Genomic DNA, 57671 nt, shown 5'->3' with positions numbered 1-57671 from the left:
TTCGTCGCTCATACGCACAAAAAGGCCATCACGGGTGATGCCGGCATTGTTGACGAGAATGTCGATGCCGCCCATTTCTTCCTCAGCCTTCTGGCCAAGTGCCTTGACGGCTTCGCGGTCGGAAAGGTTGGCAGGAAAAATGAAAGTGCGCTCGCCGAGATCGGCAGCCAGTTCTTTGAGCTTTTCTTCGCGTGTGCCATGCAGGCCGACGATTGCGCCCTGTGCATGAAGTGCACGGGCAATCGCTTCACCTAAGCCTCCGGTCGCACCGGTTACAAGAGCCTTGCGGCCAGTCAGATCAAACATCTCAGATCCTTTAGCTATTCAATGCAGCGAGCGCCGCAGCTATTTCTTCAGCCGAACCAACGGTTACGCCGCTCACATCTTTGGAAATGCGGCGCGCAAGACCCGTCAGGACTTTGCCTGAACCTACTTCATAAAGCGTCGTGACGCCATTGCCTGCAAACCATTCGACAGTTTCGCGCCAGCGCACCTGGCCTGTGACCTGTTCAACCAGCAAATCGGCAATCTCATTGGCATCCGTCACAGGTGCCGCGCGCACATTGGCAATGAGCGGTACAACCGGATTGTGCTTTTCAACTTGTGCCAGCGCTTCGCGCATGGCGTCGGCAGCAGGAGCCATCAGTGTCGAATGGAACGGTGCAGAGACAGGCAGCATGATGGCGCGCTTGGCGCCCTTTTGAGAAGCAAGCGAAGCTGCAAGTTCTACAGCAGCCTTGGCGCCTGAAATCACAAGCTGACCGCCGCCATTGTCATTTGCGATCTGGACCGGGCCAGAAGCTTTGGCTTCCGCGCAGATGGATTCAACATCGCTGTGCTCAAGACCGATAATGGCGGCCATTGCGCCTTCACCAACCGGAACAGCCTTTTGCATCGCATTGCCACGAATGCGCAACAGACGCGCGGTATCGGCGAGCGAAAAAGTACCGGCAGCACAAAGGGCTGAATATTCGCCAAGCGAATGGCCGGCAACATAGGCAACCTTGTCTTTCAACGAAAAGCCCTGCGCTTCCATGACGCGCAGCGTCGCAATGGAAACAGCCATCAAGGCCGGCTGCGCATTGGCGGTCAGAGTGAGCACATCTTCCGGGCCTTCGAACATCGTGGCGGAAAGCTTTTCACCCAGAGCCGCGTCCACCTCCTCGAAAACAGCGCGCGCTTCAGCGAACTGCTCGGCCAAAGCTTTGCCCATGCCAACTGCCTGGCTACCCTGCCCCGGAAAGGTGAATGCTACCGCCATGAATGCCTCACTTTAATACAACAATTTTGCGCGATGTGCCCCATCACAGGGCGAAAAGTCAAGTATTTGTGGTTTTTTACGATCCCCAACGCTTGCAAAGCAGGGGAAAAGCACGTATTGAGCGCCCGTTCGTTGCTGGCATTAGCTGGGGGCTGAACGGAGGAGCGTGCAGTTCTTCAACACTTTGTTGAATTGTCCGTGGAAGTCGTAAGCGCTTCTGCCTCCCGTGTCTCCGCTCTCGATTGTCTTTACCCAAGCGTCCTTTCTTCTCCGGTTTTCCGGCAAAAGAGAAGTCGCAGAGGCTTAGCCGTTAGTGTCAGCGAAATGAAACAGAAGAAAGGCAAAGCCAATGGCTCTTTATGAACATGTGCTTCTTGCCCGCCAGGACATTTCCCAGCAGCAGGTCGACGCTCTCGTCGAACAGTACAAGGGTGTCCTCGAAGCTAATGGCGGCAAGGTCGGTAAGGTTGAAAACTGGGGTCTTCGTCCCCTCACCTACCGCATCAAGAAGAATCGCAAGGCGTATTACACGCTCGTAAACATTGATGCACCGGCAGCAGCCGTTGCTGAAATGGAACGCCAGATGCGTATCAACGAAGACGTTCTTCGTTTCATGACCATCCGCGTTGAAGAACACGAAGAAGGCCAGTCGGCTATGCTTTCGCGCCGCGACGAACGTCGTGACCGCGATGGTGATGACCGCGGCCCACGCCGTCCACGTGAAGGCGGTTTCGACCGTGGTGATCGCGGTGATCGTGGCCCACGTCGTCCACGTGACAACGAAGCTGGCGAAGGAGCATAATCATGGTTGATATCAATCAGATCCCAACCCGTCGTCCCTTCCATCGTCGTCGCAAGACCTGCCCTTTTACAGGTCCAAATGCACCGAAGATCGACTACAAGGACATCAAGCTCCTGCAGCGTTATATTTCGGAACGCGGCAAAATCGTTCCTTCGCGTATTACGGCTGTCAGCCAGAAGAAGCAGCGTGAACTCGCCAAGGCGATCAAGCGCGCTCGTTTCCTCGGCTTGCTTCCATACGTTGTTAAGTAAGGTCTGAGTGAAGTAAGACTTTTGGGGAGGCGATTCGTCGCCTCCCGATTCTTCCCGGATACGATGGGCGTAACCGGAGTACGAAAATCCCAAGTTGGGGCTATCGCGTGGAAACGCCGCCTCTAACTGCAAAACCGGTAAAGCCGGAGCAGGACAGCGAATTTATGAAGTTCAATGGAACCATTATTGGAGTCGGCATATTGGCGGGGCTTGCCTCGGCACTGATGTCGTCTGGCGTCATCGCCCAGTCGGGTATGGCGGTGGTTCTCTATTTCCTGACACCGCTACCGATTTTTGTTGCTGCACTGGGCTGGGGTTCGAGCGCGGGAATTATCGCTGCTGCTTGCGCCACCCTTGCTGTTGGTGTCGTTGCAGCACCTTTAGCAGCGCTGCTTATGGCTCTGACAAGCTATGCGCCAGCGGCGATCGGTGCTTATCTTTCAGGCCTTGCCCGCCCTGCCTCCGAACTCGGCGGCCCGAAGGATTTGATGGTCTGGTATCCGCTGTCGGACATCGTTTTCCGTCTCGCGCTGATGGTTGCTGCAAGCTTCATCATCATCGGTTTTATTCTGGGCTTCGGACCAGATTTGGCACGAGAATTCGCCAACACCTTGATCGACAGCCTCGCAGCCGCTGACCCACAATTCACGCCAAGCGACGAGATGCGCCAGAATGTCAGTGCACTTTTGATGGTGGCACTGCCAGCAGTTCAGCCTGCAGCGTGCCTGGCTATTCTCGTCGGCAATCTTTATCTGGCTCTGCGTCTGACCGCCCTTTCGGGCCGGCTGCGCCGTCCGCGTGATGACTGGCCCGCAACCATGCGGATGCCACGCCCAGCGCTTTTGGTTTTTGCGGTCGCACTTGCTGTTGCATTCTTGCCGGGCCCTGCCGGTCTCATTGCGACGGTGGTTGCGGGTGCACTGAGCTTCGGTTTCATGATTGCAGGTCTTGCGACCTTCCATCAGCGCACGCGTGGCAAGCCATGGCGCCCGGTCGCGCTCTGGCTCATCTATGTCGCGATCATACTCTTCGCATTCCTGCTTGTCGTCTTCATGGTTTTCGGCCTTTTCGATACATCGCGCGGCGCACCAATTTCGAAAATTCCGAACACAGACAACCAATAAATCCAAATTTAAATCTCGAAAGGAAACTCAAATGGACGTTATTCTTCTGGAACGCATCGCTCGCCTCGGTCAGATGGGCGACACTGTCAAGGTTAAGGACGGCTTTGCCCGTAACTTCCTTCTGCCACAGGGCAAGGCTCTTCGTGCCAACGAAGCCAACCTCAAGAAGTTCGAAGGCCAGCGCGCACAGCTCGAAGCTCAGAACCTTGAGCGCAAGACAGAAGCTGAAGCCGTTGCAACCAAGCTTGATGGCGAATCCTTCATCGTTGTTCGTTCGGCTGGTGAAACCGGTCAGCTCTACGGTTCGGTTTCGACCCGTGACATCGCTGACATCATCACTGCAAATGGCTTCAACCTGCACCGCAACCAGGTTGAACTGAAGCATCCAATCAAGGCCATTGGCGTGCATGAAATCGTCATCTCGCTGCATCCTGAAGTCGAAGTTACGGTTTCCGTAAACATCGCTCGTTCAACTGAAGAAGCTGAACGTCAGGCAAAGGGTGAAGACCTGACTTCGATCGAAGCCATTTACGGCATCGAAGAAGCTCCTCTTGCTGAAGAATTCTTCGACGAAGACGAAGAAGCAGAAGATCAGGCTTAATTTAGCCGTCGATTGAGTTGTGCGTGCCTGCTTTTATTGCAGGCATTCCCACAATGGTAAACTTTATATGATCATGCCCGGCGGTCTCCGTCGGGCATTTTCTCTTTTCAGATCAGAAAATTTGCCTATTCTTCATATTAGATTGTGATTGGAGAGGGTGCTGACGGAAACGTTCGTGCTTGCTCAGGCTATAAGCCAGAGGCCAATTGACCGAAGGGGAATTGCCTGAAATCTGATGACAGCGCGGCGCATAATTCAGGGAACACGCCGCTCTGCCATGCAACCGTACGAATGTTTGCACTTGCTCCAATCATGCATCGACCCAAAATCGGAATCGATTTTGGAAAACACGATGCGAACCTGAAGATTAGAGCGTCTCTTGCGCGTCCTGTGGACGCAAGGCGCTCTGAGGAGGGAGATGGGGCCTATGCATGCAATGCTGCGAACAGTTTTAGTGCATATGATCAAAGTGGGTGATCTGTCGGTCACCGATTCTGATGGGAATGTTTTTCAATATGGGGACAAGACCGGGGAACCGGTTCACATGCGTTTTAATACGCGTCGTGCCGAACGCGCGGTGGCGTTTGATCCAGAGTTAAAACTAGCCGAATGTTTCATGGATGGCGAAATCGATTTTATTGATGGCGACATCTATAATCTGCTCAAGATCGTCTTCGAAAACACAGGTCCTACGGCTGCGACCGAGCCATGGATGAAAGCCGTCGGCAAAATTCGGGTGCTGTTGCGTCGCTTCCAGCAAATGAATACCATTGCGCGCTCATCCAGCAATATCAAAAGCCATTATGATCTTTCAGGCGCGCTTTACGATCTCTTTCTTGATCCGGACAAGCAATATTCCTGCGCCTATTTCGAAACGCCCAATGCGACACTGGCTGAAGCCCAACTCGCGAAGAAACGCCATATTGCAGCGAAACTTCTCGCCAATGAAGGCGATAAGATATTGGATATTGGTTGTGGCTGGGGTGGTATGGGGCTTTATCTCGCCCGTTATCTCAAAGCCAATGTGACCGGTGTCACGCTTTCAGAAGAACAGCACGCTATTGCCAATAGACGCGCCGCCGAGGAAGATCTCACGGACCGCGCAAAGTTTCAGCTTACCGACTATCGCAACATTGATGATCAGTTTGACCGGCTGGTATCAGTTGGCATGTTTGAACACGTGGGTGTTGGTCACTTTGCGGAATATTTCCAGCATGCCGCGCGGCTGTTGAAACCGGATGGTGTTTTTCTGCTCCACGCTATAGGCCGCGCAGACGGCCCCGGTGCAACCAATCCATTCATCCGCAAATATATTTTCCCCGGTGGCTATATCCCTGCCCTTTCAGAAGTCCTCCCGCATATCGAAAAGGCAGGACTTTATGTGACTGACATTGAAATCCTACGGCTTCATTATGCGGAAACGCTCAAAGAATGGCGCTATGCTTTTATGGCTCGCCGCGAGGAAGCCAAGGCGCTGTATGACGAGCGCTTCTGCCGTATGTGGGAGTTTTATCTTGCTGCTTCTGAAAGTGCGTTCCGTTGGCAGAATATGATGGTGTTCCACATTCAAATTGCGCACAAGCAGGAAGCTGTTCCGCTCACACGCAATTACATTGAGGCAGAGGAAAAGCGCTTAAAAAGGCTCGATAGCGCGCCCAAAGGCGCCAACAGCGAAACGCAAATGCCAAAAAAGCGCGTGAAAGCATAAAAAGACAAGCTGGAAAAATGGTCTGCGTGAATCGCTCACACAGACCACCTCACCTTACTTTTCTTGGGGAACACCGGCTTCCCACTTGTCCCAATTGGTTGTGATGTCATCGACGACCGGCGCACCGACAAGATAGATGTTCCTGACTGTTTCAGCGAAACCACCTGCGGTTTCACCGGGTGCCGGATCAAGGTGCTGGAGTGTTGTTTCGTTCGGATTGCCCTGATCAAAATTGACCGCGCCGCGCAAACTGAGAATGCGGTCTGTTCCGAACTGACGCTTGATAACAAGCGCAATCGCCGCTGCTTCCATTTCAGTGATCAGATAGTCATCCGCACCGTAAAGCTTAGCAATATACTGTGCTTCATCAGACAGGCCCGGACCGTGGAAGAACGTATAACCCGTCATATGGCTACCTTCCTTCAAAGATGGCGCTGACTGTGCGGCTTTATTGGGGTAACGCATGCGATAAGCTTGAGCTTCTTCGGAATCTTCAAGCTTCACGTCTTTGCCAAGACGCATGGCAGCGGCGACCAGATCGGGATTGAGCTTGAAAACGCGATAATCTTCATAGCCTTTGCGTGGCATAAACACCGGTTCACCCGATTTGCCTTCTTCCGGCGCCCAACGGTGCCCAAGATCATAATCAACAAGCCATGTCGCCCAACTCACATCCCCGATCGTCCCACGCGAAGGCGGAGTGCCTGCAACCCCAGACAAAACGTAATAGCTTTTTGAGAAATCAAAGGCCGGATCGAGCAGAATCGCCTGCATGCTGGCAGACGAGTTGACTTTTCCCATGCCAAGGACCGCCCCACACACACCATCGTCATTGCAATAGACCGGCTTGAAAGCGCCTTTTACCTCGATGGGTTTTGCATCTTTCCAATAGCGTTCATACCAGTTCTGAAATTCGCCAGCGCGATCACCGCTATTTTTGCCAATCTCGAACATTGCCGCGATAAAAACCTTAACCTGGATCGGCTCCGCTGCGGCCACAGGAAGCGACAAAAGTGAAAAAAAAGCGATGGCTGACAGCCATGCAGATAAAAGACGATAACGCATGCAAAGAATCCCTCTGAGGTTTGTTTTTTTGTTTCGTAGCAGCCGCCATTATGGATCACAACGCTCGTCAAGCCTCCGTGCAAAAGATTGAACAGCGAACTGTGGAAGCCTGTGAATCATGGTATAGCTTGTCACTTCCAGCAGGAATCACCTTGAGGCTGCGTTGCGTTTGGCTTCACTTCAGGCCTAGCTGGGAAGATCAGAGACAGGATAGACGAACATGGCGGAAGCGGCGGTACGCAAACTTGACGATGCGCGCGATCAAAAAGACGCGCTTTATCGGGAAGCTCCTCACAACATTGAAGCAGAACAGGCACTGTTGGGTGCTATTCTGATCAACAATGATGCGTTTTACCGTGTTTCCGACTTTCTGAAGCCGACCCATTTTTTTGAGCCTTTGCATCGTCGCATCTATGAGATTTCGACCGATCTCATTCGCGTTGGCAAAATGGCCAATCCGGTCACGATGAAGACCTTCCTGCCAAATGAAGGCAAGATCGGTGATTTGACCGTATTCCAGTATGTGGCGCGCCTTGCGACCGAAGCCGTCACCATCATCAATGCCGAAGACTATGGCCGCGCGATCTATGATCTTGCGACGCGCCGCGCTTTGATTGGCATTGGCGAAGACATGGTGAACGTTGCTTATGATGCGCCGGTCGATAATGCGCCGCAAGAGCAGATCGAAGATGCCGAACGCCGGTTGTTCGAACTGGCAGAAACCGGTCGTTATGACGGCGGTTTTCAGGCCTTTAAAGATGCGGTCACCACCGCCGTCGATATGGCCAATGCCGCTTTCATGCGCGATGGTCATCTATCGGGGGTGTCTACAGGCATTCACACACTTGATAACAAGATGGGCGGTTTGCAGCCTTCCGACTTGATCATTCTGGCGGGTCGTCCGGGTATGGGGAAGACCTCGCTTGCAACCAATATCGCGTTCAACATCGCCAATGCCTATGAGGCCGAACAGCAGGCCGATGGCACAATGAAGGCCAAGAACGGCGGCGTTGTCGGTTTCTTCTCGCTCGAAATGTCTGCGGAACAGCTTGCAACGCGTATTATTTCCGAGCAAACGGAAGTTTCCTCCTCGAAAATCCGCCGCGGCGATATTACCGAATCAGATTTTGAAAAGCTGGTCGCCTGTTCGCAGCACATGCAGAAGATTCCGCTTTATATCGATCAGACCGGTGGTATTTCGATTGCGCAGCTTGCAGCCCGCGCGCGACGTCTCAAGCGCCAGCGTGGCCTTGATGTTCTGGTGATCGACTATGTGCAGCTGATGACTGGCTCATCCAAGGCTTCCGCGCAAAACCGCGTGCAGGAAATTACCGAAATCACCACCGGCCTCAAAGCGCTTGGCAAGGAACTCAATGTTCCGATCATTGCGCTCTCACAGCTTTCGCGTCAGGTGGAAAGCCGCGACGACAAACGCCCACAGCTCTCCGATCTTCGTGAATCGGGTTCGATCGAGCAGGATGCGGACGTGGTGCTTTTCGTGTTCCGCGAAGAATATTACGTCAAAAACCTCGAACCCCGCGATGAGTTTGACCCGAAATATGAAGAGTGGAAACAACATTTTGAAAAAGTGCGCGGCACTGCCGACGTTATCGTCGCAAAGCAGCGTCACGGACCAACGGGCACGGTCAAGCTTGCCTTCCAGGCTGAGTTTACGCGATTTGCAGATCTGGCCGAGGGGTCTTATATCCCGGAACAATATGAATAGTATTCTCATCAAAAAAGAGCGTGCCTGATGGCCAAGGCACGCGTTCAGTTCATCTGCCAGAATTGTGGCGCGGTTCATACGCGCTGGGCGGGCAAGTGCGACTCTTGCGGCGAGTGGAATACGCTCGTCGAAGAAGGCACCAATAGCGGCATTGGTTCCGGCCCCGGCTCCATGCTTTCAAAGCGCAAAGGCCGTGCGGTTGCCCTCACCTCGCTATCGGGTGAAATTGAAGATGCCCCGCGCATCATTTCCGGTATCAGCGAGCTTGATCGCGTCACCGGCGGTGGCTTTGTGCGCGGCTCTGCCATCCTGATTGGCGGTGATCCCGGTATTGGTAAATCCACGCTCCTGACTCAGGCAGCAGCAGCCCTTGCCAATCGCGGGCACCGCATCGTCTATGTGTCAGGCGAAGAAGCGGTTGCGCAGATTCGTCTGCGTGCGCAACGATTGGGCGTTGCCAGTTCTTCGGTTGAACTGGCTGCCGAAACCAATGTCGAAGACATTCTTGCAACTGTTTCCGATGGCAAGCGGCCCGACCTCGTGATCATCGATTCGATCCAGACACTCTGGACCGATATGGCAGATTCCGCGCCCGGTACGGTGACACAAGTGCGTTCCTCCGCACAAGCCATGATCCGCTATGCCAAGCAGACAGGTGCTGCCGTTGTTCTCGTCGGCCACGTCACCAAGGAAGGCCAGATTGCCGGTCCGCGCGTGGTTGAACATATGGTCGATGGTGTTCTTTATTTTGAAGGCGAAGGTGGGCATCAGTATCGCATTTTGCGGACCGTCAAAAACCGTTTCGGGCCGACCGACGAAATCGGCGTCTTTGAAATGTCAGACGGTGGTTTGCGTGAAGTGACCAATCCGTCTGAACTGTTTCTTGGCGAGCGCAACGAAAAATCGCCGGGTGCTGCGGTTTTTGCAGGCATGGAAGGCACGCGCCCGGTGCTGGTCGAAATACAAGCGCTCGTTTCTCCCTCCTCGCTCGGCACACCGCGGCGCGCCGTTGTGGGTTGGGACGGAAGCCGTCTTGCAATGATTCTGGCTGTACTCGAATCACATTGCGGCGTGCGCTTTGGTCAGCATGATGTTTATCTCAATGTGGCAGGCGGCTATCGTATCAGCGAACCGGCAGCCGATATTGCGGTGGCTGCAGCGCTTGTTTCATCAATTGCAGGCATTGCGCTCCCTGCAGATTGTGTTCATTTCGGCGAAATCAGCCTTTCAGGTGCTGTTCGTGCGGTTTCACATGCAGTACAGAGACTGAAAGAAGCCGAAAAGCTTGGCTTCAGACAAGCCGTTGTTCCTGGTGGAAGCAGCGAACTCTGGAAAGATCGCAACTTCGGCCTTATGGAAACAACAGCACTTTCGGACCTTGTGGTGCGCATTGCCGCATCGGGACCGGGTAAAAAAACTTGATCTGAGGCTATCACGCTGTAGATCGTTGAAATTAATGAGCTTTAGCATGGGAAGATTTCGTCAACTTTCCGCTGTTAAACTATTGCAAATTTGACTGCCCCGCACGCGGTAAAGCCGGTGCGTATAAATTAAGGACAGGCCAGAATGCCGATTACCTTGCTTGATGGAATTTTACTCGGGATAACGCTGGTTTCCGCCGTTCTGGCGATGGTACGCGGTTTTTCTCGCGAAGTCCTGTCGCTGGTTTCATGGGCCGCAGCCGCCGCAGCCGCATATCTCTTTTATCAGCCGGTGCTGCCTTACCTGCAGCCTTACATTAACAACGAAACAATCGCGAAGATTGCAGCCGCTGGCGCAGTTTTCCTTGTTGTTCTGATTGTTGTCTCGCTGATCACCATGAAGATTGCCGATTTCATCATCGACAGCCGCATCGGTGCGCTCGACCGCACCTTAGGCTTTTTGTTCGGTGCTGCGCGCGGCGTATTGCTCGTTGTTGTTGCAATGCTGTTCTTCAACTGGCTGGTTCCGACAAACCAGCCAGCATGGGTCAATAATGCGAAATCCAAGCCAATGCTCGATTCCTTTGGCCAACAACTGATTGATTTGCTTCCGGCAGATCCTGAATCGGCTATCAAGCAGTTCAAGCCGGGTCAGGAAACGCAGGCTCCCGCAGGCGCCCCTGCCGAACAGCCGGTACCGGACGACACACCGGCTGCAAACTGATCCTGAACACCATTTTTTGAAACCGGCAGCATAAAGCTGTCGGTTTCATCTGTTTTTAGTCAAAGTCTTACATTATATCAGCGGCTGAAACGCACAGCATGTAAGGGACCGCTTTTAAAATAGCGCTCTTTCCTGTAAATGTTGCTTTTAGTAACCGCAATCGAAAGGCCTTGCGGACAATGTTCCAACAATCGCATGACGAAAACTCCTTTATGCTGGACGATGATACGTTGCATGAAGAGTGCGGTGTATTTGGCATTCTTGGCCATGAGGACGCCGCAGCGCTGACGGCTCTTGGTCTGCATGCTTTGCAGCATCGCGGACAGGAAGCTGCCGGTATCGTTTCCTATCACAACCGCCGCTTCCATTCGGAACGGCATATGGGTCTGGTGGGCGACCACTTCACCGATGCTTCGACGCTCAACCGCCTGCCCGGCGACCGCGCCATTGGCCATGTGCGTTATTCCACGACCGGCGAAACGATCCTGCGCAATGTGCAGCCGCTTTTCGCAGAGCTGGAAGTTGGCGGCATCGCGATTGCCCATAACGGCAATTTCACCAATGGCATTACACTGCGCAAGCAGCTGATTGCTTCAGGCGCTATCTTTCAGGCAACATCGGACACCGAAGTCGTGCTGCACATGATTGCACGCTCACGTCAAGCCTCGTCGAGTGATCGCTTTGTCGATGCGATCCGTCAGGTTGAGGGTGGTTATGCGATGCTGGCATTGACCCGCACCAAGCTGATTGCAGCGCGTGATTCTATTGGTATCCGCCCGCTGGTGATGGGTGAACTCGACGGCAAGCCGATCTTCTGCTCGGAAACCTGTGCGCTTGATATTATCGGCGCGAAATATATCCGCGACGTTGAAAATGGCGAAGTCATCATCTGTGAAATTCAGAAAGATGGCTCCATCACCACCGATTGTATCAAGCCGGAAAACCCGCAACCAGAACGCCTCTGCCTGTTTGAATATGTCTATTTCGCGCGCCCGGACTCAGTTGTCGGCGGTCGCAGCGTTTATGTTGCGCGCAAGAACATGGGCATGAATCTGGCCAAGGAAGCGCCAATCGAAGCCGATGTTGTGGTGCCTGTACCAGATGGCGGAACGCCTGCGGCGCTTGGCTTTGCGCAGGCCAGTGGTATTCCGTTTGAATATGGTATTATTCGCAATCATTATGTCGGCCGCACGTTCATCGAACCAACGCAGAGTATCCGTGCCCTTGGTGTGAAGCTCAAGCATTCGGCCAATCGCGCGATGATTGAAGGCAAGCGCGTTGTGCTGGTGGATGATTCCATCGTGCGCGGCACAACCTCCGTCAAGATCGTGCAGATGATCCGCGATGCCGGTGCCAAGGAAGTGCATATTCGCGTCGCAAGCCCGATGATTTTCCACCCGGATTTCTACGGGATTGATACGCCCGACCGCGAAAAGCTGCTGGCGAACCAGTATGACAGTCTGGAGGCGATGTGTCGTTATATCGGTGCGGATTCGCTGGCGTTTCTGTCGATTGACGGACTGTACAAAGCAGTTGGTGGTGAAGCACGTGATCCAAAGGCCCCTGCCTTTACAGATCACTATTTCACGGGTGAATATCCGACCCGTCTCCTTGATCAGGAAGGCGAAGACAACGTTCACACGCTGTCACTGCTCGCCTCAAACGGCTGATCAATTGTCTTCACGCAGGCGGCTAAAAGGGCCGCCTGTTTCATATGTTAGCATTAAACTGGGGGTAAAATGAGTATCGACCTTACTGGCCGACTGGCTTTGGTAACGGGCGCGTCGCGCGGTATTGGCTATTTTCTTTCGCTTGAACTTGCAAAGCGTGGCGCACATGTGATTGCGGTTGCGCGCACGGTTGGCGGGCTTGAAGAACTCGACGATGATATTCGCAAGGTCGGCGGCAGCACAACGCTGGTGCCACTCGACATTACTGATATGGAAGCCATTGATCGTCTTGGCGGCTCCATTCATGAGCGTTGGGGCAAACTCGACATTCTGGTCGCCAATGCAGGTATTCTCGGCACGATTTCCCCCATCGGCCATATAGAATCCAAAGTTTTCGATCAGGTTATGAATGTAAATGTCACAAGCGTATGGCGCCTGATCCGCACAACAGACCCGCTGCTGCGCGCATCGGATGCAGGACGCGCCATTCTGCTTTCGTCAGGCGTTGCCCACACCTGCCGTGCTTTCTGGGCGCCTTATGCCGCTTCAAAAGCCGCTGTCGAGGTGATGGGACGCAGTTGGGCCGAAGAAACCAAGCAGATGAAGCTGAACATCAATTCGGTCAATCCGGGCGCAACCCGTACCGCCATGCGCGCCAAGGCTATGCCGGGAGAAGATCCCGAAACGCTGCCGACCCCGCAATCAGTGGCCGAGAAAATCGTCAAGCTTGCCGATCCGAAGCTTGATGTGAGCGGCAAGCTTTATGATGTGCGTCAGGACCGCTTCCTCGATTATCATATGCCTTCCTGATTTACCGTTTCCGGCCTTGCACAAAACCAAGGCCGGAATTATTCTTTTTTTTCTTTTCCGCTCCAGCCGCATCTTTCGGCCCTGTTTTTAGAGCGAACTTTCTCAACCAATCATGCGACCGCCTGTTTTCCCAACGTTACTGGAGGATCGATGACACACGCCTATCAGCAATTTATCATCATAAGCGGCGGCCCAGGTTCGGGCAAAAGCACGCTCATCGACGCGCTCGAACAAAAGGGTTTTTCCCGTAGTGTCGAAGCTGGCCGCGCGGTTATTCAGCATCAGGTTAGGATTGGAGGAAAAGCGTTGCCTTGGGCTGACCGTGTGCTTTTTGCAGAGCTGATGCTTTCATGGGAAATGCGCTCTTACGATCGCGCGCGCGAGAAAAAAGGGCCAGTATTCTTTGACCGGGGTATACCGGATGTTCTTGGCTATCTCACGCTTTGCGGATTGCCAATTCCGCAACACATGCACCGGGCAGCGCTGATGATTCGATATAACAGAACGGTGTTTTTGGCCCCACCATGGGAAGAAATTTTCGCACAAGATAACGAACGAAAACAGAGTTTTGCCGAAGCCACCCAAACCTTCGAAGCGATTGAAAACACCTATAGGAAACTTGGATATGAAATCGCACTCCTGCCGAAATCATCGGTTCAGGAGCGCGTTCATTTCATTGCACAAAGCTTGCCGTCAGCTTTCCGCGGACGGCTCATTTTCTAGCACTGTACGGCGGTCGGCAGCTTCGCGTTTGTTCCACGCAACGAGGCTGAATGGCAGGAAAGCCAGATAGGCCAATGCCGTCAGTGTCAGCGTGTGCCATGTGAAACTCATAAGAAAGGCCACATAGATAACCACGAGCAAGATCAACGGCATAACGAAATCGCGGCGAATGAGGCTTCCCGCCGATTTGCCATTATAGACCGGCAATCGGCTGACCAGCAGGAAGGCAATCGCCACAGTGAAAATCGCAACGGCAAAAGCCAGCCCCTTGCTTGGCGTAAGCCCGAGAAAGCCGAGATAAACAGGCAGCAACACCAGCATAGCACCCGCAGGCGCAGGCACACCGATGAAGTAATTGCTCTGCCATGGCGGACGGTTCGGGTCCTCCAGCATCACATTGAAGCGGGCCAGACGCAGGCAGCAGGCAATCGCATAAAGAAGTGCTGCGATCCAGCCGAAAGAGCGCGCCTGATCAAGCACATAAACATAGAGAACAAGTGCCGGGGCAACGCCGAAATTCACAATATCTGCGAGCGAATCCATCTGCTCGCCGAACTTAGACGAGCCTTTCATCATGCGTGCAACACGGCCATCCACACCATCGAGGAATGCCGCAATCAGCACCATCATCACGGCAAGTTCAAAGCGGTGTTCAAACGCCAGACGAATACCCGTCAAACCTGCGCAGATGGCAAGAACCGTGATGACATTCGGAACAACAATACGCAGCGGGATCTGCGAAAGTTTGGGGCCGCGCGAAGAATCCACGCGGCCATTTGGCTCAAAGGGTGGGAATGGTGTTTCCATCAGCTCAGGCGATCCGCACCACAGGTTCTGCGCGTTCACTGCCAAATTCCGCAAGAACGGTTTCACCCGCCACAGCCGTCTGGCCAATAGCCACACGAACAGATGCACCGGCTGGCAGATAGACGTCAACACGTGAGCCGAAGCGGATCAGGCCAAAACGTTCGCCCACGCTAAGATTATCGCTTTCACGCGACCAGCAAACGATGCGGCGTGCAACCAGACCTGCGATCTGCACAACGCCGACTTTACCGTTTGCGCTGTCGATAAGAACGGAATTGCGTTCATTATCGGTGCTGGCCTTGTCGAGTTCAGCATTGAGGAACTTGCCCGGACGGTGGAAAATCTTTTCGATCTTACCACGTACCGGTGCACGGTTGATGTGAACGGAAAACACATTCATAAAAACCGAAATACGCATCAGCGGCTCTGCACCGAGTTCCAGTTCTGCGGGTGGCACGGCCGGGCCGACAAAAGAAACCTTGCCATCGGCCGGACTAATCACAAGATCATCGGCAATCGGCGTTACACGTTCAGGATCGCGGTAGAAATAGATACACCAGATGGTGAGAACGAGGCCGATCCAGAACAACGGATTCCACAGCCAGCCCAGAATGAGCGAAACCACGAAAAACGCCGCGATAAACGGGTAGCCTTCACGATGGATCGGCACGAAAGTGTTTCGAATTGTATCAGACAGGCTCATCACTTTTCCTTTAAGTTTGGCCGTTTTTACCTCATCCTGCCCAAAATCCAAATTGATTTCGAAAATTATTCACGGCTGTCAGGCCGCGTGATCCTATCACGCCTTATGGCCAGTAATTCGTATAGCGCGCGAAAATGATAAAGAGCGCAAAGAGGATCACAGCCGAGATCACAAAAACACAGGCGATTTTATAGACGCTTCACACCAGCCACAGCGAAAATCTGATCATTTGCTTTCCTTGTGCAAATACTGGCTTCTCGACTCGTCTGTAAAAACGTGTGCAACGAAATTTGCTGTCCACTCACCCATAATTTCGTATGGCGTCCCACCCACCTCCAGGTCCTCTTCGAACCAGTTTGGGGTGTCAAAGGATCCTTGAACCTATCTGTAAAGTAGAATTGACTTTCGCCACTAATTAGCAACATGGCACCTTGCGTTTCAACGTCCCCGTTAAAATAACCATATACGCCGGCTGCTCCATGTGAGAATTGAATAGGTTTAAAGTCATAATTTCATTCAAAAATTATACCAGAGTGCCCCCACCCCGCGTTCTCGAGCTTTGCTTGCAATCTGTCCTGACAACCGACGAAATGCACCTTCTTTTCCATCGTGATAAGCATAATGTTCCGCAATCTCTCGCAAATGGCCTATTTCCAACAAAGTTACCGGGCGGCCATTCCCATAATAATAATGCTTCACGAAATCCGAATTACTCCAGCGACCATAAGATGCTGCAAGACTCGATGAAAAATTATGCGTTGCATACTCTGTTGCCCCTTCGACATATGGCTCAGCGATACATCGCAATTATACTCTTCACCGGGATGGCCAGTCACAGGCCGTTCATTCCATGAGAATAATTTGCCGTCATTGGCAGCATGTTCGCTTCGCACGCGGCCATCACACTTTGTACGCCAAATATAATGTGTGGTGCTCTGCTCCTCAGCACCAACATTCGCTTTGTGTGACACTGCTTGATGATAACGCGTCAGATACCAAAGAAACTTTTCTTCGGTGTGTGAAGCATCCATAATTTCGTTCCAAACACGAGGAACACTGCCATGTTTGATGCAGTGACTGAAAGCTTCCCGACGGCTTAATTCATTTAACCGCTGTCTGCTCTTATCGATCTTCGATAAATATGTATTCATGAGCCCTCTCAAATTACAATTCCTGAGAGGTTAAAGGCGATAGATCCTAAGGGGATAACTTATTCAAAAATTTGTTTTTATCAGGCTGGAAAGTTGCATTTCATCAGCGTGAACGACAACGGCGCTTTTCAAACCATGCAAGATTTTTCAAATTGGGATTATCGAAATTGCGTCGATCACAACGTGGCACCCGGCGATCTCTGTTCGTCACATATAGAAAATTTGGAGACACCCAGTCTTTGTAATAACCATTGCAGTCATCGTTCAATGGTCCCGAGGGATCAACCTTCCTCCGGGCTTCATGGTCAGAAAGCGGAATAAGTCTGTTCGTTTCCCCATCGATCAATTTGAGACCACCAGAGCTACGAACCTTAATATAGCGGTCATTAAAGCACATGCTTGAAATTCGAGTTGCAAGACGCGTTTTACCGTCAGATGCATAGAGGTTACTCTGACTCTGTCGTATTGAACCGTAAAATTCACGTTTCACAATCATGCCATTGGGCAAGATAAAACTGTCGGTCAAATAGACAGAAAGCAAAAACAAAATGCGCAAGCTGAGGATAGTTACAATCGTAACGCATAAAAACTCATAGACCCTCCATATCCACCAGAGTGTCTTTTTCCAAAAAATCTTTTGCATTGTCAGCCCCCGCCGGGACTGACAATGCCTTAAATTTCGATCTCTGCAAAGCGAAATGAAACTCACTCAGCAGCAGGCGCGCCGCGTGTGACAACGCCCATATCATCGCTTTCACGAACCTGACGCAGGCGTTCTTCTGCTTCATCCGCCTCGCGCTGACGGCTCCACATCGACGCATAGAGACCATCCTGCAAAAGCAGATCGCGATGCGTGCCACGTTCGGCAATCAGGCCATCTTTGAGCACGATGATTTCGTCGGCACTGATCACAGTGGAAAGGCGGTGTGCGATCACCAGCGTCGTGCGGCCCCGGCTGACAATATCAAGTGCCGACTGAATTTCCTGTTCTGTCGCGGTATCAAGCGCCGATGTCGCCTCATCAAGGATCAGGATCGGCGGCGCTTTCAGGATCGTGCGGGCAATGGCTACGCGTTGCTTTTCACCGCCCGAAAGCTTCAGCCCGCGCTCGCCGACCATCGCCTGATAACCTTCCGGCAGATGTTTGATGAACTGGGAAATCTGCGCCATTTCAGCCGCCTTTTCCACTTCGCTGTCGGTTGCATCAGTGCGGCCATAACGGATGTTATAAGCAATCGTATCGTTGAACAGCACCGTATCCTGCGGGACCATGCCGATCACTTTACGAAGGCTTTCCTGTGTCACGTCGCGCACATCCTGCCCATCAATCGTGACAGAACCCGACTGCACGTCATAGAAACGGAACAAAAGACGCGAGATGGTGGATTTGCCAGCGCCCGATGGGCCGACAATCGCCACCGTTTTGCCCGCAGGCACTTCAAAGCTCACGCCTTTCAGGATCGGGCGGTTGGCATCATAGGCAAAATGCACATCGTTGAACCGGATTGCCCCCTTATCGACGTGGAGTGGCGCAGCAGTTGGCTTATCCTGCACTTCCTGCTGAACATCGAGAAGGTCGAACATCTGCTCGATATCAGTGAGGCCCTGACGGATCTCGCGATAGATAAAGCCGATGAAATTGAGCGGAATGGAAAGCTGCATCAGCATGGCATTGATGAAGACAAAGTCACCCAGCGACTGCGTGCCAGCCTGCACCTCGCGTGCCGACATGACCATAACAATCGCCATACCAACACCAAAGATCACAGCCTGACCAAAGTTCAGCCAGCCAAGTGACGTCCAGGTCTTTGTCGCCGCATCTTCATAACGCGCCATGGACGCATCGAAGCGCTTGGCTTCCATGGTCTCATTGCCAAAATATTTAACGGTTTCGAAGTTGAGCAGCGAATCGATGGCCTTTGTGTTGGCATCGGTATCGGAATTATTCATTTCGCGGCGAATATTGATGCGCCAGTCACTCGCCTTAATCGTGAACCACGTATAGGCAACCACAGTCAGGGCCACGACCAGCAGATAGGAAAAGCCGTAGGCGTAGGCGAAAATCACCGCTGTCAGTGCAAATTCGAGAATAGTCGGCAGCGTGTTGAGGATTGTGAAACGAACAATCGTTTCAATACCCTTGGTGCCGCGCTCAATAACGCGCGAAAGTCCGCCCGTGCGCCGCTCCAAGTGGAAGCGCAACGAAAGCTGGTGCATATGCACAAAGGTCTTATAGGCAAGCTGGCGCACAGCATATTGCCCGACACTGGCAAACAGCGCATCGCGTAGCTGATTGAGACCCGCCTGTATGATCTTGGCTGCATTATAGGCCAGAACCAGCATAACCGCGCCAATGAGGACAACTGGAATATAGTCCGGTGCATCAAGCTGACCGTTCAGCGCATTCGTCACCCATTTGAAAAAATAGGGAACGAGGATCAGTACGATCTTGGAAATCACCAGAAAGAACGTTGCCCAAACCACGCGCATACGCAGATCCGGCCGCTCGTTTGGCCACATATAGGGCCAGAGATTTCGCAATGTCTTGAGCGTTTCGCCGGAATCGGCAGAAACCGTTTTAGGGGAACTCATGGTGTATCTTTCAAATCAGACGGTTTTTTCGCAGCAGCCATTTCGAAAAGCTGCAAGGTGCGAACGAATAAGGGTCAGTTGCTGCCAGTTGACGCTGTAGCGGGAGGTCTGGCGGTCAGGCCGGTAGTTAACAAGACCAGCCTGTACGAGAACTTTGAGATGCTGCGACACGGTGGACTGCGCAAGGTCAAGCCGACCGACAATGTCCTTGCAGCAGCAGGCATCCTCAAGAATAAGCTGTCGCAGAATGTGAATGCGCACCGGATGACCGAGCGCTGCATAAATGCGCGCTGCAAGATCGTCATCCACGCCCGGAAAAACATCGGTCATCGTTTCTAGAGAAATCTTCATCGTAGATCGACGATATACGATTATACTCAAAAAAGCAATGTAATGCAGCACCCTTTTCTAAAGGGTGCTGCATTTAAAAACAGATTTTGCCGTTCTTGGTCAGTCGGAAGAATTCTTCAGGCGGCGCTTCACCTCATCATCAGCGAGCGGCTGCTGCGGCATGACAAAAACCTGTCCCGGTAAAATCAGGTCGGGATTACGGATCTGGTCGCGATTGGCGAGATAAATCGTGGTATAACGCGTGCCATAGCCGTAAGTGCGTTTGGAAATGGTCCAGAGGTTATCCCCCTTACGGATGATCACCGAGCCTTCCACCTTTTGTAAAGGCGCACCACTGGCCGCATTTTGCGCAGCATCATTCTGACCGCTGGTTCCCAGTGCAACAGCCGAAACATTCTGGCCAGCCTCACGGCGGAACGGCACGCGGGCCGTCGCGATCACCCGCCCGTTCGCATTGAGCAGATCGGCGCGGATAATGTAATCACCCACGGCAAGCGGCTTCTGGCTTTCAACCAGAAAGCGGCCCTCTGGCGAAATCGAGCTGGAGCCCAGAAGAATCTCATTGGCATTCACGACAACGCGGCTGCCCTCTGGCGAGCCTTTGGCGCTGCCTGCAACAAACACCTTGTTGCCTTCAATTTCGACGGCTTCAATGCCAAGCGGCGCATCGGGGTCAGCTTTCGCCTGCGGCACCGACTGTGAGGGCGCTGCACCTGCATCCGTCGATGACGCGCTTTGCTCGACAGGCGCTTCCGGCTTCGTGATCAAACGGCTTGCCTGCCCCGGTTCTTCGACAAGGGCCAGAACCTGACCATTGCTGTTATCAGGTACAGAAACGATCGCCGTCTGTGCAGAGGTTGCAACGGTGCCACCTGATCCGCCAGCGCGCAGCACAAGCTGATGATCACCGGGTTTGAGCGGCTGATCGAGAACGATCGCAAAATCGCCATTTGGCCCGGCCTTTGCCGTTCCAACAACTCTGGAGCCAGAAAGGATTTCAACATCGGCATTGGCTGCCGCCTGTCCTGCAATCACAACGGAACCGTCAGATTCGACACGCAGGATGTCAAAAACCGGTACTTTTGCCTCGTTGGGCGTTTCCGGCGCTGCAACTTGCGCTGTCGGCTCGGAAGGCTGTTGTGGCTGAACTGCCGCCGGTTTCTCAGGTTCGGCTGTAGCAACAGGGGCCTGCTCTTCCGCTGGTTTTTGCGCGCTGCCGGTTTCGGGCGCCTTTGCGGCAATATCCGAATCCGGTACAGCGCCTTGCTCTTTCAGCGAGTTCCAATAATACGCGCCCCCGCCTAGAATAAGGACGAGAAGAATACCGATAATTCCATATCTATAATTTTGCATTTCGGCATGAAACCCATATGAGTAAGTTAACTAAAGGGTTTACCGCTTTTTTTAACGCCTCACAAGAAGTGGAGCCGAACTGCGCTTTCCACCGCAGATATTATTCTTCTGTACAGCTTATTGGTTTTTCCTGATCAGGATCATCCATAAGGTTATAGAGATCCGCGGTTTCGCCTTTGGTCCACCAGATATAAACCCCGCCCGCATATTTGGCACCCGAACCTGCGAGAACATTGGCAGCAATAACTGAATTATCTTCCATTTCGAGCTGCACAAGAGAGTTTTCACCTGCATTATAATAGGTGGCCGAAATGCTTTGATCGCCGCATTTATAAAGAACGGAGTTTTCCGTTACTTCAACATCATCAGACAAAGGGATGGTAATCTCTCCAGCCATAGCCCCCGATGCCGCGAGCGAAAACCCCGCCAACAAAGCCCATTTCTTCATGCCATCCGACTCCTTGTCAAAATTTCACCTCTCCAGAAGTATAGCTATCGTGTTAAAAGTCCAGCCACAGCTTGACGCTCAAACGCCAAAGGCGCACAAGAAATCATGTCTCAGATTCGATCCATTTGTGTTTATTGCGGCTCTTCAACGGGCCAGAATCCCATCTATCGTGAAGCGGGCCTGACGCTTGGGCGCTCGCTTGCGAACCACGGCATACGCCTTGTTTATGGCGGCGGAACGCGCGGCATTATGGGCGCGGTTGCTGAAGGCGTGATGAAGGCTGGCGGCGAAGTCACCGGCATTATTCCGACCTTCCTGCTCGACAAGGAAGCGAGCCTTGAAAAGGCACAGGAGCTGACCGAGCTGATCGTTGTTGGCGATATGCACGAGCGCAAGCATCTGATGTTTCAGAAGTCAGACGCGTTTGTCACCCTCCCCGGCGGCATCGGCACGGTTGAAGAAATCGTGGAAATGATGACATGGGCGCAGCTTGGCAAGCATCGCAAGCCGATGGTTTTTGCCAATATCAACAATTTCTGGCAGCCGATGCTCACTTTGCTTGAACATATGACGAATGAGGGCTTTCTGCACACAGCCCATCAGGTGAAACCGCTGGTGATTGATCAGGCTGAGGACATCGTGCCTGCAATCCTGGCTGCCAATGGCCGTGCACATGAAGGCGATCCAAAGATCATCGAAAAGATGTAATCGCCGCTCTGCACGAGACGCATAATGAAAAAGGGCGGAGCAATCCGCCCTTTTTATCAGCGTGCAACCTATGCATTCACTGCCTTTAATGCAGCTTCACGCTCATCGCTACTCAGTTCAAGACGCTCAAACTTCTCATCCAGCAGAACCGGCAGGGATGCCTGTGGATGTATGGCAACAATGCCATAGGTCTCATCTTCGGCTTCCACATAACGCATAAACGGTGCTTCTTTTTTCGAGAACCGCGAAACGATGTTCTTTTTCTTATGCACCGGATCAAGCGGATTATAAGTGATATTCGTTGCACCCAAGTGCTTCTTGCTGACAGTAATTTTCGCCCAGGCAAAGCGCAATGCAGCAGCCGATTTCATCGCCGATGCGCTGCCCGTGATACGGATGAAGCGAACCAGAAACAGAATGGCCATCGCGAGCATGATCGCAAACAGGCCAAGATCAAAAGCCAGACGGTTCCAGAATTCGTCAATGGCGAGTGTCAGCGTGACATTTTCCGGATCGGAACGCTGCATCACAACATCCGTTTCGTAATCACCACTCGAAAAGCTCACAAATGAGAATTCAACTTTTTTGACGCGACGTTCGCCTTCATAGTCATAGACAATGCCGGCTTTACAGTTAACAGTCATTTTTTTTGACCGGCACTGACCATCCATAATGTTGGCGTCCTCTAAAATGACCGGATCGTTCATAATCAGGTGATCTTTGTAGAGGCCAGGAAACCATGCAAAAGCAACGCCAATACTCGCAAAGGCGAAGACGATACTAAGAAACGGGTACAGCAAGCGGTGCGCTAGCCCGTGCTTTTTTATTTTAATTTCACGAGCAGGAAAAACGCCGCTCAGATCCGGCAATGAAGTGTGTTCAGTCATTTTATAATCGTCTATCGCAGGGCGCTGTTCACAAAGGGGAGGAAAGAACCGCGCCGGTGATACGTCTTGCAGCCTGTCGGCAAAAATCTGCACAAAACGCGATATGAACATGGCAATGCGACGCACAGAAACGTCCCATGCACGGCCATGAAATGAAAAACCTGAATGGCGAATATCACTCATTCAGGCCCTTATCTTTTAGCAATGTCGAATTTTACCGCAATATTGCGAGATCAGCTGATCCGGAAAAACAACGACCAGTCAGTAACAATTATAGACACCGTGACTCCGAATGTGAGGCCGCGGCAGTGTTTATTTCTTCACCAGTGTCGCCACCGCTTCAACATGGGGCGACCACAGAAACTGGTCAATCGGCGTGACACGCGTGATGCGATAACCGCCTTTCACCAGAATGGCGAGATCGCGCGCAAGTGTTACAGGGTTGCACGAAATCGCGACAACCTTTTCCACCTTCGACTTTGCCAGCTCAAGCGCCTGTTCTTCTGCACCCGCACGCGGCGGATCGAAAACCACCGCATTGTAAGGCAGCAATTCCTTCGGCATCAGCGGGCGGCGGAACAGGTCGCGACGTTCCACCGTTACCGGCTTTAAGCCCTGCACGTGGCGCACGCCGCGATCAAGCGCCGCGAGTGCTGGCGCATCGTTTTCAACGGCGTGCACGGCACTCTTTTCGGCAATGCGCAGCGCAAATGTACCAACACCGCAGAAGAGATCTGCCACGCGTTTCGCTTTGCCAAGATGTGCCTGCACCAGCGACACCATCGCCTCTTCGGCATCAACCGTTGCCTGCAAGAAGCAACCCGGGGGTACCGGAACCGGCACTTTGCCAAAATGAATGACCGGCTTTTTGGGCTCGACGATGATTTCGCCTTCATGCGACAGGCGTGCAAAGTCCTTTTTCATCATAAGGGCGGTGAGCGCACGGCGCTGCTCGTCGCTGAGCGTGCCACAGCCACTTGCTGCAAGATCAAGCCCGGAGGCCGTAACAGTCGCGGCCAGTTTGAACGGCTTTGAGCCCGGAGCAATCAGTGCGCCCACTTCGCGCAGATCGTCGAGCCGCGCAATGATTTCCGGCACGGTAACCGCGCATTCGACAATATTGATGATTTCGTGGCTCTGGTGACGGTTAAAACCGAGCAGCACGCCTTTTTCCGTCTTGCGTGCAGCGAAAGTCGCTCGGCGGCGCGATTGCGGCTTGCAAGTAACCAGCGCATCCACTTGCACATCAAGGCCACGGCCCTTCAAGGCTGAGACCACAAGTTCGCGCTTCCATGCGCGGTAAGGCTCGTCCTGCCAGTGTTGCAAAGCGCAGCCACCGCAATCTTCAAAATGCTGGCAGGATGGGTCTTGCCGCTCATCCGAGGTTTCGAGCAGCGCGATTACCGTGGCGCGGTTTTTGTCACGCGCAACATTGGCCACTTCGCCCGGCAGCGTGAAAGGGACAAAAAGCTGGCCATCTGAAAGATTGGCAACGCCATCGCCGCCCGCACCCATCGAGCGGATTGTTACCTGGGTCGTCATTGGTCTTTCTTTCCTGCCAAGAGATATTCACGATTGCCATCGCCACCTTCAATAGGCGACGGACAGAGGCCAAGAGCGCGCCAGCCGGGCTGCGTTTCAAGCCATGATTTCAATTCTTCCGCAATGCGTTCGCCGTCTTTCGGATCACGCAGAATGCCGCCTTTGCCGATAGCCTCACGCCCGGCTTCAAACTGCGGCTTTACGAGAAGCGCGCAGATAGCATCTTTTTGTGCCTGCGCCAATGCCGGAGGCAATGCGAGTTTCAATGAAATGAAACTGACGTCCGACACCACACAATCGACGTCGCGTCCATCAAGATGGGAAATCTCAAGCGCGCGGGCATTAACCCCCTCGCTGTTTGTCACACGTGGGTCATTGCGCAGGCTTTCATGCAACTGATCATGACCGACATCTATGGCAAGCACATGGGTCGCGCCGCGCTCCAGCAAAACCTGCGTGAAGCCGCCAGTTGACGCCCCTATATCAAGCGCGGTGCGCCCCTTCACATCAAGGCCAAAATAATCAAGGGCTGCTATAAGCTTCAACGCACCGCGCGAAACATAGCTGCTTGCCGGATCATCGACAATGATTTTGACGGTGCGCGCAACCGTCTGCCCCGGCTTGGTGACGGGCTTGCCGTCAACCTTCACTGTGCCGCGCAAAATTGCGTCGCGCGCACGCGAACGCGTTGCAAACAAGGCAAGCTCGACCAGCAACTGATCGAGCCGCACACTTTTATCTTGCGTGAAATCAGGCACGGAAGGATGCTGTCACTTCTTCGCGGCCCAAAGCTGCAAAGACGCTATGGACAATACCGGCACGGTCCAGACCGGCATTGGCATACATGACTTCCGGCTTGGCATGATCCTGATAAGTGTCTGGCAGGGTCAGCACACGCACCTTGAGACCGCGATCCAGAAGACCATCGGTCGCAAGGAATTGCAGCACATGGGCAGCAAAGCCACCAGCCGCACCTTCTTCAATCGTCACCAGCACTTCATGCTCACGCGCAAGGCGACGAATGAGATCCTGATCAAGCGGCTTGGCAAAACGTGCATCGGCAACCGTTGTCGAAAGACCTGCCGCAGCAAGCTCGTCAGCAGCGCTCAGGCATTCCTGCAAACGCGTACCGAAGGAGAGAAGTGCCACTTTGGTACCTTCGCGCACGATACGGCCCTTACCGATTTCAAGCACCGAACCACGTTCCGGCAGTTCCACGCCGACACCATCGCCACGCGGATAGCGGAAGGAAATCGGGCCTTCATCATAGTCCGCAGCCGTGCGCACCATATGGCGTAGTTCGGCTTCGTCGGATGCAGCCATAACCACAAAGCCCGGAAGGGCCGCGAGGAAACCGGTATCGAACGAACCGGCATGCGTTGGGCCATCGGCCCCCACCAGACCGGCACGGTCGATGGGAAAACGCACAGGCAGATTCTGGATCGACACGTCGTGCACGACCTGATCATAGCCCCGCTGAAGGAAAGTCGAGTAGATCGCACAGAACGGCTTATAGCCTTCCGTTGCAAGGCCTGCGGCAAAGGTCACCGCATGTTGCTCGGCAATGCCGACATCGAAAATGCGTTTCGGAAAAGCTTCGCCAAAAAGATCAAGGCCGGTGCCGGTCGGCATCGCAGCCGTCACTGCAACGATCTTGTCGTCGTGACGGGCTTCTTCAATCAGGCTGGTGGCGAAAATCTTGGTATAGCTTGGTGCATTTGCTGGCGGCTTTGCCTGCTTGCCAGTGATCACGTCAAACTTGTTGACGCCGTGATATTTGTCGGCAGCGGCCTCAGCGGGCGCATAGCCCTTACCCTTCTGCGTTACCACATGGATCAGCACCGGACCTTCCTGCGTGTCACGCACATTTTTGAGAACGGGCAGCAGATGGTCTAGGTTGTGACCGTCAATCGGGCCGACATAATAAAAGCCCAACTCTTCAAACAGCGTGCCACCAGTGAAAAAAGCGCGCGTAAATTCTTCCGATTTGCGTGCCTTGTCCTGCAAAAACTTCGGCAGTTTCTTGGCAACCTGTTTGGCAGCATCACGCACGCTGCGATAGGTCTTGCCGGAAACAAGACGCGCCAGATAAGCGCTCATAGCACCCGTTGGTGGTGCAATCGACATATCATTGTCGTTGAGGATCACGATCAGGCGCGCATCAAGCGCACCGGCATTGTTCATCGCTTCATAGGCCATGCCCGCAGACATGGAGCCATCGCCGATCACTGCAATCACATTGCGCTTTTCGCCCGAAAGATCGCTTGCCACAGCCATACCAAGACCCGCCGAAATGGAGGTCGAGGAATGGGCTGCGCCAAAGGGGTCATATTCGCTCTCGGTTCGCTTTGTAAAACCAGAGAGGCCGCCTTCCTGTCTGAGGGTTCGGATGCGGTCGCGACGTCCTGTCAGAATTTTGTGCGGATAGGCCTGATGCCCCACATCCCAGATGATACGATCATGCGGCGTGTCAAAAACGTGATGCAGCGCGATGGTGAGTTCCACCACACCAAGCCCCGCCCCAAGATGCCCGCCGGTGGTCGAAACAGCATCGACCAGCTCGGCGCGCAATTCTTCCGCAAGCCTTGGCAAATCCTGTTCCGGCAATGCGCGAAGGGCTTCCGGGGTCGGCGCCTTATCGAGCAATGGGGTGATGGGTCGGGACATGAAAACAACCTGTTCTGGTTCGATTTTTATTTGTCGGTATAGCAGCAGTCAGCACAGATCAAGCTTACCGGGGCCCGGCGAGACATGTTGTCCTATACGATAGCTTTTTGTTTTTATCGCATTATGCAACGCAAAACCGCTTCACACTTTTGCTGGAAATGCTCCATCATTCCGGCAAAGGTATGAACTCTTCTTCATCGCCTGGCACAATATCAAAGCGACCGCTACGCCATTCTTCCTTGGCCTGCTCAATGCGTTCTCTCGAAGACGAGACAAAATTCCACCAGACATAGCGTTTTGAACCAAGCGTTGCACCACCGAACAACATAAAATGCGCGCCTTCAGGGCCAGCCTGTACAACAATATCATCGCCCGGACGAAACGCCAGCAGCCGATCAGGCGGGAACACCTCGCCCCCAATGCCAACATTGCCGCGCAGCGTATAGATCGCGCGTTCTTCGGTTGTTGGCGGAATGTGAAAGCGGCCGCCGGGCAACACGTCAATATCTGCATACAATGTTTCAGCATGCTGGATAACGGGGGATGAAACGCCGTGCATTGAACCAATGATGAGGCGCCCGTTAAACTCGGGGTCTTCCATCAGCGGCAATTCAGGCGAATTGGTATGATAAAAATGCGGATCGCTCTCTTCAAATTGCTCCGGCAATGCCAGCCATGTCTGCACACCGGAGATCGACAGCGGTCCATCCCGCTCTTCTTCCGGCGAGCGCTCAGAATGCACGATGCCGCGACCAGCGGTCATCAAATTCACATCACCCGGACGGATCACCATTTCCGTGCCAAGGCTATCACGATGGCGGATATGGCCGTCGAAGAGATACGTGACTGTTGAAAGACCAATATGCGGATGCGGGCGCACATCCAGCGCGTCACCGTCCTTTAAAACAGCCGGTCCCATACGATCAAAGAAAATAAATGGCCCAACCAGACGCCTGCGCACAGTCGGCAAAGCACGGCGAACTTCCAGCCCGCCAATATCGCTTGTGCGTGGGATGACCAGCGTTTCGATTGCATCCACGGTTGTCTTGTCTCCAAGCACCGGATCAGGACAGGGGAAGAAACTCATCAGGCTGCCACCAATAAAAGCGCACCGGCAAGCCGTTTGCCGGTGCGTGACCTTAAAAAAGATAGGGCTATATCAGCGATTGTGCAACAGGCGCGACAATTCGTTCGTGTCTGGCACTTGCCCATTTGTAGTGAGCTTATCGACCAATCCCGGCAGCACCTGAGAGAGCTGATTAAGCAACTCCTGCTGATCAATACCGGCATGGGCTGCAATTTCGCTCAAAGTCTTCTGGCCAAGCGCATCGCCAAGCTGTCCCGGCTCAATCTGATGATTGCTGCCCTGCCCGACCCAGGAATCCACCTTGTCACCAAGACCTGCCTGTTTGAGCTGATCAAGCAGACCACCTAAGCCGCCACCCAATGGGCCGGGCGCTGCGGGTGCCGAGGCTGCTCCGCCACTGGCAAGCGTCCCGCCAAGCAGACCACCGAGCCCACCCAGAATACCGCCGAGCAAGCCGCCGCCATGATCTGCCTGCTGCGCCGACTGATCCGGGATAGGTGCAGGCTGCTCCGGCTCATCACTGTGCCCTTTGAGCATTTTGCCGACAAGCAATGCACCCAATGCAATCAGAACCGGCTTGGCAAGGCTGCCGCCGGGGATCGGCGAGTTGTTGGAATTGTCATCATAGCTTCCCATCACGCGATACTCCCTGTTGGACGCCGTGACTTTATCACGTGCGATTAAGTTAAGGTGAAATAAGTTTTTGCTTTTGACAAGGATTATACCTTGTCAAATCGAAACTATTGTGAAAATTTTCTAAATTCTTGATGCATATTATTATTTTCGCAATCGGAGATATTAGATTTCTGTTATAAGCTGGATTATTCTTGGACTGATTGCCGGCTTCATCGGCAGTAAAATCGTCAACAAAAGCGGTCAGGGTATGTTCTTCGACATTGCATTAGGCATTGTCGGGGCCATCGTTGGCGGTGTCATTTCTTCATTTCTGTTTGGCCGCGGCGTCACAGGTGCCTTCGATCCAATGAGCCTGATCATTGCCATTATCGGCTCTGTCATCGTTTTGTTGGCCTACCATAAGATTACCGGCAAGCGTTCCATCGGCTAAAAAACACGCTATAGTGCAAAGGCTCCGGTTTGTGCCGGAGCCTTTTTATGACGTTATCCACGAAAGCACCTGCACCTTATGGGGTTCATTGATCATTACATTGCCGCCTATGGTGCTTTCGCCATATTCGTGATTGTCTATTTTGAATCTTTTGGCGCACCGCTTCCCGGCGAAAGTGCCCTGATAGCCTGCTCGCTTCTGGCGTTGCATGGCACGCTGGATATCGAACATGTTTTGCTGGCCGTCTTCATTGGTGCAGTTTTAGGAGATTGCACCGGCTATCTGATCGGCCGCTATGGTGGGCGTGCGTTGATATTGCGCTATGGATATCTGGTGAAGCTAACGCCTGAGAGGCTTGATCAATTCGAGAAACTTTTCGACACTAAGGGCATCTATGTGGTTGCGACCGCCCGTTTCGTTGTGCTGCTAAGACAGCTTAATGGCGTTGTTGCAGGTTCAATGAAGATGAAGCCACTGCATTTTATTGCCGCAAATGTTGTAGGCGCTGCGGGCTGGACACTCGTCTGGGGGCTTGGCCCGTATCTGCTCAGTGGGGTTCTGGCCCCTTATGCGCATCACCTCAAGAAACTATTTTTTTAGAAAAAGCGAAAATACGTTCGAGCGCATCCCGAAAAGTGTGAAACGGTTTTCGGACAAAGATGCACGTTAAAACAAAGAATTAGAGCACCGATCTGATCCGCTTAAATTAGACGTCCTGAAATGCTGACAATAAAGCTGTTACTCAAATACAACAGCTAAAAAATATCCCTAGAAATTATATTTTTCTATTGAGGTGTTGCTTCGTCATTAAAACTTCATTGATCTGACATCTAATTGATATTGTTTGTTTTTTAACGCTCTCTATAAGCAGCTCCGTCACACCTCACTTACGGAGACTCTTATGAGGGTTAAGCATTTTCTCTGCGCTTCGGCTGCAGTATTTTCTTTCGCTTCCGTTGCCCAGGCTGCTGATGCGATTGTTGCACCAGAGCCAGAAGCTGTAGAATATGTTCGCGTTTGCGACGCTTACGGCGCGGGCTACTTCTACATTCCAGGCACAGAAACATGCCTTCGCATCCATGGCTATGTGCGTATGGACATCAAGGGCGGCGACAACGTATATGCCAAGAATATTGCAGGTCGTGACCGCGACACCTACGACATTCTGAGCCGTTTCTCGCTCCGCTTCTCGACCGCTTCGGAAACCGAACTGGGAACACTGAAGACCTATGCTGAAACGCGCTTCCAGTACCAGAATGGCGCTGATGCAGGTTCAACCGGCACTCTGCGTTACGGCTACATCCAGCTCGGCGGCCTTCGTGTGGGTCTGGATGAATCGGCATTCGTAACCTTCACCGGCTATCTTGGCGATGTCATCAATGACGACGTTATTCTGGCAGGCGGCACGCGCACCAACGCAATCAGTTACACTTTCAAGGGCGGCAACGGCTTTTCGGCCATCGTTGCGCTTGAACAGGGCGGCAATGGCGATTCCAATGGTTCCGTCACCATCGACGACTACACGCCACATGTTGTTGGTGGTCTGAAGCTCGCTCAGGATTGGGGTTCAATCGCTGGTGTTGCAGCTTACGACGCGCTCAATGAAAAGTGGATGGGCAAGGTTCGCCTCGACGTCAACGTCACCGACCAGTTCTCTATCTGGACACAGGGCGCTTACAAGTCGAACGACGACCACTATATTGCAGGCGTTCGTCAGATCGACAGCTTCTACGGCACTTGGGGCGGCGATTGGGCTGTCTGGGGTGGCGCAAAGTACAAGATCAACAAGAAAGCCGCCTTCAACATTCAGGCAGCTTACGAAGAAGCTGGTCGTTTTGCGGGTACTATGAATGTCGCCTACACGCTCGTGCCGGGCTTCACTGTAACGCCTGAAATCTCGTACACCAAGTGGAACGACAATCACTCCGTTCTGAAGGGCAAAGATGCCGTTCAGGGTATGGTTCGCTTCCAGCGTTCGTTCTAAGCCTACTGGCTTGAAAACAGGGGTCACTGCAATCGCGAGACCTCCAGTCAGATCGTAGTGACACAAACAGATAGCGGCTCAAACGAGCCGCTATTTTTTTGATAAAGTGCAGTTGATCTTATTCCGCGTCGAGCGGCTCGGTGCCTGCTGGCTCGCCATCGCGGCCAATGCGAATTTTCTCAACCTTGTCTTCCGCAGATTTGAGCAGCGCGTCGCAATGCTTTTTCAGCGCCTCACCGCGCTCGTAGATGCGGATAGACTCTTCCAGCGGCACATCGCCCCGCTCCAGAGCATCGACGATCTTCTCTAGCTGCTTCAAGGCATCCTCAAAGCTCATAACTGCAATGTCGGTGTTGGACGGTTCGATTACCATGGTTTATCCTTTCAACAGCCGCGTAATATGAGAAGACGCGGACTGCGACAAGCCCTCAAGATCATATCCACCTTCAAGCACACTCACCAGTCGGTGATTGCAGAACTTTTCTGCACGTTCCATGAGCTTGCCCGTCGCCCAATCGAAATCCGCCTCATCAAGATTGATCTCGGCAAGGGGATCGCGGAAATGCGCGTCGAAGCCAGCTGAAATAAGGATCAAATCTGGCCGGAAGTTGTCCAAAGCGGGCAATACACGACTATTAAATGCCTCGCGAAACTCGCGACTGCCGGTATTGGGCGAAAGTGGCGCATTCACGATGTTGCCCACACCCACTTCATCTTTCCGGCCTGTGCCGGGAAAAAGCGGAAATTGATGCGTGGAGCAGAACAAAACGCTTGGATCGTCTTTGAAAATGTCCTGCGTGCCGTTGCCGTGATGTACGTCCCAGTCAACAATCGCGATCCGTTCCGCGCCATGTCTGCCCTGTGCATGGCGCGCCGCAATCGCCACATTGTTGAACAGACAAAAGCCCATCGCGGTGGCTGTTTCCGCATGATGGCCCGGCGGGCGCGAGGCGACAAACACGTTATCGGCGTCGCCTAAGAATACGTCATCGACAGCAGCGGTGGCCGCACCAATTGCAGTTAAAGCGGCATCCCAGCTTTGAGGACTTGCATAGGTATCGCCTTCAATACGATGGATCGGCGGCGCCGCTTCACCATCAATGAGCGGCTCAGGAATTTGCGCCTTTATGGCTTGCAGATAACTTTCGGGATGCGCGAGCAGAATAGCATCTTCATGTTCTTTTGGCGCTTCCACACGATCGAGGCGATAAAATTCTTCGCCCTCCAGCTCGCTCATCAGTGCACGAATACGGTCTGGCCGCTCGGGATGTCCGGGCGGCACAAGATGCTCAAGATAGATCGGATGCCAGTAAAGCCGAGTTGTCATAGCGCCCCTGTAGCATCTTTCATCGACATATCTGTGTCAGATAATCTCTGTTCGTGCGATGTTGATACCAAAACCTTCGAGACCGACATAGTGGCGCTCACGCGATGCCAGCAGCACAATTGATGTAATGCCGAGATCCTTGAGAATCTGCGCGCCGAGACCAATCTGACGCCACTCTTCTTCGCGCGCTACCGCTTCGGCATGGGCCTCGTGCTCACCGAGCAAAGCTTCACGCGCACGCGCATCGCGGTGATCGGCACGCACACCGACCGAACCTTCGCGCAGGTAGACCAGAACGCCGCGGCCTTCCTTGCCCATGCGCTTCATGATCTCATCAAGATTGTTACCGCTGCTGCCAAACACGTCATTGAGCACGTCTTCGCGGTGCAGACGCACCGGCACCTCTTCGCCATCACGAATATCACCAAACACAACCGCGACATGCTGCATCGGCTCCCATGGCAGCTCATAAGTATAAGCATGCGCCGGACCAGCACAGGTTTTGATCGCTGCATCGCCGATACGCTTCACCAACGTTTCTTTGCGCTGGCGATAGGCGATAAGGTCCGCAACCGTCACGCGATGCAGATTATGCTGTTCGGCAAAAGCCTTCACGTCAGGGCCGCGCATGACCGTGCCATTATCATTGATCAGCTCGCAGATCACGCCAATTGGCGGCAGGTTTGCAAGCTTGCAGAGATCAACAGCTGCTTCGGTATGACCGGAGCGCATCAACACACCGCCCTCGCGCGCAATCAGCGGGAAAATATGGCCAGGACGCACGAAGTCGGAAGCACCGGCATTCGGATTTGCCAGATTGCGCACAGTGAGCGTGCGATCTTCGGCAGAAATGCCGGTGGTGGTGCCGTGACGATAATCGACTGTGACTGTGAAAGCGGTCGTGTGGGCGGATTCGTTTTCTGCAACCATTGGCGCCAGATTGAGGCGCTTTGCTTCATCGCGCGTCATGGGCGTGCAGACGATCCCCGACGTATAGCGCACGATGAACGCCATTTTTTCCGGCGTACAGTGAACGGCAGCGACGATCAGATCGCCCTCGTTCTCACGTCCGTCATCATCCATGACCACAACGATTTCACCACGCTCGAAAGCGCGCAGCGCATCAACGACCTGTTTCTGATTATAGCTCATTTCAGCCTCAATGGTTGTACCACAGCTTCAGTCGAAAACCGGCCCTCAGTTTCTGAAACTGAACTTTCAATATGTTATACGCGTCCTGTCTGTCCACGATGGCGCAGATAATGATCGGCAATCGCACAGGCGACCATCGCTTCGCCAATCGGCACAGCACGAATACCCACGCACGGATCATGACGGCCCTTGGTCATAACGTCCACTTCCTTGCCCTCAGCATCAATGGACTTGCGCGGTGTGAGAATCGACGATGTTGGTTTGACTGCGAAGCGCGAAACGACAGGCGCACCCGTTGCGATGCCACCCAGCACACCACCGGCATGGTTGGACAGGAAAACCGGCTGCCCATCATTGCCAATACGCATTTCGTCGGCATTGTCTTCGCCGGTGAGACGTGCCGCCTCAAAACCATTGCCAATTTCAACGCCCTTCACGGCATTGATCGACATCAGATAGCTCGCAATATCCTGATCGAGTTTGCCGTAAATCGGCGCGCCGATACCCGCTGGAACGCCTTCTGCGACGATTTCGATGATCGCGCCGATCGAAGAGCCGTTCTTACGGATGCCATCCAGATAGTCTGCGAATACGTCAACGGAGCCCGCATCAGGCGTGAAGAATGGGTTGTTATCGACTTCGTTCCAGTCCCAGCGGGAGCGGTCAATGTCATGGACACCCATTGAGACCAGAGCACCACGCACCTGCAAGCCCGGAACGACTTTGCGCGCAATGGCACCGGCTGCAACGCGAGCTGCGGTTTCTCGTGCCGAAGAACGGCCACCACCGCGATAATCGCGAATGCCATATTTCACGTCATAGGCATAATCGGCGTGGCCCGGACGATACTGTTTAGCAATATCGCCATAATCCTTGGAACGCTGATCGGTGTTTTCGATCATCATCGAAATCGGCGTACCGGTCGTGGTCATGGTGACGCCGTCATCGCCCAAAAGCACGCCCGACAGCACGCGCACCTGATCGGGCTCGCGGCGCTGGGTCGTATATTTTGACTGTCCGGGCTTGCGCTTGTCGAGATAGGACTGAATTTCGGCTTCGGTAAAGGTAATGCCGGGAGGGCAACCATCCACCACGCAACCCAGTGCGATACCATGGCTCTCGCCCCAGGTTGTTACGCGAAACAGATGACCGAAACTGTTATGAGACATGAGCTGAGCCTGACTACGGAGCGCCTTTTCCGGCAAGATATGGGGCGGTTTTATTGGCCTTTTCCGTCACCGTCAAATTATAGCTCACAATACCTCTGTCGAGATCGCAAAATTTCCTTCGGATCATCTCTATAAGGCATTCTTTTTGACACATTCCATGGGCTAAATTGCCCTCAGGAAACACATTGCGAACTCCCCATCGCGCAAACGCAAATCGTGTCGAATCAGTCACCGGCTGGCAGGCACACAGTTAAGGAGGATGACACCCATGCATTACCTAGTGGGACTGATCTTCATCATTGCCTCGGTCTTTTCAACCGTCGCCATGGCGGATGACGTTGAGGGCAAGATCACCGGCATCAACAAGGATCAGGAAACAATCACGCTCGATGACGGCAAAATCTATAAATTGCCCGGCGAGTTCGATTATTCCGTTATTTCCAAAGGCATGAAGGTTATCATCCTCTACGATGAAGCGGACGATACGCGCTTCATCACAGATATTCAGGAAGCCCCGTAAACGTCAGTTTACGGCAAGCACTTTTCCCGTGTCGTATTGGCGAACAAAATCGACACGGGTTCCATCCCAGTGATAGCTGTAATGCCGCCCCTGAACCGGAATTGTTATAACATTCGGCCAGAAAATGCCGATACATTGGCCACCACGCATCCGCACGCTTGGCCATAAAAGCCCATGACTTCCAAGTGCGCGCAGTTCCCTCCCCTCGACATGTGAAGCCGTATAATCAACAGGATCGAGCACGCCCGGCACGTTGCTCACATCGTCCAGTTCCCGCTCGACACTGCCAATCAGCACCCGAAAATCCGATGTCCATCCGGGTTCTTCATTGGTGGCGCGCATGAATTTTTCATGATGATGAATGGTCTCAGCGACCGCCACCTCTTCACGATCAGCAGCATAATAAATTCCGTAGCTGCCATCACTAAAACGCCCCGGACGGTCTGTCGAGCAATGCACAAAGGGTGCCATCACATAGGTTGCACCCTGACCCGAAACGCGCCGGTCAGCCGGAACTTTACCGAGATCGCCTATCTCAAAACGAATACGCGGATTGGTTTTTGCCTCAACGGAGGCAAGTGCCTCCCAGTCACGGGGGTCAGCGATATCTTCAAACAAATCAATGGGCGGATGAATGGAGCGGATGATGCGAAAGGTTTGCGGCCAATGAACATGGCGTCTCCGAGCCAGTCCGCTTACCATGCGCCACGCTCCGCATTCAGCCACTCGCGAAGGGTTGCCAAATCAGAAATTTCACCGCGCAGCATCAAGTCAAGCGCCGATAAACCACCGAAAGCGGCGTTGGATTTTCTGATCCATGCATAACCGCGCGCAGTATCGCGGAACAGATAGCGCAAGCCCTTATGAATACCCATCAAGTGCGCCATACGCATCCGCAAATCCCGGTCGATGCGACCTATGCTGCCTTCTTTCCAGCGCGCCCAAGTGCGCGGCGACATATCGCCCAAAAGCGTGCAGGCTTCGCTATCCGAGAGCTTCCAAGCCTTGAACAAATTGACCGTTGTGCGGGCCAATGCGCTCGCTTCTTCGTCGGTTATTGTCGCCGTAAACCCACTCGCAGGCGTTATGCTGATTGGATGAAGCTCCATCGCGCAATCTCCTTATGGCAAAAATATAACATACTAATGCCAAATGGCAAATTGTTCGCAAGGCTTGTCGCCGCAAGCTAGACATTCAAAGGCGAGTCTGGTTGTTTCGACAAACAGGGGCAGCGTGGGAAAAATCATTCTGATCGGCCCGAATATTGCGTTACGGAGCGGTTTTTGATGGATGATCCGATAAAGTCACTCGACAGGCCAGGCAATCGATCCGCGCAAGCGCGATATGTTTTCTTTGCTGCCATCACCGGCATACTCACTGGCACCGTCGGATCTTACTTTCATCTGATCATCGACACATTGATGACATGGCCACAGAAAGTCGGTGTATATTTCAGTGGCGCTCCACTCGTGATCATTGCCGCATTGATAACCATGTGCTGCACGGTTTTTGCTGCCTTCATAACACGGCGTTTCGCACCCGAAGCAGGTGGCAGCGGCGTGCAGGAAATAGAAGGCGCGATGGAGGGACTGCGTGACGTGCGCTGGCGGCGCGTTTTGCCGGTCAAATTTCTGATGGGTGTTACCTCGATTTCATCCGGGCTGGTGCTTGGTCGCGAAGGACCAACCATCCATATCGGTGCGTCGCTTGGTGCGGCGATTACCGACTTTTTCAAAGTCAGCGAGACAGAAAAACGTGGCATTCTGGCGGCCGGTGCCGCAGCCGGTCTTGCCTGCGCTTTCAATGCGCCGCTGGCCGCTATCCTTTTCATTGTCGAGGAAACACACAAGCAGTTTCCCTACACATTCCGCACCTATATGGGCATCATCGCAGCCGCATTGCTTGCAACCGTCATGACACAGATCATCGGCGGCACGGCACCAGACATGTCAATGCCGGATGTTCAGGCATCACTGGAGTTGCTGCCGGCTTTCGTCGCGCTTGGCTGCATCTTGGCCGTTGTCGGCGTGGCGCTAAATGGCGGCATCATGTGGGCTGTGGAGTTTGCAGCCGCAATGCACAAACGCGTACCCTATCTTTATCCGGCGCTCATCGGGCTGAGTGTGGGGGCATTGTTTGTTCTCCTGCCCTATTCGGTAACAGGCGGTGAACACATCATCATGGAGCTTGCGCATCAGAAGACCGGGCTGATGCTTTTGCTGGCATTGGCGTTTATTCGCTATTTTACCATGGTTGGCAGCTATTCAAGCGGTGTGCCGGGCGGAATTTTTGCGCCTATGCTCACCCTTGCCACCTGTGTCGGGCTGGCATTCGCCGGTGTGATCGATCTTGTAATTCCGCAGGGCGGCACAGTGCCGCTGGCCTTTGCCATCGCCGCCATGGGCGGTCTGTTCACTGCATCGGTGCGCGCGCCTGTCGTCGGCGTTGCACTGACCCTTGAACTGACCGGCGCTTATGGCATGACCATGCCGTTGATTGCGACCTGTCTTACGGCCAATCTGATCGCGCAGTGGATTGGCGGGAAACCGATCTACGAACAATTGCTTGACCGCACATTGGCACAGGCGGGTATTCAGCGAAAAGAAAAATCCAGCGAATCACGTACCGGACTGGCCTGAAAAGGCCAGTCTTTATATCCACGCCAGCTTACCACTTTCAAACTTCAGGATTTTGTCCTGCGGAATTGAGAGATTGGCAGCGGCGTGACCATCCATATCGCCATAAAGATAAAACAGTGTGCGCATGCAACCGCCATGCGTCACGCAGACGGTTGGCCATTCAACCGCTTCAACCCAGCGACCAATGCGCTGCGACAGCCGCATATAGCTTTCAGCGGCTTCACCGGGCGGGATAAAATTCCACTTGTCGCGCGCGCGTGCCTGCACGAGATCTTCGCGCTCTTTGGCAATGTCTTCTATCATGAAGCCCTGCCAGTCTCCGAAATTGACTTCCATAAGCTGCGGATCGGTCCGGAAATCATAAGGGTCGAGGTCCATGCGCGAACGAATGCGCTCCATGGTCTCGCGGGTTCGGCGCAATGGGCTTGCAACGAAATCATAACCAGCGCCATCACCGATCAGTGATTTCAGCATATCGCCGTTCCGATCGGCCTGCGTGCGACCATGGGCATTGATGTCGATATCAAGCTGCCCCTGAATGCGCTGCGAGACATTCCAGTCGGTTTCACCGTGCCGCGAAAAGTAGATGATCTCCCGAGCCAAAGCCTTACCTCAATTACCCATAAGCTTATTCTTCATAACCTTACCGCGACCGGCAAGACAAAGAAAATCCCGAAAAGTCGGTCGACTTTTCGGGATTTTGTATTTTCAGCCTCAGTCCTTGACGACCGAGATGTCCGGCGCATCGACCGCCTTCATGCCAATCACATGATAGCCGCTGTCGGCATGATGAACTTCACCCGTAACCGAGCGTGACAGATCGGAGAGGAAGTAGAGGCCAACATCGCCCACTTCATCAATCGTAACCGTGCGGCGCAGCGGCGCGTTATATTCATTCCACTTGAGAATGTAGCGGAAGTCACCAATGCCGGATGCAGCCAGCGTCTTGATCGGGCCTGCCGAAATCGCGTTGACGCGAATGTTCTGCGGTCCAAGATCAACAGCCAGATATTTGACACTTGCTTCAAGAGCTGCCTTTGCAACGCCCATGACGTTGTAGTTCGGCATAACTTTTTCTGCGCCATAATAGGTCAGTGTCAAAATCGAACCGCCATCAGCCATCAGCTTTTCCGCACGCCGCGAAATCGCAGTCAGCGAATAAACCGAAATCAACATGGTGTTCTGGAAATTGGCCTCTGACGTGTCGACGTAACGACCAGTCAGTTCATCCTTATCGGAGAAACCAATCGCGTGAACAACGAAATCGATCTTGCCCCACTTCTGTTCCAGCGCTTCAAAAACAGCATCAATGCTTGCACCGTCAGCGACATCGCAATGACCCGCAATAAAAGCGTCCAGTTCTTCGGCCAGCGGCTCGACGCGCTTCTTCAGCGCATCACCCTGATAGGTGAATGCGAGTTCAGCACCAGCTTCACGAGCAGCCTTGGCAATCCCCCAGGCGATGGAACGGTTGTTGGCTACGCCCAGAATCAATCCGCGCTTGCCCTGCAACAAACCTGACTTTGCGGTCATTAAGGGTCCTCATAGAATATAATCAACTAGATGCCCTATCGCACAGCATTGCACAGGCTTCAAGCAATTGCGCATAAAAAGCCGGGTATTATGAAATGCAAGCGACGGATCGCCGTCCAGTGCAGCGATCCGGTTACAGTTGAGCGAGGGCACAGTTCTTTAGTCGCCCTTACGTTTCTTGAGAAACTCTTCCAGCGCAGCATCGCCGCCTTCCGGCAGCATGATGCGGACGTGAACGTAAAGATCGCCATGACCGCCAGCTTTTAACGGCAGGCCTTTGCCTTTGAGACGCAGAACCTTATCGGAACTCGACCATGCAGGCACTTTAACGGCAATACGACCGCTTAGCGTTTCCACTTCCGCCTTGCCACCAAGGGCGGCATCCGCAAGATCTACCGGCAGGTCTACATGCACATCACGGCCTTCAAGCCTGAAGCGCGAACTGGGCTTGAAGTGAATCGTCACCAGAGCGTCGCCGGGGGTGCCACCCATAATGGGCTCACCTTGCCCTTTGAGCCGGATAGTCTGTCCGTCTTCGACATATTGCGGCAGCTTGATCTTGAGGTGTTTGCCATTGGGGAAGACAGCCTCGACCTTTTCCGCACCCACAGCCTGCGACAGCGAAATCTGGATGGATGCCGAAAGATCACTGCCCTTAACTGGCCCGCGCTGGCGCGCACCACCGCGACCGGCACCAAAACCACCGCCGAACAGATCGTTCAAGATATCTTCTGCACCGCCGAAGCCACCCTGCGCTCCACCGCCGGCACCACGGAAATCAAAATTGCCAGCACCACCGCGCTGGCGGAAACCGGCGAACGGATCGCCACCCGCACCAAAACCGCCCTGTCCGCTAAAGCCCTGAAAGGCCTGCTTGCCTTCCGCATCAATTTCGCCACGGTCAAACTGGCCGCGTTTGTCCTTGTCGCCGACAATTTCATAAGCCTGATTAATTTCCGCAAAGCGCTCCTGCGCCTTCGGGTCATCCTGATTCTGATCAGGATGGTATTTCTTGGCCAGCTTGCGGAAGGCCGATTTTATTTCTTCGGGCTTCGCCGTTTTGGCGACGCCCAACACGCTATAGGGATCGCGCATATATAATCCTCATTCAGGAAAAGTGACTGAATATTCAGCCGTTAGACTCGTTGCACTTAATATGCGCACGAAGTCGGAAAAGTTCCAGAGCTATAGCGTACCGATTCTCAAAAAGCTTATAATGGTGCAAAAGATGTCAGGGTCCACTGACCCCCGCGCTCCATACAGGTCTCTCCGCGATAAATAGAGACCCCATCGAAAGCCTCGCGAGAGGTTTCAAATTGACGACACAACGTGTCATTCACCTTGGTTTCGCCAACCGTCGTAATCATGCCCTGACTGCCGGTATCGTGATTTACCCAAGGCACAGGCTTTTTGCCCCATTGTGAAAAATTAAGGGCCGAAACAATCCCCTTGATTGTCGACTGGTCGGAGAGTTTGCCAGTATCCGTTTCATCTTTGTGCGGTGTTTTTATAGACCCCGTGATCGTTGAAGAATCGGGAACGGCTTTTTCGATGCTGAAGCCACCCATTGCACAGCCTGCCAAAGACAAAACAACCATAGCGAGAGCCGCATGGCGAATGATTCCCATGCCAGAAAAAGCAGAATCGTCACGTAGTTTTCGGCGGACGGATCGAGCGGCCAAAGGTCTTCCCTTAAATACATCCTAAAGATGTGATGAATATGGGGGATGTTGAGTTAACAAGCGGTTTGCGATCAAGGTAAACAAATCGATATCGAAGGACAACGCCCAAAATCTTACCAAGAATATCTTTAACGGTTCAAAGCCATGGACAAAATGCGCATTATGGAAGAAGTTCGCTTCCGAGATTTTAAAAACACCTGAAATGGCCGGAAAATGACAGACACAAGCGACGATTTCACCCTCAGCTCCGAACCGTTCCGGCTTTTTGGCGCGTGGCTCAATGACGCCACCAAAACCGAACTGAACGACCCCAACGCCGTTGCACTCGCCACCGTAGACCCGGACGGCCTGCCAAATGTGCGCATGGTTCTGCTCAAGGATTTCGATGAGCAAGGGTTTGTCTTCTACACCAATTACGAAAGCGCCAAGGGGCAGGAAATTCTCTCTGCTGAAAAAGCCGCGATGTGCTTTCACTGGAAGTCGTTGCGCCGTCAGGTGCGGGTGCGCGGCCCCGTTGAAAAGGTCAGTGACGCGGAAGCCGATGCCTATTATGCATCACGGCCGCGTGGCAGCCGTATCGGCGCATGGGCATCAAAGCAGTCGCGTCCGCTCGAAAGCCGCTTCGCGCTCGAAAAGGCAGTTGCCGAATACACAGCGCGTTTTGCCATTGGCGAGATCCCGCGTCCGAAACATTGGTCCGGCTTTCGTATTCGTCCGCAGTCCATCGAATTCTGGCATGACCGGCCATTCCGCCTGCATGACCGCGTTTTGTTTACACGATCTGCACCGGGGGATGACTGGAACAAAGACAGGCTTTATCCGTAAATATCTCACGAAAAAGGCCACCGAAGCGGTGGCCTTTTTCGTTTTAAACCAGCGGCTTCACCGCCACCCACAGGCTCCCAAGCACAAGGCCGAGGAAAATCAACCAGCCAACTGTGTTGTTTGAGAGAAACAGCTTTTTGCACTGATCTGGGTTGTCGATATCGAGCACGATGATCTGCCGATATAAATGCGCGCCCGCGGCAAGCAGACCCGCGAGTGCCGGCATCGGAACCTGAGCGACCGCAAAAGCTGCTGCAAAAAAACCGATTGCGCCACCATAGAGCACCATAAGTGCCGTCTTTGTATGTTTGCCAAACAGGCGCGCAGTAGAGCCAACGCCCACCAGTGCATCGTCTTCCTTATCCTGATGCGCATAGATCGTGTCGTAACCGATCGTCCACAGGATTGCGCCAATGTAAAGCAGCACTGGCGGCAGTGCGAGCGAGCCTTGTACCGCAGCCCACCCCATCAGAGCGCCCCACGAAAATGCCAGCCCCAGCACCAGCTGCGGCCAGTTTGTAAAGCGTTTCATGAACGGATAAGCTGCAACAATCAGAAGCGAAGAAAAGCCGAGTAAAATCGTAAACAAATTGAACTGCAGCACGACCACAAGCCCGACCAGAGCCTGAATCACCATAAATAACTTGGCCTGCCTGCGTGTTACCTGACCTGACGGCAGAGGACGCGAGCGGGTGCGATCCACCTTGTCGTCAATGTCCTGATCAGCAAGATCATTGTAAGTACAGCCAGCACCACGCATGGCGAGAGATCCGACCAAGAACAGAAAAAGATGCCATATAGAAGGCACTATCATCCAAGCATCGTCGCCGGCTTTTGCCGCCGCTCCGGCAACCAACGCCGCCGACCACCAACATGGCCAACGCAGAAGCTGCCAGCCAATCGGGCGGTCCCAGCGTGCAAGCTGCGCATAAGGCCAAAGCGAAGACGGAAGCACGCGATAAACCCAATGGCCCGATGGCGCATCTTTGACACGCCCGCGGTTTTCACGCGACTGGACATCCGAACTCGGTCCGCTGGTGGGTTTTGACTGCTGCATGATTGCCTGCTTTCTAGAAACTGCCACGGCTCTGTCCGCTTTTTACTCAAAAATTGCGGCACTGCCCTTGCCCGCGCGCGCGATGGGCAATACAGACCCGTATCAATAAACACTTACTTATCTCACGCGCAGGGAGCAAGGCATGAAAGTTCTGTTGATCGGTTCCGGTGGCCGCGAGCACGCATTGGCATGGAAACTGGCGGCTTCCAAAAAGCTGACAAAGCTCTATTGTGCGCCCGGCAATCCCGGCATCGCCGAATTTGCAGAATGCGTGACACTCGACGTGACTGATCACAAGGCAGTCATTGCTTTTGCCAAGGATAACGCCATTGATCTGGTTGTCGTTGGCCCGGAAGCACCGCTTGTTGCAGGTCTTGCCGACGATCTTCGCGCTGAAAATATCCGCGTCTTTGGTCCGTCAAAAGATGCAGCGCAGCTTGAAGGTTCCAAAGGCTTTACCAAGGATCTCTGCGCGCGCTTTGATATTCCGACCGGCGCTTATGGCCGCTTCAACAATGCGCCGAAAGCCAAAGCCTATATCCGTGAAATGGGCGCCCCTATCGTGGTCAAGGCCGATGGACTTGCCGCCGGAAAAGGCGTCATTGTCGCCATGACGCTTGATGAGGCGCTGGATGCGGTCGATATGTGCTTTGAGGGTGCATTTGGCGCGGCAGGTGCCGAAGTGGTGGTCGAAGAATTCCTCGATGGAGAAGAAGCAAGTTTCTTCTGCATTTGCGACGGTAAAACTGCATTGCCGCTTGGTTCCGCGCAGGATCACAAGCGCGTCGGCGATGGTGATACGGGCGTCAATACCGGCGGCATGGGGGCTTATGCACCTGCCCCGGTTATGACGCCGGAAATTGTCGAACGCACCATGCGGGAATTGATTGAACCCACGATGCGCGGCATGGCTGAAATTGGTGCGCCGTTCTCGGGCATCCTTTTTGCGGGGCTGATGATTGGTAAGGATGGCCCAAAGCTTATCGAATACAATACCCGTTTCGGCGACCCTGAATGTCAGGTGCTGATGATGCGCCTTGAAAGCGATCTTCTGGACATCATCAATGCAGCCGTCGATGGCAAGCTCGATAAAGTCACGCTCGACTGGAAAAATGATCCGGCGCTGACCATCGTTATGGCCGCGGAAGGCTATCCAGCCTCGCCGCAAAAAGGCAGCCTAATCCGTGGCCTTGAAACACTCACCGATGTTGAAGGCCTCAAGGTTTTCCACGCTGGTACGGCAGAAAAAGACGGCCAAATTATCGCCAATGGCGGCCGTGTACTCAACATTACGGCAATTGCTGAAACCGTTGCGGAGGCGCAAAGTAAAGCTTATGACGCTGTAAAACAGATCGACTGGCCGCAAGGATTTTACCGCTCCGACATCGGCTGGCGGGCTGTGGAACGGGAGCGCTCAGGCAAGTAATTCAGGCTATATGTCTGCTTTCATAAGATATAAGCGCCGTTGCAGGTCGATAACCAGCGCATTTTTAGCATAAGGGCGAAGCGGATTAGCGCGCGATCATGCGTGAAAACAAACAGATAAAGCATTTCCCATGTTTCAATGAAAACAGGAAATGCTTTAGCGAGCCCGATCAGTCGCAACTTCCAGATTGCTGTTTGAAAATGTGGGAGAAGCGACTTATATCAGCATCGGCGAACATTCCCATATTCTGGATAAAGCCGAAGAAACGTTTGCTAGATTCAAGATGGTTTTGATTTTCGCCCTGCATCATCGCTTTAGTCTTTCATAAATAAGACATCAAACAATAAATCGGCAATATTTTGTTCAACAATATTCTGATCGCAACAATTTATAGTTCCGATAGTATTTTTATTAAATTGAGAAAAGCACCTTGTAAAAGCTTTTAATGCCGCATATATATGTGACATCGATTTTGTTTTCGAATGTTGCGGCGCGATTTCGCCCCCCGGTACTTCTTTCAAACTCGTGAAATTCGGCGATGGGCTTATGCTCATCATACTTCAACCGTGCGATTTGAAAGGAATTCAATATGGCAAACGGAACAGTAAAATTCTTCAATTCAACTAAGGGCTTCGGCTTCATTCAGCCTGATGACGGCGGCGTTGATGTGTTTGTACACATTTCGGCTGTTGAGCGTTCGGGCATGCATTCGCTGAACGAAGGCCAGAAGGTCAGCTTCGACGTGGTCGCAGACCGTCGTTCGGGCAAGAATGCAGCAGAAAACCTGCAGGCGCTCTAATAATCATTCGAACGGAGTTTTTCAAAACTCTGTTTGCGTGGTAGCGCTTTAAAATTTGTCTCCAATCTTTGACCACGGATGTACTGGCACTGATTGTTGAGGCACTTCGAAGGTCGGGTAATTCCCGGCCTTTTTTTGTTTCAACCGTTCAGTCGCGACAATTTTGGTGAACAATTTCGATCGCGATCAATTCCAGCCTTGATGCGCGGTGAAAATGCAATCGGACAGTTGGTAAGCACTATCTGGAACGAGCGCAGAAGAAGATGCGGCATTATCGAAAGACTGGTCCAAACTTCAATCATATGGCGACGTGCTTGCGGTGGCTCAGCGCGCAGCCTGGTAAAACGTAAAGCCAGGACCAAACAGCCAAAAACTTCGTTGTGTAAATATTGACGTTTACGTAATAAGCCGGTAGCTCTTAGTCATTGACAGCCGACGGGCTGAACGGATTGCACCAATTGAACGGGTAATTCGGAGCCTTTTGAGGAAAAGGTTCAGAGCAGGAACGCGTTCGATCATGCTCTGATTGTTTATTTTTGACGCGCATCTTGTCCGAAAACCGGTTCACACTTTCGGGATGCGATTTAGGAGGAAAGATGTATCGCGCGCCTGTTTCTGAAATTTTCCATATGCTGATGAAGGTCGCAGGACTGGAAAAAGCGTTAGAAGGTAATCATTTTCGAGAGTTTTCCGCCGATTTGGCCGAAGCTATTCTCGAAGAGGCAGGAAAGTTTGCTGCTGAACGCGTTGAGCCACTCCGCATCACAGGCGACAAGCACGGTGCGCGCGTTAAGGATGGCGTTGTTACCACCGCGCCGGGCTGGAAAGAGCTTTATGCCGATTGGATTGCAGGCGGCTGGAACTCGCTCACCGGCACGCCTGAATATGGTGGTCAGGGCTTGCCGACCATGATGTCGGTGGCAGTCAGCGAAATGTGGAATTCCGGCTCGCTGGCTTTTGCCATCGCGCCCACGCTCACCATGGGTGCGGTTGAAGCGCTGGAAAAGCACGCCTCGAAAGAGCTGAAAGACATTTATCTTGAAAAGCTCATCACCGGCGAATGGATGGGCACGATGAATCTGACCGAGCCGCAAGCAGGCTCCGACCTCGGGGCATTGCGCGCACGTGCTGAACGCCGTGACGATGGCTCATACCGCATCTTTGGACAGAAGATCTTCATCACCTATGGCGAACATGACCTGACCGATAACATCGTGCATCTGGTGCTGGCACGCCTGCCCGATGCGCCCGCCGGAACCAAGGGGATTTCATTATTTCTTGTGCCGAAATTTCTCGTCAATGCGGATGGCTCGCTGGGCCGCCGCAATGATCTTTTCTGCTCGGGCCTTGAACACAAGATGGGCATTCACGCTTCCCCCACCTGTACCATGATCTATGGCGATGGATTTGTGAAAGGCGAGGAAACGGGGGCTGTCGGTTATCTGATCGGCGAAGAAAATCGCGGCCTCGCCTGTATGTTCACCATGATGAACAATGCCCGTTTGCTGGTTGGAATTCAGGGCGTGGGTGTTGCAGAAGCCGCCTATCAGCAAGCCCTTCATTATGCCAAAGACCGCAAACAAGGGCGCGCCCTTGGTGCCGATCCGAAATCTGGTATGAGCCCGATCATCGAGCATCCTGACGTGCAGCGTATGCTGCTCACCATGAAAGCGCTGACACAGATTGCACGCGCAATTACCTATTCTTGTGCCCATGCTATTGATATGAGCCATGCAACGGAAGGGGAAGAAGCGCAATTCTGGTCGGATCGCGCTGGACTTCTCACACCGTTGGCCAAAAGCTTTGCCACCGATGCAGGCGTGGATGTCGCATCACTTGGTATTCAGATCCATGGCGGCATGGGCTTTATTGAGGAAACAGGTGCCGCGCAATTGCTGCGCGATGCACGCATTACGCCGATCTATGAAGGCACCAACGGCATTCAAGCCATTGATCTCGTGCTGCGCAAGCTGCCACTGGGCAACGGTGAACATATCAAAGGATTCTTTGCCGAGTTACAGGAAGATGCCGAGAAGGCGAAAGTCTCGAACCGTCGAGAGCTGGGCGAAACAGGTTCGCGCCTTTCTGCTGCCATCGCGCAAGCACGCGAAGCAACCGATTGGCTGCAAAAGGCTGCAAGCGAGGGCCGCACTGAAGAGGCACTTGCTGGCGCTACACCTTATCAGCGTCTTTTATCACTGACCGCTGGCGGCGCTTATCTGGCACGTGCGGCCCTTACCAGCGATGAAAGCAGCCATGCCGTTCTTTGCCGCTTCTTTGCTGAAAACATGCTGGCGGAAGTATCATCTCTGAAAGACACCGTGATAACGGGTTCAAGCAGCCTTACTGCGGCGAAATCTACGCTGGAGCACTGATCATGAGTGAGCATATTCTGATCGAGCGCAAAGGCGCAGTGCAGATTATCCGGCTTAACAGGGCCGATAAGAAAAACGCCATTACGCGCGCCATGTATGCCACCATGGCCAAAGCACTGATTGACGGCGATGCCGATGAAAGCGTGCGCGTTCACGTGTTTCTCGGTGTGCCGGGCGCATTCTCGTCAGGCAATGACATGCAGGATTTCATGGCAGCTGCATCGGGTGGCAGTCTTGGCCAAGAAATTCTCGATTTCCTTGGCGCGCTCTCAAGCGCAAAGAAGCCGATTGTCTCCGGTGTCGATGGCCTCGCCATTGGTATTGGCACGACAATCCACCTTCATTGCGATCTGACATTTGCAACCAGCCACGCATTGTTCCGCACGCCTTTCGTTGATCTGGGGCTTGTGCCGGAGGCAGCATCCAGCCTGCTGGCACCGCCGCTTATGGGGCATCAAAAGGCATTCGCGCTTCTGGCATTAGGCCACGGCTTTGATGCGCAGGCCGCTCTTGAAGCCGGCATCGTTTATAAGATTGTCGAAAGCAGCGAGCTGGAAACCGAAGCTCTGAAAGCGGCAGACGAAATTGCTGCCAAGCCTCCGCAGGCAATGCAGATCGCCCGCAGGCTAATGCGGCTTCCCGCTGAACCCGTTTCAGAGAGGATCGCGCGGGAAGCAAAGCATTTTGCCGAGCGACTGACTTCGAACGAAGCACGCGAAGCCGTGATGGCTTTCCTCAGCCGCAAAAAATAATGCGATAAAAAAACCCGGATGGAGTTACCATCCGGGTGGCTTTGTTGGAGGTCAGCCAAGTTGGTTGCCTCAGCTTCGGAGCTTTAAATGTCTGAAAAGGTCCTTCATCTTTCCAGACAGCCGCCGAGTGAAGCGTTATTCTTTAGATAGTATAGAAATTCGACAAGACCGTGTTCACACGCGAATGTGATATTTTCTTAATTTCGAGCGATAATCTCACGGCCTTCAATCACCATGCGAACACCCAGCGAGCCGGTCTTGCGACGTGCCAGAAAACGCGGACGACGGCGGCGTGGCTCCTGCCCCTGACGGCGTGCCTGTGGCTCAGACGTGCGAACCGGACCAGTGCTTTCATAAAGCGGGCGCGCAATGCCATCCTCTTCAACCAGCATCATTGGCAGATTGAAGGTTGCGGCCCATGCGCGCCAATCAGCTGCAACATCGGTCAGATCGTGCGCAACCAGCAGCGGCACGGAGAGCTGCGGATCTTCATGCATCAGTTCCAGCGTGACGGTGATTTCGCCGAACTCATCTTCTACCGCACGCGCCGTCACGCCGACGAAAGCGTTAATCGGAAGTGCAAGCGACATTGGCAAACCGCTTGATGGCAAAATCTGGCGGACAACCGCGCCCCGCTCGCTGATGGTGAAGGTTACGTCTGCGTCACAATCTTCTGCCGGGTAAGTCACGACCTGTGGCAAGTGAAACGGATCCAACCGAAGTTCCTGACCTGCCCATTCCGGCTTCTTAAGTCCGCTGCTCATCATTTTCGACGCCTCTGCCTTATCTCTCTGTTTTTTTGAGAGCCAGTTATTCCGGCTTCTCTTTATGAGCGATGTTCGCTCTTGTTGATTTGGAGAATAGGCGATGAATATTACCGGGGCGCTTAACGCGTTAGGTTAACTTTTCCCTGCTTTTTCATTTGGTTACTGCTTTACAACCAAGTGTAAGAACTCGGTAATGCTTGCTAATTTTCGTTTACATAAATGAAAAGGCGGACAGTTTCCTGCCCGCCTCGATTTCGTCATATTTGCTGAAATTACAGCACTTTACCCGGATTCATGATGCCATTCGGGTCAAATGATTTCTTAATATGGCGCATCAGTTCAAGCGCTACATCCTGCTTGAAGAAGGCAAGTTCTTCGCGCTTCAACACGCCGATACCATGCTCCGCCGAGATCGATCCCGTATAAGAAGCAACAATTGTATGAATGCGGTGATTAAGGTCGTGCCAGCGATCAAGGAAAGCCTGCTTGTCTGCACCAACCGGCTGCGACACATTATAGTGCAGATTGCCGTCGCCGATGTGTCCAAAGCAAACGATGCGCGAGCCGGGAATCATTTCGAGCGTTGCTGCATTGGCCTCATGAATGAATTCCGGGATTTTCGCGACAGGAACCGAAATGTCGTGCTTGATTGAGCCACCTTCCGGCTTCTGCGCCCAGGACATTTCTTCGCGCATTTTCCAGAACATTTGTGACTGCGCAACGCTCTCGGCAATGGCGGCATCCTGAATGATGTCGTTCTCAAACGCTTCCGTCAGGATTGTTTCAAGCGTCGTACGCGCATCGTCTTCTGAACGGCTCGATGAAATATCGACGAGCGCATACCAGTCATGCGGGCTTTCAAGCGGATCGCGCACACCATCCACATGGGCGATGGTAAATTCAACGCCGACACGCGGCATCAGTTCAAAGCCGGTGAGCGACGGGCCGGCATGTTCGGTCGCAAGCTGGAACAGGCGCAGTACATCTTCCGGGCTGCGAAGACCGGCATAAGCGACGCCCTTGCCCTTTGGCTGCGGGTAAATCTTCAAAACGGCAGCAGTGATAACACCGAGTGTACCTTCCGAACCAATGAAGAGGTCCTTCAGATCGTAGCCGGTATTGTCTTTCTTCACATAGCGAAGGTCGTTGAGAATCTCACCGCTTGGCAAAACCACTTCAAGACCGAGGCAAAGCTCACGCATATTGCCATAGGCGAGAACTGCCGTGCCGCCAGCGTTAGAACCAAGATTGCCACCAATCTGGCAGGAGCCTTCGGCACCCAGCGAAAGCGGGAACAGACGACCCACTTTCTGCGCTTCATCCTGGAGGTTTTTCAGGATCACACCGGCTTCCACCGTCACCAGATTGCCAACCGGATCAACCGAGCGCACCTTGTTCATACGGCCAAGCGACAGAACGATTGCAGTGTTGCTCTGATCCGGCGTCTGACCGCCAACAAGGCCGGTATTACCGCCCTGCGGCACAACTGGCGTTTTTGTTTCATTGGCGAGTTTCAGAATGTCAGAAACTTCCTGCGTTGAAGCCGGGCGCAGCACCAGCAGCGAACGGCCCTGATAAAGATCGCGCTGCTCAATCATAAATGGCGCAATGTCTTCGGGTGCGGTCAGCGCGTTCTTTTCGCCAACAATGGCTGCAAATCGTTCGATCAGGGCGGTGTCGAGCATGTGCTTCTCTTAGATGTTTGGGGAACTAGCGCGGGGCCGCCGCGCGTTTAAGACGATCATTAATGGCCTCACCGAGACCATCGAACGGAATGGGTTCAACTGCGATGGTACGTGCGCCGCTCAAATCAAGCTTGCGCATGAAATCAAACAGATTGCTGGCCGCTTCGCGCAGATCACCTGTCGAGCTGAGATTGAGCAGAGCAACCGCCTTTTCGGCATTGACCACGCGCTCAGGCCCGAATGCCAGCAACGCCTCGCCCTCCTCAACACTCGCTGTATTAAGCCGCATGGCAGCATTGGGCGCATAATGCGATTCCATCATCCCCGGCGCCTGAATGGCAGCTTTGTGTTCGGCGCGTTCGAGTTTTACACCAAGAACGGCTTCAATCTCCTCAGCAGCCAGACCACCCGGACGCAGCAGGCGCACGCGCTCGCCTTCAACCTTGATGATGGTCGATTCAACACCTACGCCACACGGACCGGCATCAAGGATCATATCGATCTTGCCACCCAGATCATCAGCCACGGCTTTGGCCGAAGTCGGGCTGATGCGGCCGGAAGTATTGGCGCTCGGTGCTGCAACCGGACTGTCGAGATTCTTTATAACATCACGTACTTTTCCGGTTGGCATGCGGATAGCAAGTGTCTCAAGTCCCGCTGTCACCAGCGGATGAATGGGGCGCGGCGTATCCTGTTTGGCTTCAAGCGGCAGAACGAGAGTCAACGGCCCCGGCCAAAAAGTCTCCGCGAGTTTGCGAGAGACAGCATCAAAGGTCACATAGCGCTCGGCCATGGCGATGCTGTCAACATGCGCGATGAGCGGGTTGAACTGCGGGCGACCCTTGGCGGCAAAAATACCGGCCACGCCTTCGCCATGCGCTGCATCCGCAGCAAGGCCATAGACTGTCTCTGTCGGAATCGCGACAAGGCCACCGCGGGCGAGCACTTCTACCGCACGCGAAACAGCATTGTCATCGAAGTCCAGAATATCGGCCAAGGTCATTCTCCTGCCGCTTTAGCTACACAAAGCCTTGCTTTTGAGCAAGTGTATCTCAAAGGCAGTTAATGCAAGATCGGAATGAGTTATTAAAAAAAGCCGCCTTTGAGGCGGCTCTTTTATTTTATCCGGCGATTTTCGAGAAATCGGCCACCTTGCTGGTGGCTGCGCGGATTTGTTCAAGCAGTGCAAGACGATTGGCGCGGACGTTTTCGTCCTCGTCATTGACCAGAACCTTCTCGAAGAATGTATCCACCGGACCGCGCAGCTTGGCGAGTGCCAGCATCGCACCACCGAAATCTTCGCGGGCAATGGCTTCTTCGGCTTCCTGAGCTGCGAGGTTCACAGCCGCATAAAGCGCCTTTTCCTCGTCGAGTTTCAGCCGAGCCGCATCGACAGTTGCGGCAACCTTGGTGCCCTTCTTCTCTTCCGCAGCCAGAATATTGGCAGCGCGTTTGGTGCCAGCCAGAAGGTTCTTGCCGTCCTCCTCATTGATGAAGACGATCAGCGCTTCAAGGCGACGGGCAACCAGCAGAAGATTATCGGCATCAGAAGTCAGAACTGCGTCAATCGCGTCATGACGTGCACCGTCTTCTTTCAGGTGAACCTTGAAGCGGTCATGCAGGAAGGACAGAAGATCAGCAAGCAGTGGTTCCGCGTTGGCTTCGATTTCCGCACGCTTCATTGTTTCGAAGTTGCGCAGTGCGTTATCGACATCCTGTTCGCCATCCACATCGCCAGACTTTTCAGCAGCCAGCTTTGCTTCAAACTCGCGCAATTGACGCTGAACCTGACTTTCCTTGAGCGAGGCATAGGCCGAACGCAGAAGTGGCATGAGCGGGAACTTCCAATCTTGTGACAACACAAGACGGATCACGCCAAGCGCTGCACGACGAAGAGCGAACGGATCTTTCGAGCCGGTTGGCTTTTCGTCAATCGCCCAGAAACCGACCAGCGTGTCGAGCTTGTCAGCAAGAGCAACAGCCACTGAAACCGGGTTCTTCGGCACAAAGTCAGACGGGCCTTGCGGCTTGTAATGTTCTTCCAAAGCGGCTGCGACAGATTCATCTTCGCCTTGAAGAAGCGCATATTTGCGGCCCATTGCACCCTGAAGTTCGGGGAATTCGCCGACAACTTCCGTGGTGAGATCCGCCTTTGCGAGAACTGCCGCGCGTGCGGCAAGCTTCGGGTCAGCACCGACGAGTGGTGCAATCTCAGCTGCCAGTTCGCGGATGCGTTCAACGCGTGCGCCCTGCGTGCCAAGCTTGGCGTGGAAGGTCACATTCAGCGCATCCAGACGCGCCATGCGCTGATCAAGCGGCTTTGTGAGATCAAGGCCGAATTTCTCGCCCGACGCTGAAAGCTTGTCGAGGTCCGGCAGATCATGCTGATCGGTGTGCCAGAAGTAGAGCGCGTCAGAAAGACGTGCGCGCACGACCTTGCCGTTACCATAAGCGATTTCCGTGCCACCATCGCGTGCTGCAATGTTCGACACCAGAATGAACTTGTTCGACAGCGCCTCCGTCTCACCCTGTTTGCGGGTGACGAAGCATTTCTGGTTCACGCGGATGGTCAGCTGAATGACTTCCGGCGGAATTGCAAGGAATTCTTCCTCAAACTCGCCCATCAGCACAACAGGCCATTCGACAAGGCCGGATACTTCTTCAAGCAGGCCTGCATCTTCGACCAGTTCCAGCCCGGAGGCGAAGGCGAGATTATGCGCATCCTGCGAAATAATTTCCTTGCGGCGCTCGGCGTCGAGCACTACGAAAGCCTTTTCGAGCTTATCGACGTAATCCTCAAAGCGTCGCACCTTGATCGCCTGACCATCGCTTAAGAAACGATGCCCATAGGTGACATTGCCCGACTTGATGCCATCAACATCAAACTCGACCACAACCGTTTCTTCGGTTTCAGGCCCAAACGTGCAAAGGATTGATTGCAGCGGACGCACCCAGCGCAACGCACCCGGCTTTGACGAGGCTGCACCCCAGCGCATCGACTTTGGCCATGGAAAATTGCGGATCACCTGCGGTACGAGTTCTGCGATGATTTCTTCCGCGGCACGGCCCGGTTTCGTCAGATGAGCAACGTAGAAATCGCCCTTTTTCGGGTCAGAATGCACATGCGCCTGCGATACATCGGTCAATCCAGCCTTGCGCAGAAAGCCTGCAATGGCCTGCTCAGGAGCCGTAACGGATGGACCTTTAACGTCTTCATGCACGTCTTTTGAGCGCACTGTCAGGCCGCGAATATCAAGCGTCAGGCGGCGCGGGGTCCAGTAGGCAGTGGTTGCCTCATAGGTCAGACCAGCTTCCACCAGACCATCGGTGATCATCTTCTTGAAATCACCAGCAGCCTTGCGCTGCATGCGAGCCGGGATTTCCTCGGAAAAGAGTTCGAGCAGTAAATCAGGCATCACACAGCCTCGTTCTTAAGGTTGAAGCCGCCGGCGTCGGTGAGCAAAAATGCTTCGCCGCACTGACGCGCGAGATTGCGCACGCGCAGAATATAGCTCTGACGCTCGGTAACCGAGATCACGCCGCGCGCATCCATCAGGTTGAAGACATGCGATGCCTTGATGCACTGATCATAGGCCGGGAACACGCATTTATGCAGTGAGCCTTCGCCCGTGCTGCCCGCTTTTAGAATGGCTGCACACTCGCGCTCTGCATCAATGAAATGCTGATGCAGGATTTCTGTATTCGCCATTTCGAAATTGTAGCGGGAATATTCCTGCTCGGCCTGTAGGAAAACATCACCATAGGTAACTTTTTCTTCGCCTTCGAGACCATTGAAGTTCAAGTCATAGACATTGTCCACGCCCTGCACATACATGGCGAGGCGTTCAAGACCATAGGTCAGCTCACCTGCAACCGGCGAGCATTCAATGCCGCAAACCTGCTGGAAGTAAGTAAACTGCGACACTTCCATGCCGTCACACCAGCATTCCCAGCCAAGACCCCAAGCGCCGAGCGTCGGGCTTTCCCAGTCGTCTTCCACAAAGCGCACATCGTGCAGCGTCGGATCAAGACCGATAGCGCGCAACGAACCGAGATAAAGATCCTGAAGGTTCGGCGGCGATGGCTTGATGATCACCTGATACTGGTAATAATGCTGCAAGCGGTTTGGGTTTTCACCATAGCGACCATCCTTCGGGCGGCGCGATGGCTGCACATAAGCGGCTTTCCAAGGCTTTGGTCCAAGTGAACGCAATGTCGTTGCCGGGTGGAAAGTCCCAGCCCCCACTTCCATGTCGTAAGGCTGCAAAATAGCGCAACCATGTTCCGCCCAATAGTTATGGAGCGTCAGGATCAAGCCCTGAAAGGAACGGGTGGGGTGCATATGTGCTGGCAACGTACTGGACACGGGGTCAGGCCTTGTTATTGAAATGATTGGCCCGGTCTAATTTGTCCGCCTGCCACGGTCAAGCATGACATTTGATCGCTGAATACACCAAGCCCCAGATCGACAAATACAAGGCCCGGAAATCGGTGCGACTTCCGGGCTATAAAACTATTCGGTTTTGCTTTCAGGGGCTTTTGCCGGGGCAAGGCTCTTCTCCTGAACCCGTGCCTCAGAAGGTGTTGGATCGGGTGCCAGACCCTTTTTCAGCTTTTCTTCGATCTTGGCCAGTTCTTCCGGCTCAGGCTTGCCAGCGATTGCGTGATTCCACTGGAACGTAGCCTCGAGTTGGCGACCCGCCCGCCAGTAAGCATCACCAAGGTGATCATTGATGGTTGGATCTTCCGGGCGCAGTTTTACGGCTTTTTCAAGCTCAACCACGGCTTCCGGGTAACGACCGAGCTTGTAATAAGCCCAGCCAAGCGAATCAACGATATAGCCATCCTGCGGACGCAGTTCGACTGCTTTCTTGATCATCTCCAACGCTTCATCGAGGTTTTCACCGCGATCAACCCATGAATAGCCAAGATAATTCAGCACCTGCGGCTGATCGGGATAAAGCTCCAGCGCCTTTTTGAAATTCGGCTCCGCCTGATCCCATTCCTTCAACCGTTCATGCGCAATACCGCGTTGATAGAAAACCGGCCAGTCCTTACGCTCTGGCTTTTCAATCTGCTTCACCGCTGCATCATAGATTTTTGCAGCATCGGCAAAATTTTTGTCCTGTGCGTAGACGGCACCCAATGCCAGATAGGTGCGCAGATCCGTCTTGTCGCGCTCTCGCAAGGTTTTCAACTGCGCGATCGCTTCGCCTGTCTTGTCGTTTTCGGCAAGATTAAGCGCGCGCTGCATTTCGGCGTCGCGCCGGTATGGCGATTTTTCAGGCACACGAGCATAGTATTCAACAGCCTGTTCGGGCTGGCGCAATTTCGCCGAAATATCACCCAGTTGATAAAGTGTTGCATCATTATCAGGGCGCAGCGGCAGCGACATTTGTAAATAAAGCTTGGCAAAAGCTTCCGCGCCACCGCGATTGATCGCGGTTCCGAGCGTATAAAGCACTTCGCCAACGCCCTGCTGCGGCGTGTCGATCAGGCGAGGATATTTCTGTCCCGCCTCAAGTTTTTCGCGCATTTCGGTGATGGTCATGCGGCCGTTGAGCAATTCTTCTGCGTCTTTGAGAAGCTTGATCGCGCCTTCCTTGTCGCCCTGACGAAGCTTGAAGGAAGCATAGGCCATCACAACCCGCTCATACGTATCAGGAGCCGCAGCGCCACCGGGGCGATCGTCAATTGCCTGCTGGTAGTAATTGCGTGCATCCTGCTTCTGACCGGCAATATCCGCAATCAAAGCAGCATTATAAATGCGGAAAAGGTTATACCATTCCGGGCCTTCAATCTTGTTGACATCGGCCAGTGCACGTTTCGGATTGCCCTGCCCGACTTTGACCCAAGCGCTCATGAGACTGGTGGCGAGCACATCCATATCAGACTGAACGGATAGCATCAGCAGCGGGCCGGTCTTGCGATATTGCTTTTTGGAAATCGCATCGATTGCCAATGCAACACGCGAAAAGCGCTCAATCTCCGGCTGATCTTTTAGTTCTTCCGCAATGGGCAGCGCTTCCTTGAAGCGGCCCTCCGTCAGAAGTGCCAGAAGCAGATTCTGCTTGATAATGTCATTGCCGGGATCAAAAGCCATGGCCTGACGGTAGAAATCCACCGCAGCTCCAATATTGTTGTCGGCCTCGGCCGTGCGGGCCGCCAGAAAAGCGCCCGCAAAAGAACCGGCACGGACTTGTGAAACAGGATCTGGATTGGCTTTTGCCATCGCCGTGTTTACAGGCAAGGCTGCGCCAGCCAAAGCCAGCAAAAGCAACCCATAAAACGAATGACGTTTTGTTCCCTGCCGCATAAAGCCCAGTCCTCTTTTCAAATCCGTATCAGTTCCCCCTATTCAGAGGCACCCCAAGCATGGCCTTTTTGGGATGTCAGGGCAAGAAAAGCATCCGTGATGGATGCTTTTCTTTCATTCTTATCAGCATGTCATCGCCCTGAAACCGGCTTCCACTTTCAGGTGACATGCTCAAAAGGCATCCGTGATGGATGCCTTTCTTTCAATTGAACAATAGCCTCAGTTTACCCGGCTAATGCAAAAATCGATGACTTCGATCAGTGCATCCTTCTCAGCTGTGGCCTTCAACGGTGCCAGAGCATCACGCGCAATCTCACCGAAGTGACGTGCTCGCTGAACGGTATCGGCAATCGCGCCATGCTTTGTCATGATGCCAATCGCCTTTTCAAGTGAAGCATCGTCACTTGCACCTTCT

The 57671-nt window shown here is 53.4% G+C and carries 57 protein-coding genes (2 of these 57 cut by a window edge); 22 read left to right on the top strand and 35 right to left on the bottom strand.

Annotation, left to right across the window (positions count from 1 at the left end):
* Together fabG and fabD are read right to left on the bottom strand one after the other, a co-directional pair.
* Positions 1–306, bottom strand: the start of a protein-coding gene (gene fabG / locus ABE530_RS02685) for a 3-oxoacyl-[acyl-carrier-protein] reductase (RefSeq protein ID WP_265983097.1). 432 nt of this gene lie to the left of the window's left edge; only the first 306 of its 738 coding nucleotides appear in the window; its start codon is at positions 304–306; its stop codon lies off the left edge, out of view.
* Between the two features lie 10 nt (positions 307–316).
* Positions 317–1261: an ACP S-malonyltransferase gene (fabD, locus tag ABE530_RS02680; protein ID WP_396996501.1), complete on the bottom strand. Its 945-nt coding sequence runs from the start codon at positions 1259–1261 to the stop codon at positions 317–319.
* Between the two features lie 349 nt (positions 1262–1610).
* On the opposite strand from fabD, the gene rpsF reads away from it, so the two are divergent.
* The 5 genes from rpsF to ABE530_RS02655 all read left to right on the top strand — a co-directional run bounded on the left by rpsF (position 1611) and on the right by ABE530_RS02655 (position 5747).
* Positions 1611–2063, top strand: a complete 453-nt coding sequence (gene rpsF / locus ABE530_RS02675; protein ID WP_265983095.1) for a 30S ribosomal protein S6 — start codon at positions 1611–1613, stop codon at positions 2061–2063.
* A gap of 2 nt (positions 2064–2065) precedes the next feature.
* A complete protein-coding gene (gene rpsR, locus ABE530_RS02670; RefSeq protein ID WP_022712184.1) occupies positions 2066–2314 on the top strand; it encodes a 30S ribosomal protein S18 in 249 nt (82 codons plus the stop codon).
* A 164-nt stretch (positions 2315–2478) separates the two neighbouring features.
* A complete protein-coding gene (locus tag ABE530_RS02665; protein WP_499693662.1) occupies positions 2479–3438 on the top strand; it encodes a DUF2232 domain-containing protein in 960 nt (319 codons plus the stop codon).
* A 31-nt stretch (positions 3439–3469) separates the two neighbouring features.
* Positions 3470–4039: a 50S ribosomal protein L9 gene (rplI, locus tag ABE530_RS02660; protein WP_265983094.1), complete on the top strand. Its 570-nt coding sequence runs from the start codon at positions 3470–3472 to the stop codon at positions 4037–4039.
* Positions 4040–4466: 427 nt separating this feature from the next.
* Complete coding sequence (locus ABE530_RS02655; RefSeq protein ID WP_499693493.1) at positions 4467–5747, top strand: cyclopropane fatty acid synthase; 1281 nt, start codon at positions 4467–4469, stop codon at positions 5745–5747.
* A 54-nt stretch (positions 5748–5801) separates the two neighbouring features.
* On the opposite strand, the gene ABE530_RS02650 is transcribed toward ABE530_RS02655, so the two are convergent.
* Positions 5802–6812: a purine-nucleoside phosphorylase gene (locus ABE530_RS02650; RefSeq protein ID WP_499693492.1), complete on the bottom strand. Its 1011-nt coding sequence runs from the start codon at positions 6810–6812 to the stop codon at positions 5802–5804.
* Positions 6813–7032: 220 nt separating this feature from the next.
* Here ABE530_RS02650 and ABE530_RS02645 point away from each other — a divergent pair, with 220 nt between their 5' ends.
* The 6 genes from ABE530_RS02645 to ABE530_RS02620 all read left to right on the top strand — a co-directional run bounded on the left by ABE530_RS02645 (position 7033) and on the right by ABE530_RS02620 (position 13886).
* Positions 7033–8538: a replicative DNA helicase gene (locus ABE530_RS02645; protein WP_265983091.1), complete on the top strand. Its 1506-nt coding sequence runs from the start codon at positions 7033–7035 to the stop codon at positions 8536–8538.
* 27 nt (positions 8539–8565) lie between these two features.
* Positions 8566–9960 carry a DNA repair protein RadA gene (gene radA / locus ABE530_RS02640; RefSeq protein WP_499693491.1) on the top strand — a complete coding sequence of 465 codons (1395 nt, stop codon included), beginning with the start codon at positions 8566–8568 and terminating at the stop codon, positions 9958–9960.
* A gap of 144 nt (positions 9961–10104) precedes the next feature.
* On the top strand, positions 10105–10683 hold the full coding sequence (locus tag ABE530_RS02635; RefSeq protein ID WP_265983089.1) for a CvpA family protein: 579 nt from the start codon (positions 10105–10107) through the stop codon (positions 10681–10683).
* A gap of 212 nt (positions 10684–10895) precedes the next feature.
* Positions 10896–12353 carry an amidophosphoribosyltransferase gene (gene purF, locus ABE530_RS02630; protein WP_323054536.1) on the top strand — a complete coding sequence of 486 codons (1458 nt, stop codon included), beginning with the start codon at positions 10896–10898 and terminating at the stop codon, positions 12351–12353.
* A 69-nt stretch (positions 12354–12422) separates the two neighbouring features.
* Positions 12423–13163 carry an SDR family NAD(P)-dependent oxidoreductase gene (locus tag ABE530_RS02625; RefSeq protein WP_499693490.1) on the top strand — a complete coding sequence of 247 codons (741 nt, stop codon included), beginning with the start codon at positions 12423–12425 and terminating at the stop codon, positions 13161–13163.
* A 150-nt stretch (positions 13164–13313) separates the two neighbouring features.
* Positions 13314–13886 (top strand): AAA family ATPase, encoded by a 573-nt coding sequence (locus ABE530_RS02620; RefSeq protein WP_499693489.1) that lies wholly within the window; start codon positions 13314–13316, stop codon positions 13884–13886.
* Here the strand turns inward: ABE530_RS02620 and pssA are convergent.
* From pssA to ABE530_RS02580, 8 genes are all read right to left on the bottom strand, one after another.
* Complete coding sequence (gene pssA, locus ABE530_RS02615; protein ID WP_265983848.1) at positions 13857–14693, bottom strand: CDP-diacylglycerol--serine O-phosphatidyltransferase; 837 nt, start codon at positions 14691–14693, stop codon at positions 13857–13859. The two genes, ABE530_RS02620 and pssA, sit on opposite strands and share 30 nt — an antisense overlap.
* Before the next feature lie 4 nt (positions 14694–14697).
* On the bottom strand, positions 14698–15399 hold the full coding sequence (locus tag ABE530_RS02610) for a phosphatidylserine decarboxylase (RefSeq protein WP_499693661.1): 702 nt from the start codon (positions 15397–15399) through the stop codon (positions 14698–14700).
* 692 nt (positions 15400–16091) lie between these two features.
* The gene (locus ABE530_RS02605) at positions 16092–16547 is read right to left on the bottom strand and encodes a phage minor head protein (RefSeq protein WP_499693488.1); all 456 of its coding nucleotides are present in this window, start codon (positions 16545–16547) and stop codon (positions 16092–16094) included.
* Between the two features lie 103 nt (positions 16548–16650).
* Entirely contained in the window at positions 16651–17190 is a 540-nt protein-coding gene (locus ABE530_RS02600) for a hypothetical protein (RefSeq protein ID WP_499693487.1), read from the bottom strand.
* 62 nt (positions 17191–17252) lie between these two features.
* Complete coding sequence (locus ABE530_RS02595; RefSeq protein WP_499693486.1) at positions 17253–19139, bottom strand: ABCB family ABC transporter ATP-binding protein/permease; 1887 nt, start codon at positions 19137–19139, stop codon at positions 17253–17255.
* A gap of 15 nt (positions 19140–19154) precedes the next feature.
* A complete protein-coding gene (locus ABE530_RS02590) occupies positions 19155–19490 on the bottom strand; it encodes an ArsR/SmtB family transcription factor (RefSeq protein WP_265983080.1) in 336 nt (111 codons plus the stop codon).
* Between the two features lie 99 nt (positions 19491–19589).
* Positions 19590–20843, bottom strand: coding sequence for a LysM peptidoglycan-binding domain-containing protein (locus tag ABE530_RS02585; protein ID WP_499693485.1), 1254 nt, complete (start codon positions 20841–20843; stop codon positions 19590–19592).
* 100 nt (positions 20844–20943) lie between these two features.
* Positions 20944–21291: an MliC family protein gene (locus ABE530_RS02580; RefSeq protein ID WP_265983078.1), complete on the bottom strand. Its 348-nt coding sequence runs from the start codon at positions 21289–21291 to the stop codon at positions 20944–20946.
* Between the two features lie 105 nt (positions 21292–21396).
* On the opposite strand from ABE530_RS02580, the gene ABE530_RS02575 reads away from it, so the two are divergent.
* Positions 21397–21999: an LOG family protein gene (locus ABE530_RS02575; RefSeq protein ID WP_499693484.1), complete on the top strand. Its 603-nt coding sequence runs from the start codon at positions 21397–21399 to the stop codon at positions 21997–21999.
* Positions 22000–22067: 68 nt separating this feature from the next.
* Here ABE530_RS02575 and ABE530_RS02570 read toward each other — a convergent pair whose 3' ends face one another.
* The 6 genes from ABE530_RS02570 to ABE530_RS02545 all read right to left on the bottom strand — a co-directional run bounded on the left by ABE530_RS02570 (position 22068) and on the right by ABE530_RS02545 (position 28818).
* A complete protein-coding gene (locus ABE530_RS02570) occupies positions 22068–23069 on the bottom strand; it encodes a hypothetical protein (RefSeq protein ID WP_499693483.1) in 1002 nt (333 codons plus the stop codon).
* 129 nt (positions 23070–23198) lie between these two features.
* Positions 23199–24428, bottom strand: a complete 1230-nt coding sequence (locus ABE530_RS02565; RefSeq protein WP_499693482.1) for a class I SAM-dependent RNA methyltransferase — start codon at positions 24426–24428, stop codon at positions 23199–23201.
* Entirely contained in the window at positions 24425–25186 is a 762-nt protein-coding gene (locus ABE530_RS02560; RefSeq protein ID WP_265983074.1) for a TlyA family RNA methyltransferase, read from the bottom strand. The genes ABE530_RS02565 and ABE530_RS02560 overlap by 4 nt, the downstream gene beginning before the upstream one ends.
* The gene (gene dxs / locus ABE530_RS02555; RefSeq protein ID WP_499693481.1) at positions 25179–27095 is read right to left on the bottom strand and encodes a 1-deoxy-D-xylulose-5-phosphate synthase; all 1917 of its coding nucleotides are present in this window, start codon (positions 27093–27095) and stop codon (positions 25179–25181) included. Before dxs ends, ABE530_RS02560 begins: the two co-directional genes overlap by 8 nt.
* A 166-nt stretch (positions 27096–27261) precedes the next feature.
* The gene (locus ABE530_RS02550; RefSeq protein WP_265983072.1) at positions 27262–28182 is read right to left on the bottom strand and encodes a pirin family protein; all 921 of its coding nucleotides are present in this window, start codon (positions 28180–28182) and stop codon (positions 27262–27264) included.
* A 72-nt stretch (positions 28183–28254) separates the two neighbouring features.
* Positions 28255–28818 carry a YidB family protein gene (locus ABE530_RS02545; RefSeq protein WP_265983071.1) on the bottom strand — a complete coding sequence of 188 codons (564 nt, stop codon included), beginning with the start codon at positions 28816–28818 and terminating at the stop codon, positions 28255–28257.
* 166 nt (positions 28819–28984) lie between these two features.
* Between ABE530_RS02545 and ABE530_RS02540 the strand changes: the two genes are divergently transcribed.
* From ABE530_RS02540 to ABE530_RS02530, 3 genes are all read left to right on the top strand, one after another.
* A complete protein-coding gene (locus ABE530_RS02540; protein ID WP_265983070.1) occupies positions 28985–29248 on the top strand; it encodes a GlsB/YeaQ/YmgE family stress response membrane protein in 264 nt (87 codons plus the stop codon).
* Between the two features lie 78 nt (positions 29249–29326).
* Positions 29327–29848: a DedA family protein gene (locus tag ABE530_RS02535; protein WP_396996517.1), complete on the top strand. Its 522-nt coding sequence runs from the start codon at positions 29327–29329 to the stop codon at positions 29846–29848.
* 301 nt (positions 29849–30149) lie between these two features.
* Positions 30150–31232, top strand: coding sequence for a porin (locus ABE530_RS02530; protein WP_396996519.1), 1083 nt, complete (start codon positions 30150–30152; stop codon positions 31230–31232).
* Positions 31233–31350: 118 nt separating this feature from the next.
* Here ABE530_RS02530 and ABE530_RS02525 read toward each other — a convergent pair whose 3' ends face one another.
* From ABE530_RS02525 to aroC, 4 genes are all read right to left on the bottom strand, one after another.
* Positions 31351–31605 (bottom strand): exodeoxyribonuclease VII small subunit, encoded by a 255-nt coding sequence (locus ABE530_RS02525; RefSeq protein WP_499693480.1) that lies wholly within the window; start codon positions 31603–31605, stop codon positions 31351–31353.
* A gap of 3 nt (positions 31606–31608) precedes the next feature.
* Positions 31609–32559 (bottom strand): histone deacetylase family protein, encoded by a 951-nt coding sequence (locus ABE530_RS02520; RefSeq protein ID WP_499693479.1) that lies wholly within the window; start codon positions 32557–32559, stop codon positions 31609–31611.
* 36 nt (positions 32560–32595) lie between these two features.
* On the bottom strand, positions 32596–33711 hold the full coding sequence (gene ribB / locus ABE530_RS02515; protein ID WP_265983065.1) for a 3,4-dihydroxy-2-butanone-4-phosphate synthase: 1116 nt from the start codon (positions 33709–33711) through the stop codon (positions 32596–32598).
* A 74-nt stretch (positions 33712–33785) separates the two neighbouring features.
* Positions 33786–34880, bottom strand: a complete 1095-nt coding sequence (gene aroC, locus ABE530_RS02510; RefSeq protein ID WP_265983064.1) for a chorismate synthase — start codon at positions 34878–34880, stop codon at positions 33786–33788.
* Between the two features lie 268 nt (positions 34881–35148).
* On the opposite strand from aroC, the gene ABE530_RS02505 reads away from it, so the two are divergent.
* Entirely contained in the window at positions 35149–35400 is a 252-nt protein-coding gene (locus tag ABE530_RS02505; protein ID WP_265983063.1) for a DUF1344 domain-containing protein, read from the top strand.
* Positions 35401–35403: 3 nt separating this feature from the next.
* On the opposite strand, the gene ABE530_RS02500 is transcribed toward ABE530_RS02505, so the two are convergent.
* Positions 35404–36102, bottom strand: a complete 699-nt coding sequence (locus ABE530_RS02500; RefSeq protein ID WP_265983062.1) for an RES family NAD+ phosphorylase — start codon at positions 36100–36102, stop codon at positions 35404–35406.
* Positions 36096–36509: an MbcA/ParS/Xre antitoxin family protein gene (locus tag ABE530_RS02495; RefSeq protein ID WP_265983061.1), complete on the bottom strand. Its 414-nt coding sequence runs from the start codon at positions 36507–36509 to the stop codon at positions 36096–36098. The genes ABE530_RS02500 and ABE530_RS02495 overlap by 7 nt, the downstream gene beginning before the upstream one ends.
* A 177-nt stretch (positions 36510–36686) precedes the next feature.
* Between ABE530_RS02495 and clcA the strand changes: the two genes are divergently transcribed.
* Positions 36687–38039, top strand: coding sequence for a H(+)/Cl(-) exchange transporter ClcA (gene clcA / locus ABE530_RS02490; protein ID WP_499693478.1), 1353 nt, complete (start codon positions 36687–36689; stop codon positions 38037–38039).
* Positions 38040–38051: 12 nt separating this feature from the next.
* Here the strand turns inward: clcA and ABE530_RS02485 are convergent, their stop codons facing one another.
* The 4 genes from ABE530_RS02485 to ABE530_RS02470 form a co-directional block, all read right to left on the bottom strand.
* Positions 38052–38642 carry a histidine phosphatase family protein gene (locus tag ABE530_RS02485; RefSeq protein ID WP_499693477.1) on the bottom strand — a complete coding sequence of 197 codons (591 nt, stop codon included), beginning with the start codon at positions 38640–38642 and terminating at the stop codon, positions 38052–38054.
* Between the two features lie 111 nt (positions 38643–38753).
* Complete coding sequence (fabI, locus tag ABE530_RS02480; RefSeq protein WP_265983058.1) at positions 38754–39572, bottom strand: enoyl-ACP reductase FabI; 819 nt, start codon at positions 39570–39572, stop codon at positions 38754–38756.
* Positions 39573–39731: 159 nt separating this feature from the next.
* The gene (locus tag ABE530_RS02475) at positions 39732–40667 is read right to left on the bottom strand and encodes a DnaJ C-terminal domain-containing protein (RefSeq protein WP_265983057.1); all 936 of its coding nucleotides are present in this window, start codon (positions 40665–40667) and stop codon (positions 39732–39734) included.
* A 116-nt stretch (positions 40668–40783) separates the two neighbouring features.
* The gene (locus ABE530_RS02470) at positions 40784–41254 is read right to left on the bottom strand and encodes an RT0821/Lpp0805 family surface protein (RefSeq protein WP_396996526.1); all 471 of its coding nucleotides are present in this window, start codon (positions 41252–41254) and stop codon (positions 40784–40786) included.
* Positions 41255–41467: 213 nt separating this feature from the next.
* Between ABE530_RS02470 and pdxH the strand changes: the two genes are divergently transcribed.
* A complete protein-coding gene (gene pdxH, locus ABE530_RS02465; protein WP_265983056.1) occupies positions 41468–42079 on the top strand; it encodes a pyridoxamine 5'-phosphate oxidase in 612 nt (203 codons plus the stop codon).
* A 43-nt stretch (positions 42080–42122) separates the two neighbouring features.
* On the opposite strand, the gene ubiA is transcribed toward pdxH, so the two are convergent.
* Positions 42123–43136 carry a 4-hydroxybenzoate octaprenyltransferase gene (ubiA, locus tag ABE530_RS02460; protein ID WP_499693660.1) on the bottom strand — a complete coding sequence of 338 codons (1014 nt, stop codon included), beginning with the start codon at positions 43134–43136 and terminating at the stop codon, positions 42123–42125.
* Positions 43137–43278: 142 nt separating this feature from the next.
* On the opposite strand from ubiA, the gene purD reads away from it, so the two are divergent.
* The 4 genes from purD to ABE530_RS02440 all read left to right on the top strand — a co-directional run bounded on the left by purD (position 43279) and on the right by ABE530_RS02440 (position 48488).
* The gene (gene purD, locus ABE530_RS02455; protein WP_499693476.1) at positions 43279–44562 is read left to right on the top strand and encodes a phosphoribosylamine--glycine ligase; all 1284 of its coding nucleotides are present in this window, start codon (positions 43279–43281) and stop codon (positions 44560–44562) included.
* Positions 44563–45151: 589 nt separating this feature from the next.
* Entirely contained in the window at positions 45152–45361 is a 210-nt protein-coding gene (locus ABE530_RS02450) for a cold-shock protein (RefSeq protein WP_024896137.1), read from the top strand.
* Positions 45362–45957: 596 nt separating this feature from the next.
* Complete coding sequence (locus ABE530_RS02445) at positions 45958–47736, top strand: acyl-CoA dehydrogenase family protein (RefSeq protein WP_499693475.1); 1779 nt, start codon at positions 45958–45960, stop codon at positions 47734–47736.
* A 2-nt stretch (positions 47737–47738) separates the two neighbouring features.
* A complete protein-coding gene (locus ABE530_RS02440; protein ID WP_265983053.1) occupies positions 47739–48488 on the top strand; it encodes a crotonase/enoyl-CoA hydratase family protein in 750 nt (249 codons plus the stop codon).
* A 197-nt stretch (positions 48489–48685) separates the two neighbouring features.
* Here ABE530_RS02440 and ABE530_RS02435 read toward each other — a convergent pair whose 3' ends face one another.
* From ABE530_RS02435 to ABE530_RS02405, 7 genes are all read right to left on the bottom strand, one after another.
* Entirely contained in the window at positions 48686–49255 is a 570-nt protein-coding gene (locus ABE530_RS02435) for a DUF6101 family protein (protein ID WP_499693474.1), read from the bottom strand.
* A 272-nt stretch (positions 49256–49527) separates the two neighbouring features.
* The gene (locus ABE530_RS02430) at positions 49528–50940 is read right to left on the bottom strand and encodes an FAD-binding oxidoreductase (protein WP_499693473.1); all 1413 of its coding nucleotides are present in this window, start codon (positions 50938–50940) and stop codon (positions 49528–49530) included.
* A gap of 25 nt (positions 50941–50965) precedes the next feature.
* Positions 50966–51943, bottom strand: a complete 978-nt coding sequence (locus ABE530_RS02425; protein WP_499693472.1) for an L-threonylcarbamoyladenylate synthase — start codon at positions 51941–51943, stop codon at positions 50966–50968.
* Positions 51944–52061: 118 nt separating this feature from the next.
* Positions 52062–54356 (bottom strand): glycine--tRNA ligase subunit beta, encoded by a 2295-nt coding sequence (glyS, locus tag ABE530_RS02420; protein WP_499693471.1) that lies wholly within the window; start codon positions 54354–54356, stop codon positions 52062–52064.
* The gene (locus ABE530_RS02415; RefSeq protein ID WP_265983844.1) at positions 54356–55282 is read right to left on the bottom strand and encodes a glycine--tRNA ligase subunit alpha; all 927 of its coding nucleotides are present in this window, start codon (positions 55280–55282) and stop codon (positions 54356–54358) included. Before ABE530_RS02415 ends, glyS begins: the two co-directional genes overlap by 1 nt.
* Positions 55283–55453: 171 nt before the next feature.
* The gene (locus ABE530_RS02410; protein ID WP_499693470.1) at positions 55454–57256 is read right to left on the bottom strand and encodes a tetratricopeptide repeat protein; all 1803 of its coding nucleotides are present in this window, start codon (positions 57254–57256) and stop codon (positions 55454–55456) included.
* A 219-nt stretch (positions 57257–57475) separates the two neighbouring features.
* Positions 57476–57671, bottom strand: partial view of a polyprenyl synthetase family protein gene (locus ABE530_RS02405; protein WP_499693659.1) — the 3' end only. It continues 821 nt past the right edge of the window; the window shows 196 of its 1017 coding nt (coding positions 822–1017); its start codon lies off the right edge, out of view; it ends in the stop codon at positions 57476–57478.

Origin of the sequence: Brucella sp. TWI559, from assembly GCF_039674265.1 — a bacterium.
Taxonomy (GTDB): Bacteria; Pseudomonadota; Alphaproteobacteria; order Rhizobiales; family Rhizobiaceae; genus Brucella; species Brucella chromiisoli.
The sequence above is the reverse complement of the archived record's forward strand: the minus strand, read 5'-3'. Positions and strand labels throughout refer to the sequence as shown.

Coding starts and splice junctions, on each gene's coding strand:
- purD (WP_499693476.1), top strand. CDS start 43,279: ATGAAAGTTCTGTTGATCGGTTCCGGTGGCCGCGAGCACGCATTGGCA.
- pdxH (WP_265983056.1), top strand. CDS start 41,468: ATGACAGACACAAGCGACGATTTCACCCTCAGCTCCGAACCGTTCCGG.
- radA (WP_499693491.1), top strand. CDS start 8,566: ATGGCCAAGGCACGCGTTCAGTTCATCTGCCAGAATTGTGGCGCGGTT.
- rpsR (WP_022712184.1), top strand. CDS start 2,066: ATGGTTGATATCAATCAGATCCCAACCCGTCGTCCCTTCCATCGTCGT.
- ABE530_RS02500 (WP_265983062.1), bottom strand. CDS start 36,102: ATGGTAAGCGGACTGGCTCGGAGACGCCATGTTCATTGGCCGCAAACC.
- ABE530_RS02595 (WP_499693486.1), bottom strand. CDS start 19,139: ATGAGTTCCCCTAAAACGGTTTCTGCCGATTCCGGCGAAACGCTCAAG.
- ABE530_RS02580 (WP_265983078.1), bottom strand. CDS start 21,291: ATGAAGAAATGGGCTTTGTTGGCGGGGTTTTCGCTCGCGGCATCGGGG.
- ABE530_RS02520 (WP_499693479.1), bottom strand. CDS start 32,559: ATGACAACTCGGCTTTACTGGCATCCGATCTATCTTGAGCATCTTGTG.
- ABE530_RS02600 (WP_499693487.1), bottom strand. CDS start 17,190: ATGCAAAAGATTTTTTGGAAAAAGACACTCTGGTGGATATGGAGGGTC.
- ABE530_RS02605 (WP_499693488.1), bottom strand. CDS start 16,547: ATGAATACATATTTATCGAAGATCGATAAGAGCAGACAGCGGTTAAAT.
- ABE530_RS02590 (WP_265983080.1), bottom strand. CDS start 19,490: ATGAAGATTTCTCTAGAAACGATGACCGATGTTTTTCCGGGCGTGGAT.
- ABE530_RS02410 (WP_499693470.1), bottom strand. CDS start 57,256: ATGCGGCAGGGAACAAAACGTCATTCGTTTTATGGGTTGCTTTTGCTG.
- ABE530_RS02445 (WP_499693475.1), top strand. CDS start 45,958: ATGTATCGCGCGCCTGTTTCTGAAATTTTCCATATGCTGATGAAGGTC.
- ABE530_RS02645 (WP_265983091.1), top strand. CDS start 7,033: ATGGCGGAAGCGGCGGTACGCAAACTTGACGATGCGCGCGATCAAAAA.
- ABE530_RS02655 (WP_499693493.1), top strand. CDS start 4,467: ATGCATGCAATGCTGCGAACAGTTTTAGTGCATATGATCAAAGTGGGT.
- glyS (WP_499693471.1), bottom strand. CDS start 54,356: ATGCCTGATTTACTGCTCGAACTCTTTTCCGAGGAAATCCCGGCTCGC.
- ABE530_RS02425 (WP_499693472.1), bottom strand. CDS start 51,943: ATGACCTTGGCCGATATTCTGGACTTCGATGACAATGCTGTTTCGCGT.
- ABE530_RS02535 (WP_396996517.1), top strand. CDS start 29,327: ATGGGGTTCATTGATCATTACATTGCCGCCTATGGTGCTTTCGCCATA.
- ABE530_RS02575 (WP_499693484.1), top strand. CDS start 21,397: ATGTCTCAGATTCGATCCATTTGTGTTTATTGCGGCTCTTCAACGGGC.
- ABE530_RS02620 (WP_499693489.1), top strand. CDS start 13,314: ATGACACACGCCTATCAGCAATTTATCATCATAAGCGGCGGCCCAGGT.
- ABE530_RS02505 (WP_265983063.1), top strand. CDS start 35,149: ATGCATTACCTAGTGGGACTGATCTTCATCATTGCCTCGGTCTTTTCA.
- ubiA (WP_499693660.1), bottom strand. CDS start 43,136: ATGCAGCAGTCAAAACCCACCAGCGGACCGAGTTCGGATGTCCAGTCG.
- ribB (WP_265983065.1), bottom strand. CDS start 33,711: ATGAGCTATAATCAGAAACAGGTCGTTGATGCGCTGCGCGCTTTCGAG.
- fabD (WP_396996501.1), bottom strand. CDS start 1,261: ATGGCGGTAGCATTCACCTTTCCGGGGCAGGGTAGCCAGGCAGTTGGC.
- ABE530_RS02585 (WP_499693485.1), bottom strand. CDS start 20,843: ATGCAAAATTATAGATATGGAATTATCGGTATTCTTCTCGTCCTTATT.
- ABE530_RS02440 (WP_265983053.1), top strand. CDS start 47,739: ATGAGTGAGCATATTCTGATCGAGCGCAAAGGCGCAGTGCAGATTATC.
- ABE530_RS02650 (WP_499693492.1), bottom strand. CDS start 6,812: ATGCGTTATCGTCTTTTATCTGCATGGCTGTCAGCCATCGCTTTTTTT.
- ABE530_RS02570 (WP_499693483.1), bottom strand. CDS start 23,069: ATGAGTGATATTCGCCATTCAGGTTTTTCATTTCATGGCCGTGCATGG.
- ABE530_RS02565 (WP_499693482.1), bottom strand. CDS start 24,428: ATGACGACCCAGGTAACAATCCGCTCGATGGGTGCGGGCGGCGATGGC.
- ABE530_RS02545 (WP_265983071.1), bottom strand. CDS start 28,818: ATGGGAAGCTATGATGACAATTCCAACAACTCGCCGATCCCCGGCGGC.
- ABE530_RS02550 (WP_265983072.1), bottom strand. CDS start 28,182: ATGAGTTTCTTCCCCTGTCCTGATCCGGTGCTTGGAGACAAGACAACC.
- rpsF (WP_265983095.1), top strand. CDS start 1,611: ATGGCTCTTTATGAACATGTGCTTCTTGCCCGCCAGGACATTTCCCAG.
- rplI (WP_265983094.1), top strand. CDS start 3,470: ATGGACGTTATTCTTCTGGAACGCATCGCTCGCCTCGGTCAGATGGGC.
- fabI (WP_265983058.1), bottom strand. CDS start 39,572: ATGACCGCAAAGTCAGGTTTGTTGCAGGGCAAGCGCGGATTGATTCTG.
- ABE530_RS02415 (WP_265983844.1), bottom strand. CDS start 55,282: ATGCACCCCACCCGTTCCTTTCAGGGCTTGATCCTGACGCTCCATAAC.
- purF (WP_323054536.1), top strand. CDS start 10,896: ATGCTGGACGATGATACGTTGCATGAAGAGTGCGGTGTATTTGGCATT.
- ABE530_RS02625 (WP_499693490.1), top strand. CDS start 12,423: ATGAGTATCGACCTTACTGGCCGACTGGCTTTGGTAACGGGCGCGTCG.
- ABE530_RS02525 (WP_499693480.1), bottom strand. CDS start 31,605: ATGGTAATCGAACCGTCCAACACCGACATTGCAGTTATGAGCTTTGAG.
- ABE530_RS02495 (WP_265983061.1), bottom strand. CDS start 36,509: ATGGAGCTTCATCCAATCAGCATAACGCCTGCGAGTGGGTTTACGGCG.
- ABE530_RS02635 (WP_265983089.1), top strand. CDS start 10,105: ATGCCGATTACCTTGCTTGATGGAATTTTACTCGGGATAACGCTGGTT.
- aroC (WP_265983064.1), bottom strand. CDS start 34,880: ATGTCTCATAACAGTTTCGGTCATCTGTTTCGCGTAACAACCTGGGGC.
- ABE530_RS02665 (WP_499693662.1), top strand. CDS start 2,479: ATGAAGTTCAATGGAACCATTATTGGAGTCGGCATATTGGCGGGGCTT.
- ABE530_RS02435 (WP_499693474.1), bottom strand. CDS start 49,255: ATGATGAGCAGCGGACTTAAGAAGCCGGAATGGGCAGGTCAGGAACTT.
- ABE530_RS02430 (WP_499693473.1), bottom strand. CDS start 50,940: ATGCTCGACACCGCCCTGATCGAACGATTTGCAGCCATTGTTGGCGAA.
- clcA (WP_499693478.1), top strand. CDS start 36,687: ATGGATGATCCGATAAAGTCACTCGACAGGCCAGGCAATCGATCCGCG.
- ABE530_RS02530 (WP_396996519.1), top strand. CDS start 30,150: ATGAGGGTTAAGCATTTTCTCTGCGCTTCGGCTGCAGTATTTTCTTTC.
- ABE530_RS02450 (WP_024896137.1), top strand. CDS start 45,152: ATGGCAAACGGAACAGTAAAATTCTTCAATTCAACTAAGGGCTTCGGC.
- ABE530_RS02475 (WP_265983057.1), bottom strand. CDS start 40,667: ATGCGCGATCCCTATAGCGTGTTGGGCGTCGCCAAAACGGCGAAGCCC.
- dxs (WP_499693481.1), bottom strand. CDS start 27,095: ATGTCCCGACCCATCACCCCATTGCTCGATAAGGCGCCGACCCCGGAA.
- pssA (WP_265983848.1), bottom strand. CDS start 14,693: ATGGAAACACCATTCCCACCCTTTGAGCCAAATGGCCGCGTGGATTCT.